The organism is Brevibacterium litoralis (assembly GCF_040212315.1).
Taxonomy (GTDB): Bacteria; Actinomycetota; Actinomycetes; order Actinomycetales; family Brevibacteriaceae; genus Brevibacterium; species Brevibacterium litoralis.
Genome location: NZ_JBDIUY010000033.1, coordinates 1 through 56,914, shown reverse-complemented (window position 1 = coordinate 56,914; position 56,914 = coordinate 1). Strand labels below are relative to the sequence as shown.

At 69.3% G+C, this 56,914-nt stretch carries 57 protein-coding genes and 3 tRNA genes (1 of these 60 cut by a window edge); 47 read left to right on the top strand and 13 right to left on the bottom strand.

Features of this window, described 5'->3' with window-relative positions:
• The 15 genes from prfA to murA all read left to right on the top strand — a co-directional run.
• Positions 1 to 655: the 3' portion of a peptide chain release factor 1 gene (gene prfA, locus AAD496_RS11930; RefSeq protein WP_349828992.1), read on the top strand. 434 nt of this gene lie to the left of the window's left edge; only the last 655 of its 1,089 coding nucleotides appear in the window; its start codon lies beyond the left edge, outside the window; it ends in the stop codon at positions 653 to 655.
• Positions 656 to 660: 5 nt separating this feature from the next.
• Positions 661 to 1,578, top strand: a complete 918-nt coding sequence (locus tag AAD496_RS11925; RefSeq protein WP_349828991.1) for a N5-glutamine methyltransferase family protein — start codon at positions 661 to 663, stop codon at positions 1,576 to 1,578.
• 46 nt (positions 1,579 to 1,624) lie between these two features.
• Positions 1,625 to 2,329 (top strand): L-threonylcarbamoyladenylate synthase, encoded by a 705-nt coding sequence (locus AAD496_RS11920; RefSeq protein ID WP_349828990.1) that lies wholly within the window; start codon positions 1,625 to 1,627, stop codon positions 2,327 to 2,329.
• Between the two features lie 23 nt (positions 2,330 to 2,352).
• Complete coding sequence (locus AAD496_RS11915) at positions 2,353 to 3,555, top strand: MraY family glycosyltransferase (protein WP_349828989.1); 1,203 nt, start codon at positions 2,353 to 2,355, stop codon at positions 3,553 to 3,555.
• Entirely contained in the window at positions 3,552 to 4,037 is a 486-nt protein-coding gene (locus AAD496_RS11910; RefSeq protein WP_349828987.1) for a Cg1360 family ATP-synthase-associated protein, read from the top strand. Before AAD496_RS11915 ends, AAD496_RS11910 begins: the two co-directional genes overlap by 4 nt.
• A 295-nt stretch (positions 4,038 to 4,332) precedes the next feature.
• Complete coding sequence (gene atpB / locus AAD496_RS11905) at positions 4,333 to 5,133, top strand: F0F1 ATP synthase subunit A (protein ID WP_349828986.1); 801 nt, start codon at positions 4,333 to 4,335, stop codon at positions 5,131 to 5,133.
• 107 nt (positions 5,134 to 5,240) lie between these two features.
• Positions 5,241 to 5,486, top strand: a complete 246-nt coding sequence (locus tag AAD496_RS11900; RefSeq protein WP_349828985.1) for an ATP synthase F0 subunit C — start codon at positions 5,241 to 5,243, stop codon at positions 5,484 to 5,486.
• Positions 5,487 to 5,501: 15 nt separating this feature from the next.
• Complete coding sequence (locus tag AAD496_RS11895) at positions 5,502 to 6,053, top strand: F0F1 ATP synthase subunit B (RefSeq protein WP_349828984.1); 552 nt, start codon at positions 5,502 to 5,504, stop codon at positions 6,051 to 6,053.
• The gene (locus AAD496_RS11890; RefSeq protein ID WP_349828982.1) at positions 6,053 to 6,859 is read left to right on the top strand and encodes a F0F1 ATP synthase subunit delta; all 807 of its coding nucleotides are present in this window, start codon (positions 6,053 to 6,055) and stop codon (positions 6,857 to 6,859) included. Before AAD496_RS11895 ends, AAD496_RS11890 begins: the two co-directional genes overlap by 1 nt.
• A gap of 100 nt (positions 6,860 to 6,959) precedes the next feature.
• Positions 6,960 to 8,594 (top strand): F0F1 ATP synthase subunit alpha, encoded by a 1,635-nt coding sequence (gene atpA / locus AAD496_RS11885; RefSeq protein WP_349828981.1) that lies wholly within the window; start codon positions 6,960 to 6,962, stop codon positions 8,592 to 8,594.
• Between the two features lie 52 nt (positions 8,595 to 8,646).
• Positions 8,647 to 9,591: a F0F1 ATP synthase subunit gamma gene (locus tag AAD496_RS11880; protein ID WP_349828979.1), complete on the top strand. Its 945-nt coding sequence runs from the start codon at positions 8,647 to 8,649 to the stop codon at positions 9,589 to 9,591.
• Between the two features lie 37 nt (positions 9,592 to 9,628).
• Positions 9,629 to 11,083: a F0F1 ATP synthase subunit beta gene (gene atpD / locus AAD496_RS11875; protein WP_349828977.1), complete on the top strand. Its 1,455-nt coding sequence runs from the start codon at positions 9,629 to 9,631 to the stop codon at positions 11,081 to 11,083.
• A 5-nt stretch (positions 11,084 to 11,088) separates the two neighbouring features.
• Positions 11,089 to 11,346, top strand: a complete 258-nt coding sequence (locus tag AAD496_RS11870) for a F0F1 ATP synthase subunit epsilon (protein ID WP_349828975.1) — start codon at positions 11,089 to 11,091, stop codon at positions 11,344 to 11,346.
• Between the two features lie 19 nt (positions 11,347 to 11,365).
• Positions 11,366 to 11,830 (top strand): DUF2550 domain-containing protein, encoded by a 465-nt coding sequence (locus AAD496_RS11865; protein WP_349828974.1) that lies wholly within the window; start codon positions 11,366 to 11,368, stop codon positions 11,828 to 11,830.
• Positions 11,830 to 13,134, top strand: coding sequence for a UDP-N-acetylglucosamine 1-carboxyvinyltransferase (gene murA, locus AAD496_RS11860; protein ID WP_349828973.1), 1,305 nt, complete (start codon positions 11,830 to 11,832; stop codon positions 13,132 to 13,134). The genes AAD496_RS11865 and murA overlap by 1 nt, the downstream gene beginning before the upstream one ends.
• Before the next feature lie 136 nt (positions 13,135 to 13,270).
• Here the strand turns inward: murA and AAD496_RS11855 are convergent, their stop codons facing one another.
• From AAD496_RS11855 to nucS, 4 genes are all read right to left on the bottom strand, one after another.
• A complete protein-coding gene (locus AAD496_RS11855) occupies positions 13,271 to 13,621 on the bottom strand; it encodes a GNAT family N-acetyltransferase (RefSeq protein ID WP_349828972.1) in 351 nt (116 codons plus the stop codon).
• A gap of 92 nt (positions 13,622 to 13,713) precedes the next feature.
• Entirely contained in the window at positions 13,714 to 14,757 is a 1,044-nt protein-coding gene (locus AAD496_RS11850) for a pirin family protein (RefSeq protein WP_349828971.1), read from the bottom strand.
• 68 nt (positions 14,758 to 14,825) lie between these two features.
• A complete protein-coding gene (locus AAD496_RS11845) occupies positions 14,826 to 15,287 on the bottom strand; it encodes a carboxymuconolactone decarboxylase family protein (protein ID WP_349828970.1) in 462 nt (153 codons plus the stop codon).
• Positions 15,288 to 15,393: 106 nt separating this feature from the next.
• Positions 15,394 to 16,089, bottom strand: coding sequence for an endonuclease NucS (gene nucS / locus AAD496_RS11840; RefSeq protein ID WP_349828969.1), 696 nt, complete (start codon positions 16,087 to 16,089; stop codon positions 15,394 to 15,396).
• A 62-nt stretch (positions 16,090 to 16,151) separates the two neighbouring features.
• Between nucS and AAD496_RS11835 the strand changes: the two genes are divergently transcribed.
• Entirely contained in the window at positions 16,152 to 16,457 is a 306-nt protein-coding gene (locus AAD496_RS11835) for an Rv1322 family protein (RefSeq protein WP_349828968.1), read from the top strand.
• Between the two features lie 49 nt (positions 16,458 to 16,506).
• Positions 16,507 to 17,241: an alpha/beta hydrolase gene (locus AAD496_RS11830; protein ID WP_349828967.1), complete on the top strand. Its 735-nt coding sequence runs from the start codon at positions 16,507 to 16,509 to the stop codon at positions 17,239 to 17,241.
• A gap of 94 nt (positions 17,242 to 17,335) precedes the next feature.
• On the opposite strand, the gene AAD496_RS11825 is transcribed toward AAD496_RS11830, so the two are convergent.
• Positions 17,336 to 18,835: a coiled-coil domain-containing protein gene (locus tag AAD496_RS11825; protein WP_349828966.1), complete on the bottom strand. Its 1,500-nt coding sequence runs from the start codon at positions 18,833 to 18,835 to the stop codon at positions 17,336 to 17,338.
• Between the two features lie 319 nt (positions 18,836 to 19,154).
• Between AAD496_RS11825 and AAD496_RS11820 the strand changes: the two genes are divergently transcribed.
• The 8 genes from AAD496_RS11820 (at position 19,155) to ettA (ending at position 27,698) form a co-directional block, all read left to right on the top strand.
• Positions 19,155 to 20,342 (top strand): acetyl-CoA C-acetyltransferase, encoded by a 1,188-nt coding sequence (locus AAD496_RS11820; RefSeq protein WP_349828965.1) that lies wholly within the window; start codon positions 19,155 to 19,157, stop codon positions 20,340 to 20,342.
• Positions 20,343 to 20,488: 146 nt separating this feature from the next.
• Positions 20,489 to 20,806: a thiamine-binding protein gene (locus tag AAD496_RS11815; protein WP_349828964.1), complete on the top strand. Its 318-nt coding sequence runs from the start codon at positions 20,489 to 20,491 to the stop codon at positions 20,804 to 20,806.
• Between the two features lie 38 nt (positions 20,807 to 20,844).
• Positions 20,845 to 20,918, top strand: a tRNA-Arg gene (locus AAD496_RS11810).
• A 202-nt stretch (positions 20,919 to 21,120) separates the two neighbouring features.
• Positions 21,121 to 22,833: a dynamin family protein gene (locus tag AAD496_RS11805; protein WP_349828963.1), complete on the top strand. Its 1,713-nt coding sequence runs from the start codon at positions 21,121 to 21,123 to the stop codon at positions 22,831 to 22,833.
• Positions 22,830 to 24,425: a GTPase gene (locus AAD496_RS11800; RefSeq protein ID WP_349828961.1), complete on the top strand. Its 1,596-nt coding sequence runs from the start codon at positions 22,830 to 22,832 to the stop codon at positions 24,423 to 24,425. The genes AAD496_RS11805 and AAD496_RS11800 overlap by 4 nt, the downstream gene beginning before the upstream one ends.
• A gap of 170 nt (positions 24,426 to 24,595) precedes the next feature.
• On the top strand, positions 24,596 to 25,195 hold the full coding sequence (locus AAD496_RS11795; RefSeq protein WP_349828960.1) for a single-stranded DNA-binding protein: 600 nt from the start codon (positions 24,596 to 24,598) through the stop codon (positions 25,193 to 25,195).
• Between the two features lie 35 nt (positions 25,196 to 25,230).
• Positions 25,231 to 25,929: a DUF6993 domain-containing protein gene (locus tag AAD496_RS11790; RefSeq protein WP_349828959.1), complete on the top strand. Its 699-nt coding sequence runs from the start codon at positions 25,231 to 25,233 to the stop codon at positions 25,927 to 25,929.
• An 86-nt stretch (positions 25,930 to 26,015) separates the two neighbouring features.
• Positions 26,016 to 27,698: an energy-dependent translational throttle protein EttA gene (gene ettA, locus AAD496_RS11785; protein ID WP_349828957.1), complete on the top strand. Its 1,683-nt coding sequence runs from the start codon at positions 26,016 to 26,018 to the stop codon at positions 27,696 to 27,698.
• Positions 27,699 to 27,856: 158 nt separating this feature from the next.
• On the opposite strand, the gene AAD496_RS11780 is transcribed toward ettA, so the two are convergent.
• Positions 27,857 to 28,744 carry an acyl-CoA thioesterase gene (locus AAD496_RS11780; protein ID WP_349828956.1) on the bottom strand — a complete coding sequence of 296 codons (888 nt, stop codon included), beginning with the start codon at positions 28,742 to 28,744 and terminating at the stop codon, positions 27,857 to 27,859.
• Between the two features lie 124 nt (positions 28,745 to 28,868).
• Here AAD496_RS11780 and AAD496_RS11775 point away from each other — a divergent pair, with 124 nt between their 5' ends.
• Both AAD496_RS11775 and AAD496_RS11770 read left to right on the top strand, forming a co-directional pair.
• Positions 28,869 to 29,456 carry an acyl-CoA thioesterase gene (locus AAD496_RS11775; protein ID WP_349828955.1) on the top strand — a complete coding sequence of 196 codons (588 nt, stop codon included), beginning with the start codon at positions 28,869 to 28,871 and terminating at the stop codon, positions 29,454 to 29,456.
• Complete coding sequence (locus AAD496_RS11770; protein WP_349828954.1) at positions 29,453 to 30,166, top strand: DUF8185 domain-containing protein; 714 nt, start codon at positions 29,453 to 29,455, stop codon at positions 30,164 to 30,166. Before AAD496_RS11775 ends, AAD496_RS11770 begins: the two co-directional genes overlap by 4 nt.
• 72 nt (positions 30,167 to 30,238) lie before the next feature.
• Here the strand turns inward: AAD496_RS11770 and AAD496_RS11765 are convergent, their stop codons facing one another.
• The 3 genes from AAD496_RS11765 to pepN form a co-directional block, all read right to left on the bottom strand.
• Complete coding sequence (locus AAD496_RS11765) at positions 30,239 to 30,682, bottom strand: globin (protein ID WP_349828952.1); 444 nt, start codon at positions 30,680 to 30,682, stop codon at positions 30,239 to 30,241.
• Between the two features lie 42 nt (positions 30,683 to 30,724).
• Positions 30,725 to 31,912: a mechanosensitive ion channel family protein gene (locus tag AAD496_RS11760; RefSeq protein WP_349828951.1), complete on the bottom strand. Its 1,188-nt coding sequence runs from the start codon at positions 31,910 to 31,912 to the stop codon at positions 30,725 to 30,727.
• Positions 31,913 to 32,052: 140 nt separating this feature from the next.
• Entirely contained in the window at positions 32,053 to 34,686 is a 2,634-nt protein-coding gene (gene pepN / locus AAD496_RS11755; protein ID WP_349828950.1) for an aminopeptidase N, read from the bottom strand.
• 80 nt (positions 34,687 to 34,766) lie between these two features.
• On the opposite strand from pepN, the gene AAD496_RS11750 reads away from it, so the two are divergent.
• From AAD496_RS11750 to AAD496_RS11700, 11 genes are all read left to right on the top strand, one after another.
• Complete coding sequence (locus tag AAD496_RS11750) at positions 34,767 to 35,375, top strand: mycothiol-dependent nitroreductase Rv2466c family protein (protein WP_349828949.1); 609 nt, start codon at positions 34,767 to 34,769, stop codon at positions 35,373 to 35,375.
• Between the two features lie 45 nt (positions 35,376 to 35,420).
• Positions 35,421 to 35,888, top strand: coding sequence for a ribose-5-phosphate isomerase (locus tag AAD496_RS11745; RefSeq protein ID WP_349828948.1), 468 nt, complete (start codon positions 35,421 to 35,423; stop codon positions 35,886 to 35,888).
• Positions 35,889 to 36,209: 321 nt separating this feature from the next.
• A complete protein-coding gene (locus AAD496_RS11740) occupies positions 36,210 to 37,322 on the top strand; it encodes an extracellular solute-binding protein (RefSeq protein WP_349828946.1) in 1,113 nt (370 codons plus the stop codon).
• Positions 37,323 to 37,358: 36 nt separating this feature from the next.
• The gene (locus tag AAD496_RS11735; protein ID WP_349828945.1) at positions 37,359 to 38,222 is read left to right on the top strand and encodes an ABC transporter permease; all 864 of its coding nucleotides are present in this window, start codon (positions 37,359 to 37,361) and stop codon (positions 38,220 to 38,222) included.
• Positions 38,219 to 39,022 (top strand): ABC transporter permease, encoded by an 804-nt coding sequence (locus tag AAD496_RS11730; RefSeq protein WP_349828944.1) that lies wholly within the window; start codon positions 38,219 to 38,221, stop codon positions 39,020 to 39,022. Before AAD496_RS11735 ends, AAD496_RS11730 begins: the two co-directional genes overlap by 4 nt.
• A complete protein-coding gene (locus AAD496_RS11725) occupies positions 39,015 to 40,097 on the top strand; it encodes an ABC transporter ATP-binding protein (RefSeq protein ID WP_349828943.1) in 1,083 nt (360 codons plus the stop codon). The genes AAD496_RS11730 and AAD496_RS11725 overlap by 8 nt, the downstream gene beginning before the upstream one ends.
• A 27-nt stretch (positions 40,098 to 40,124) precedes the next feature.
• Positions 40,125 to 41,348, top strand: coding sequence for an FAD-dependent oxidoreductase (locus AAD496_RS11720; protein WP_349828942.1), 1,224 nt, complete (start codon positions 40,125 to 40,127; stop codon positions 41,346 to 41,348).
• A gap of 92 nt (positions 41,349 to 41,440) precedes the next feature.
• A complete protein-coding gene (locus AAD496_RS11715; RefSeq protein WP_349828940.1) occupies positions 41,441 to 42,607 on the top strand; it encodes an extracellular solute-binding protein in 1,167 nt (388 codons plus the stop codon).
• Between the two features lie 135 nt (positions 42,608 to 42,742).
• The gene (locus AAD496_RS11710) at positions 42,743 to 43,882 is read left to right on the top strand and encodes an extracellular solute-binding protein (protein WP_349828939.1); all 1,140 of its coding nucleotides are present in this window, start codon (positions 42,743 to 42,745) and stop codon (positions 43,880 to 43,882) included.
• Between the two features lie 52 nt (positions 43,883 to 43,934).
• Positions 43,935 to 45,101: an ABC transporter substrate-binding protein gene (locus AAD496_RS11705; protein ID WP_349828938.1), complete on the top strand. Its 1,167-nt coding sequence runs from the start codon at positions 43,935 to 43,937 to the stop codon at positions 45,099 to 45,101.
• 75 nt (positions 45,102 to 45,176) lie between these two features.
• Positions 45,177 to 45,890 carry an NAD(P)/FAD-dependent oxidoreductase gene (locus AAD496_RS11700; protein WP_349828937.1) on the top strand — a complete coding sequence of 238 codons (714 nt, stop codon included), beginning with the start codon at positions 45,177 to 45,179 and terminating at the stop codon, positions 45,888 to 45,890.
• A gap of 48 nt (positions 45,891 to 45,938) precedes the next feature.
• Here AAD496_RS11700 and AAD496_RS11695 read toward each other — a convergent pair whose 3' ends face one another.
• A complete protein-coding gene (locus AAD496_RS11695; RefSeq protein ID WP_349828936.1) occupies positions 45,939 to 46,538 on the bottom strand; it encodes a GNAT family N-acetyltransferase in 600 nt (199 codons plus the stop codon).
• Positions 46,535 to 47,005: a peptide-methionine (R)-S-oxide reductase MsrB gene (gene msrB / locus AAD496_RS11690; protein ID WP_433913765.1), complete on the bottom strand. Its 471-nt coding sequence runs from the start codon at positions 47,003 to 47,005 to the stop codon at positions 46,535 to 46,537. Before msrB ends, AAD496_RS11695 begins: the two co-directional genes overlap by 4 nt.
• A 237-nt stretch (positions 47,006 to 47,242) precedes the next feature.
• Between msrB and AAD496_RS11685 the strand changes: the two genes are divergently transcribed.
• On the top strand, positions 47,243 to 48,583 hold the full coding sequence (locus tag AAD496_RS11685) for an alpha/beta hydrolase family protein (RefSeq protein ID WP_349828935.1): 1,341 nt from the start codon (positions 47,243 to 47,245) through the stop codon (positions 48,581 to 48,583).
• 38 nt (positions 48,584 to 48,621) lie between these two features.
• Here the strand turns inward: AAD496_RS11685 and AAD496_RS11680 are convergent.
• Positions 48,622 to 48,695, bottom strand: a tRNA-Pro gene (locus AAD496_RS11680).
• A 189-nt stretch (positions 48,696 to 48,884) separates the two neighbouring features.
• Between AAD496_RS11680 and AAD496_RS11675 the strand changes: the two genes are divergently transcribed.
• Positions 48,885 to 48,958: transfer RNA gene (locus AAD496_RS11675), tRNA-Gly, on the top strand.
• 58 nt (positions 48,959 to 49,016) lie between these two features.
• Here the strand turns inward: AAD496_RS11675 and AAD496_RS11670 are convergent.
• Positions 49,017 to 49,886: a ThiF family adenylyltransferase gene (locus AAD496_RS11670; RefSeq protein WP_433913764.1), complete on the bottom strand. Its 870-nt coding sequence runs from the start codon at positions 49,884 to 49,886 to the stop codon at positions 49,017 to 49,019.
• Between AAD496_RS11670 and AAD496_RS11665 the strand changes: the two genes are divergently transcribed.
• The 7 genes from AAD496_RS11665 to AAD496_RS11635 form a co-directional block, all read left to right on the top strand.
• On the top strand, positions 49,873 to 50,046 hold the full coding sequence (locus AAD496_RS11665; protein WP_433913763.1) for a thiamine phosphate synthase: 174 nt from the start codon (positions 49,873 to 49,875) through the stop codon (positions 50,044 to 50,046). The genes AAD496_RS11670 and AAD496_RS11665 overlap by 14 nt on opposite strands.
• 205 nt (positions 50,047 to 50,251) lie before the next feature.
• The gene (tig, locus tag AAD496_RS11660) at positions 50,252 to 51,595 is read left to right on the top strand and encodes a trigger factor (protein ID WP_349828933.1); all 1,344 of its coding nucleotides are present in this window, start codon (positions 50,252 to 50,254) and stop codon (positions 51,593 to 51,595) included.
• Between the two features lie 277 nt (positions 51,596 to 51,872).
• Positions 51,873 to 52,427, top strand: a complete 555-nt coding sequence (locus AAD496_RS11655; RefSeq protein ID WP_349829004.1) for an ATP-dependent Clp protease proteolytic subunit — start codon at positions 51,873 to 51,875, stop codon at positions 52,425 to 52,427.
• A 28-nt stretch (positions 52,428 to 52,455) separates the two neighbouring features.
• Positions 52,456 to 53,100 (top strand): ATP-dependent Clp protease proteolytic subunit, encoded by a 645-nt coding sequence (locus AAD496_RS11650; RefSeq protein WP_349828932.1) that lies wholly within the window; start codon positions 52,456 to 52,458, stop codon positions 53,098 to 53,100.
• Positions 53,101 to 53,310: 210 nt separating this feature from the next.
• Positions 53,311 to 54,579: an ATP-dependent Clp protease ATP-binding subunit ClpX gene (gene clpX / locus AAD496_RS11645; protein ID WP_349828931.1), complete on the top strand. Its 1,269-nt coding sequence runs from the start codon at positions 53,311 to 53,313 to the stop codon at positions 54,577 to 54,579.
• 59 nt (positions 54,580 to 54,638) lie between these two features.
• On the top strand, positions 54,639 to 55,967 hold the full coding sequence (locus AAD496_RS11640; RefSeq protein WP_349828929.1) for an MFS transporter: 1,329 nt from the start codon (positions 54,639 to 54,641) through the stop codon (positions 55,965 to 55,967).
• A gap of 10 nt (positions 55,968 to 55,977) precedes the next feature.
• The coding region (locus AAD496_RS11635) for an aldo/keto reductase (protein WP_349828928.1) at positions 55,978 to 56,914 on the top strand (937 nt) is incomplete at its 3' end.

Genomic DNA, 56,914 nt, shown 5'->3' with positions numbered 1-56,914 from the left:
CCGCGGGTGGTCCACCCGCGTCCTCGACTCCGCCACCTCCGACCTCGGGGGGTTCAAGGACGTCACGCTGGCGGTCAAGGGTGCCGACGGCGTGTACGGCTTCACGAAGTTCGAGGCCGGTGTCCACCGCGTCCAGCGGGTGCCGGTCACCGAGTCCCAGGGCCGGATCCACACCTCGGCCGCCGCCGTCCTCGTGTTCCCCGAGGTCGACGAACCCGACGAGATCGACCTGCCGGCCGCGGACCTGCGGATCGACGTCTACCGCTCCTCCGGACCCGGCGGCCAATCGGTGAACACGACCGACTCGGCCGTTCGGATCACCCACCTGCCCACGGGTGTCGTCGCGAGCTGCCAGAACGAGAAGTCGCAGCTGCAGAACAAGGAGGCGGCCCTGCGGATGCTGCGCGCCCGTCTGCTCGCCCGTGCCGCGGCCGAACGCGCGGAGGCCGAGGCGGCCACCCGCCGGTCCCAGGTCCGCACCACCGGCCGGAGCGAGCGCATCCGGACCTACAACTTCCCGGAGAACCGGATCACCGACCACCGCACCGGGTACAAGGCGTACAACCTCGACCAGGTGCTCGCCGGGGCGCTCGACCCCGTCGTCGAGTCCTGCCGGGCCCTGGAGAGGGCCGAACGCCTGGAGGCGATCGGGTGACGGGCGTGGCCACCGACCACCTCCTGCGGGACGCTGTCGCCCGCCTCGCCCACGCCGGAGTCGACTCCCCGGAGGCCGACGCCGTCCAGCTGCTCGCCACGGCCACCGGCGTCGACCGCGCCCGGATCGCCCGGGACCGGCTTTTCGGCGAGCCGGTCGCCGGGGCGGTGGGGGAGCGGTTCGCCGCCCTGCTGGCCCGCCGTGAGAGTCGGGAGCCGTTGCAGCACATCACGGGGACCGCTCCCTTCCGATACCTGGAACTCGCCGTCGGTCCCGGGGTCTTCGTCCCCCGCCCGGAGACCGAGCTCCTCGTCGATCCCGTGCTCACCCACCTCGGCACGCTCATCGACGGCTCCACGGACTCCTCCAGGAATTCTGCGCTCCCGCGGGTCGTCGACCTGTGCAGCGGGTCCGGTGCCCTCGCGCTGGCGGTCGCCACCGAGGCCACCGCCGCCGTCACAGCCGTCGAACTCTCCGCCGAGGCGCTCGTCCACACCCGTCGCAACGCCCGGTCCCACGCGGACCGGGTCGCCGGTGCGGGATCGACACTGCGCGTGGTCTCCGGTGACGCCCTCGATCCCACCACGTGGGGGTCGGCCGAGGACGACGTCCCCGGGTTCGAGGTCGTCCTGAGCAATCCGCCCTACGTCCCCCGGTCGGCCCAACCCGATCTGCCGGAGGTCGTCGGTGCGGACCCCGAGCTCGCGCTCTACGGCGGGGGAGTGGACGGGGCCGAGTTCCCCCGCGCCCTCGTGGGGGTCGCGGCACGGGTCCTCGTCCCCGGCGGGCTGCTGGTGTTCGAGCACGACGAGACCCAGGGACCCGCGATGGTCGAGGCGTGCCTCACAGCGGGCCTCGTGGGTGCCCGGACCCACCGGGACTACACTGGTAGGGACCGATTCACGACCGCGTACCGACCCTGAGGGCCGGGCACGCACGAGAGCCCTCCACGGGCGGACGAGGAGAGCGATGTCGCGTACCTTCGACCTGGGGAACGTCGAGGTCCGGGACCTCGTCCTCGCAGAGTGCGAGCGGGTGGTGCGCGACGATCGCCTGATCGTCGTGCCGACCGACACCGTCTACGGCATCGCCGCTGATGCGTTCTCCCAGACCGGTGTGCAGCGTCTGCTGGCCGCCAAGGGTCGTGGCCGGCAGTTCCCGCCCCCGGTGCTCGTCAAGGGTCCGGAGACAGTGCCGGGACTCGCCGAGGTCGTCGACGACCGGGTCTTCACCCTCCTCAAGCGTTTCTGGCCGGGGCCGCTCACCGTCATTCTCGGTGCCCAACCCTCCCTCGACTGGGACCTCGGCGACACCCACGGCACGGTGGCGGTCCGGATGCCCGACGAGGAACGCACCCTCGAACTCCTCCGCCTCACGGGACCGCTGGCCGTCTCCAGCGCGAACACCCACGGGGACCCGGCCGCGACGACGGCCGCCGAGGCGTCCGAGATGCTCGGCGACTCCGTGGACATCTACCTCGACGGCGGTCCCACGCCGGGGTCCGCCTCCTCGACGATCGTCGATCTCACCGCCACGCCGCCGCGCATCGTCCGGTCCGGCCCGGTGTCCGTCGAGGCGCTCCGGGAGGTCGTGCCCGAACTCCTCGACCTCGGCGAGGAGCCACCGGCGGCGGACACGGACGTGCCGGACGGCCAGGGCGCCTCGGCGGGCTGAGGCCGCAGGAACGACCGGCACCCGTGCGCGCGTACCTCTTCATCCTCCTCGTCTCCGCGATCGTCGCCTACCTCGTCACCCCGATGGTGCGGCGGGTCGCCGAGCGGGGACTCATCTTCTCGCCCCTGCGGGCCCGGGACGTGCACAAGGTGCCGACCCCGCGCCTCGGGGGAGTGGCGATGTACGCCGGGGTGCTCGCGGGTCTGCTGTTCGCGTGGCGCACACCCTTCCTCCGGGAACTGTTCGCCGACCCGGCCCCGGTGATCGGGGTCGTGGGGGCGGCGACGATCCTCGTCCTCATCGGTGTCGTCGACGACATCTGGGACCTCCACTGGTTGCCCAAGCTCGCCGGTCAGGCCCTGGCGGCCGGGTTCATGGCGCTCAACGGCGTCGCCCTGCTCTCGATCCCGTTCGGGACCGTCATCATCGGTTCACCCCGTCTCACCGTCGTCCTCACGGTGTTCGTCGTGCTCGTGACGATCAACGCGGTGAACTTCGTCGACGGACTCGACGGCCTGGCCGCGGGGGTCGTGACGATCGGTGGGATGGCGTTCTTCGTGTACTCCTACACGCTCGCCCGGGACACCTCGCCAGACAGTTACGCGAACCTGGCCTCGCTCATCGTCGCGGTGCTCGTCGGTGCGTGTCTGGGTTTCCTGCCGCACAACTTCAATCCCGCGAAGATCTTCATGGGCGACTCCGGATCGATGCTCATCGGCCTGCTGCTCGCGGCTTCGACGATCCGGGTGACCGGGCAGGTCGACCCCGCGATGCTCGGGACGGGGCAGGTGTTCGCCACCTATCTGCCGGTGCTCCTGCCGATGGCGGTGATGGCGTTGCCGCTCATCGACCTCGTCCTCGCCGTCGTCCGCCGCCTGCTCGCCGGGAAGTCGCCCTTCAGCGCCGATGCGGGACACCTGCACCACCGGATGCTCCGGCTCGGCCATTCCCACCGCCGGTCAGTCCTTCTGCTCTACCTGTGGACCGCCCTCATGGCCTTCGGGTCCGTCGCCTTCCTCGTCGCCTCGGCCCGCGCCGTGCTCACGGTCCTCGCGTGCGCCGTCCTGGCCACCCTGGTCCTCACCTTCCTGCCCCTGGCCCGCCGCCGCCTGTTCGGCCGACCCCGCGCCCGCCACGTGGTGGCCGCGACGGGCACGCACACCGACACCAGCACCGACACCCCGGTCGAATCAGACACCACCGCCCGTGAAGAGGAGCCCCGATGAACGACGAGACCACCCCGTCCCCACAGCACGTCACGAAGGGAGGAGACTCCCGACCGGGTGGCTCCCCGGACCGCCCCACGACGGTCGCGGCGATCATGCGCTCGATCGTGGTCCGCGGTGCCCTCATCACCCTGGGGATCGCCGTCCTCGCGAGCCTCGTCGGAGCCCTCGTCGCCGGTCTGCCGGGGGTCTGGGGTGCGCTGCTCGGCGCCGGGATGGCCTTCGTGTTCTTCGCCGTGACCGCCGTCCTCATGTCCGTGACGGCCGATTCCGGACCGAACGTCATGGCCGGCGCGGTGCTCGGTGGGTTCCTCGTGAAGGTGGCCGGTCTCATCGCGCTCACCGCGGTGCTCAAGGACCGGGAGTTCTTCGACGTCGTCGTGCTCTTCTGCACCCTGGCCGTCGCGGCCGTGGCCTCCCTGGTCGTCGACGTCCTCACGGTGCAGCGGGCCCGCCTGCCCCTCGTCGAGGTCGGCCGCTGAGGCTTCGGTTACGCCTCCATCCTTGGAATCGGCTGGAAGCGAGCTGGTGGTTTTGTCAGGTTCTCTACGCTTGGTAGAGTGACACCCGGATTCGCGTGTGCCTCGTGTGAGGGCCGGATCGGACGCCCAGAGCTTGTGCGTCCTCCCTAGTCCGAGGCGGGCACGGCCGTACTGATGACATTCGCAAAACTTTCGGTGTGACGGATCCCGGCGGCACCCAGATGTGGTCCGCCGACCTCCGTGCCCGACGAGCCGACAGGAGTGAGCCCTGTTCACCTCAGCCTTGTCCCCGACGATGCTCCTCGCAGCAGACGGGGAGGAATCCGGGGGGTTCCACGCCCCGGGTCTCGAAGAGTTCTACCCGGCGGCCGTGCTGTTCGAGGGGACTCCCTTCGAACTCAACCGCATCATGCTCATCCGCATCGCGGTGACACTGATCCTCGTGGTCGTGTTCATGCTCGCGGTCCGCAACCCGAAGCTGGTGCCGGGACGTTTCCAGTCGCTCATCGAGATGGCGCTGGACTTCGTCCGCAAGGGCATCGCGCACGACATGCTGGGTGTCAAGGACGGTGACCGGTTCATGCCGCTCATCGCCTCGATCTTCTTCGGTGTCTTCGCGCTCAACATCACCGGCATCATCCCGTTCCTCAACATCTCGTCGAACGCGAACATCGGGATGCCGCTCGTGATGGCGCTCGTCGTCTGGGTGGTCATGATCGTCGCCGGTATCCAGGCGCAGGGCGGCGGTGGCTACATCAAGAGCCAGCTCTTCCCGGCCGGTGTGCCCAAGGCGATGTACGTCATCGTGACGCCGATCGAGTTCATCTCGACCTTCATCGGTCGCCCGTTCTCGCTGACGCTCCGACTGACCTTCAACATGATCGTCGGACACCTCCTGCTCGTGCTGTGCTTCGCAGCCACGAACTTCTTCTTCGTCGAAGCAGGGAGCGCCGCCCTCGCCGGGTTCGGCGTCCTCACCTTCATCGGTGGCTTCGTCTTCACGCTGTTCGAGATCCTGGTCGCCGTGCTGCAGGCATATGTCTTCGCACTCCTGACCGCCTCGTACATCCAGCTCAGCGTCTCGCACGACCACTGAGCCGGACGCCGTCGGGCGGGCACCGGCCGACGGCACCCCACAGACCTGCCCAATCGGACAGAACGGGACACCCACGAACGGGTGATCCGCGAAATCGGAAGGAAACCATGGACACCACCATCCTCGCTGCTGCCACCGAGAGCGGCCTCACCGGCAACATCTCCACCGTCGGCTACGGCCTCGCGGCCATCGGCCCCGGCATCGGCATCGGCATCCTCGTCGGCAAGACCGTCGAGGGCATGGCCCGTCAGCCCGAGGTCGCCGGCCAGCTCCGTACCACCATGTTCCTCGGTATTGCGTTCGTCGAGCTCCTGGCGTTCCTCGGGATCGCCGCCCACTTCATCTTCGGCTGATAAGGGAGCTTTTCCATGACCCCGATTACTCTGCTCGCCGCCGGGGAGAACCCGCTTCTCCCCGCGTGGTACGACATCATCTGGTCGGCGGTCTGCTTCGCAATCATCGTCATCGCCTTCTGGGTGTACATCCTGCCCCGGTTCAAGAAGGTCCTGGACGATCGGTCCGCGGCCATCGAAGGTGGCATCGAGAAGGCCGAGAAGGTACAGGCGGAGGCCGACAAGGCCCTCCAGGAGTACCAGAAGCAGCTCGCCGACGGCCGTGCGGAGGCAGCACGCCTGCGCAACGAGGCCCAGGAAGAGGGCGCCCAGATCATCGCGGAGGCCAAGGCCAAGGCCCAGGCCGACGCCGATCAGATCGTGGCCTCGGCCAAGACCCAGATCGAGGCCGAGCGCCAGGCCGCGATGCACCAGCTGCGGGGAGAGGTCGGTGGCCTCGCCACGGACCTGGCCTCGCGGATCGTCGGTGAGAGCCTGGCCGACGACACGCGCTCCGCGAACGTCGTCGACCGGTTCATCGCCGATCTGGAATCGGCCGGTACCGCTTCGTCGGTGAAGGAGAACTGATGCTGCAGTCGAGCAGGAACTCGCTGAGCCGCACCCTCCAGCAGGTCAACTCCGCGATCGACGCCGGGCAGGCCGCGCCGGTCGCGCGCGGGCTGCTGGACGTGGTCTCCGTCCTCGCGGAGAACGCGCAGCTGCGCAAGGTCCTCGCGGACGCCTCGATCGAGGCGTCCCGCAAGGACGGTCTGCTGGCCTCGCTGTTCTCCGGCCAGGTGGACGGTACGGCTCTCGAGATCGCCACCGCCGCGGCGGGTCAGCGGTGGGCCCGCACCCAGGACTACGTCACCGCCCTCGAGGTCGCCGGCGTCACCGCCGTGGCGGCTGAGGCCCAGGCGGCGGGCCAGCTCGGTCGGGTCGAGGAAGAGGTCTTCCGCTTCTCCCGTCTCACCGAGTCGGACCACCAGCTGGGTTGGGCACTGGGTTCCCCGGCGCCCGCGGGTGCCAAGCGCACCCTGGTGGCGGATCTGCTCGGCGGCAGGGCCAGTGACTTCACCCTCACCCTCGTCTCCCAGGCTGTGTCCCACCCGCGTGGGAAGCGTGTCTCGGAGGCTCTGGACGAGTACTCCTCGACCCTCGCGGCGCGCCAGCGTCGTTCGGTCGCGGAGGTCACGGTCGCCAAGCCCCTGGACGAGGCACAGCAGGAACGTCTGCGCGCCGCGCTGTCGGCCAGCTACGGCCGGGAGCTCGTCCTCAACGTGACCGTCGACCCCACGGTCGTCGGGGGCGTCCGCGTCCGGGTCGGTGACGAGGTCATGAACGGGTCGATCTCCGATCGCCTGTCCGACGTCCGTCGCCGGCTCACGAGCTGAGCAGACCGCCCGCACACGGGCTTCGCACACACGTCATGAAGCGGTCCGCGCACCCCGGGTCGCTGACACTGAATCATTGAAGGAAGCAGGGAAACCGAAAATGGCGGAACTGACAATTCGCCCGGAGGAGATCCGGGACGCCCTGGGGAAGTTCGTCGAGTCCTACAGCCCCGAGGCCGGTGCCAAGACGGAGGTGGGCAAGGTCGTCACCGCCGGTGACGGCATCGCCCAGATCTCCGGGCTGCCCGGCGTCATGGCCAACGAGCTCCTCAAGTTCGAGGACGGCACGCTCGGCCTCGCCCAGAACCTCGACGAGCGCGAGATCGGCGCCATCGTCCTCGGCAACTACGAGGGCATCGCCGAGGAACAGAACGTCTACCGTACCGGCGAGGTCCTCTCCGTGCCGGTCGGCGACGGCTACCTGGGTCGCGTCGTCGACCCGCTGGGCGCTCCGGTGGACGGTCTGGGCGAGATCGCCTCGACCGGCCGTCGCGAGCTGGAGCTCCAGGCCGCGGGCGTCATGGCCCGCAAGGAGGTCAAGGAGCCCATGGCGACCGGCCTCAAGGCCATCGACTCCATGGTGCCGATCGGCCGCGGCCAGCGTCAGCTCATCATCGGTGACCGCAAGACGGGCAAGACCGCCGTCGCGCTGGACACCATCATCAACCAGAAGGACAACTGGGAGTCCGGCGATCCGACCAAGCAGGTGCGTTGCATCTACGTGGCCTGTGGTCAGAAGGGTTCCACGATCGCCTCGGTGAAGCGGTCGCTGGAAGAGGCCGGTGCCATGGAGTACACGACGATCGTCGCGTCCCCGGCATCCGACCCCGCGGGCTTCAAGTACCTGGCCCCCTACACCGGTTCGGCCATCGGCCAGCACTGGATGTACGAGGGCAAGCACGTCCTCATCGTGTTCGACGACCTGTCCAAGCAGGCCGAGGCGTACCGCGCCATCTCCCTGCTCCTCCGTCGTCCGCCGGGCCGTGAGGCCTACCCGGGTGACGTCTTCTACCTCCACTCCCGCCTCCTGGAGCGCTGCGCCAAGCTCTCAGACGAGATGGGTGGCGGCTCGATGACCGGTCTGCCGATCATCGAGACGAAGGCGAACGACGTGGGTGCCTTCATCCCGACGAACGTCATCTCCATCACCGACGGCCAGATCTTCCTGCAGTCGGATCTCTTCAACTCCGGTCAGCGCCCGGCCGTCGACGTGGGTATCTCCGTGTCCCGTGTCGGTGGTTCCGCGCAGACCAAGGCGCTCAAGGGCGTGTCCGGCACGCTCAAGATCTCGCTGGCGCAGTATCGCTCGCTCGAGGCCTTCGCGATGTTCGCCTCGGACCTCGACGCCGCGACCAAGCGGCAGTTGGACCGTGGTGCGCGTCTCACCGAGCTCCTCAAGCAGAACCAGTTCTCCCCGATGGGCTTCGAGAAGCAGACGGTCTCCGTCTGGGCCGGTTCGAACGGTCACCTCGACGAGGTCCCGGTCGAGGACGTCCTGCGTTTCGAGGCGGAGTTCCACGCCTACCTCGAGCGCAAGACCTCGGTGTTCGACGACATCCGTGCCACCCAGAAGCTCGAGGACGCCACGGTGTCCGCGCTCGAGGAGGCCGTCGCGGCCTTCAAGACGGAGTTCCAGGTGTCCGGCGACGGTGGTGTCCACGCCGGTACCGAGACCTTCGAGGCGGCGGACGAGTCCGCGGTCAAGCAGGAGCAGATCGTCAAGGGCAAGAACTGAACCCTCCCGGGTCCAGCCCTCACATGACGATCGCTGACGAAAGGAAGAACTGATGGGAGCCCAGCAGAGGGTCTTCAAGGCGAAGATCAACTCGACGAAGTCCCTTCGGAAGATCTTCAAGGCCATGGAGCTCATCGCGGCTTCCCGGATCCAGAAGGCCATCGCCCGGGTGCAGGCCGCCGGCCCCTACGCCGACGCACTCACCCGGGCGGTGTCCGCGGTCGCCACGCAGTCCAACGTCGACCACACCCTCACGACGGAGCCGGAGAAGGTCCACCGCGCCGCCGTGATCGTGCTCGGTCCGGACCGCGGGTTCGCCGGTGCCTATTCCTCGAACCTGCTCAGGCAGGCCGAGGAACTCACGACCCTCCTCCAGTCGGAGGGCAAGGACGTGGCGCTGTACACGGTGGGCAACAAGGCGCTCACCTACTACACGTTCCGTGAGCGTGCGGTGGCGCACTCCTGGACCGGGTTCTCCGAGAACCCGACCGGCGAACACGCTCGCGAGATCGCCGACGTCCTCCTGGAGGCCTTCCACCAGGACCCGTCGGCCGGGGGCGTGGACGAGATCTTCCTCGTGTACACGCGGTACAAGTCGGCGATCTCACGTGAGCCGGAGTACCGGCGGCTGATCCCCCTCGAAGTCGTCGAGGCGGAGGAGGCCGGGGCCGACGCGACCACCTCGCCGGTGCCCGCAGGTCCGGACGCCGACCACGTGTTCCCGCTGTACGAGTTCGAGCCGAGCGCCGAGGAAGTCCTCGACGCGCTGCTGCCGAAGTACATCCTGTCCCGCGTGCACGCGGCGCTGCTCCACTCCTCCGCGGCGGAGCAGGCAGCACGTCAGCAGGCGATGAGCACCGCCGTCGACAACGCCGACGACCTCATCACCAAGTACACGCGACTGGCCAACTCGGCCCGCCAGGCCGAGGTCACGCAGGAGATCACCGAGATCGTGGGCGGTGCAGACGCACTGGCCGCTGCCGGTGGCGCCGACTGACTTCGCCGACATCCGAGAGCAGAAGAGAAAGTAGACCATGACTGCCACAGTTACGGAAACCCCCCAGGCTTCGGGGACCGTTGGCCGGATCACCCGTGTCATCGGCCCCGTCGTGGACGTCGAGTTCCCGCTCGACTCCGTGCCCGCCATCTACAACCTGTTGACCACCGAGGTCACCCTCTCCGACGGGACCCGGAAGGTGAACCTGGAGGTCGAGCTGCAGCTGGGCAACGGCATCGTGCGTGCCGTGTCCATGCAGCCGACCGACGGCCTCGTCCGCGGCCAGGAGGTCGTCGACACCGGCTCGCCCATCACGGTGCCCGTCGGCGACGTCACCAAGGGCAAGGTCTTCAACGTCACCGGTGACGTCCTCAACGGTTCGATGATCGACGAGGACTACGAGATCACCGAGCGTTGGCCCATCCACCGTGAGGCCCCGGCCTTCGACCAGCTGGAGTCGAAGACCCAGATGTTCGAGACAGGCATCAAGTCGATCGACCTCCTCACCCCCTACGTGCAGGGCGGAAAGATCGGTCTGTTCGGCGGCGCCGGTGTCGGCAAGACCGTTCTCATCCAGGAGATGATCACCCGTGTCGCCCGCGACCACGGTGGTGTCTCGGTGTTCGCCGGTGTCGGTGAGCGTACCCGTGAGGGCAACGACCTCATCTTCGAGATGGACGAGTCGGGCGTGCTCGACAAGACCGCCCTGGTCTTCGGCCAGATGGATGAGCCGCCGGGGACGCGTATGCGCATCGCCCTGACCGGTCTGACGATGGCGGAGTACTTCCGTGACGTCCAGAACCAGGACGTGCTGCTCTTCATCGACAACATCTTCCGCTTCACGCAGGCCGGTTCCGAGGTCTCGACCCTTCTGGGTCGTATGCCCTCGGCGGTGGGTTACCAGCCCACGCTGGCCGACGAGATGGGTGTCCTCCAGGAGCGCATCACCTCGACCCGTGGTCACTCCATCACGTCGATGCAGGCCATCTACGTGCCGGCTGACGACTACACGGACCCGGCCCCGGCGACGACCTTCGCCCACCTGGACGCCACGACCGAGCTCGCCCGTGAGCTCGCCTCCCGTGGTCTCTACCCGGCGATCGACCCGCTGGCGTCGACCTCGCGCCTCCTCGACCCGCTGTACGTGGGTCAGGAGCACTACGACGTGGCCAACCGCGTGAAGGCGATCCTGCAGAAGAACAAGGAGCTGCAGGACATCATCGCCATCCTCGGTGTCGACGAGCTGTCCGAGGAGGACAAGACCGTCGTCCACCGCGCACGCCGCATCGAGCAGTTCCTGTCGCAGAACACCTACACCGCCGTGCAGTTCACCGGTGTCGAGGGTTCTACCGTGCCGATCAAGGACACGATCGAGGGCTTCAAGGGCATCTGCGACGGCGACTTCGACCACATCCCGGAGTCGGCCTTCTACAACGTCGGTCCCATCGACGACGTGCTGAAGAACTACCACGAGATGCAGAAGGAGAACTGATCGCCATGGCTCTCGACGTGACGGTCGTGTCGACCGAGGAAGCGGTGTGGTCCGGGACCGCGTCGCGCGTGGTCGCCAAGACCACCGAGGGCGAGATCGGTATCCTGTCCGGCCACGAGCCCGTGCTGGCGCTCGTGGCCGGCGGCCAGGTCCGCATCGTCACCGCCGAGGGGGAACACCTCACGGCGCAGGCCGAGGGTGGTTTCCTGTCGGTGGAGAACGACCGGGTCACCGTCGTGGCCGACCAGGCCCAGCTCGTCTGATCAGGGCTCACCGATCGACGTGAATCCGTCAACCCTGCTGATCCTTCTGCTCTCGTCGGTGGGGCTGGCCGTCCTCGCCGTCGTGCTGTTCACAGCGCGGCGGCGAGGACTGTCGCGGATGTCGGGCTCGTTCGACTGCTCGTTGTACGTGGGCGACGGATCCCGTCGCCCACGTTGGCGTCTGGGTGTGGCCGTGTTCACGGTCGAGGCCCTGCAGTGGTACCCCGTGTTCGCGCTCACCCGCCGTCCGTCCCGCGTCCTGCCGCGGTCGGACCTGGAGATCACCGCCCGCGGTGAGCCCGACGAGAGCGAACGGTACGCCGTGTTGCCCGATGCCCAGGTCATCACCTGCCGGTACGGTGTACACGGCGGCTCTCCCTCCGAGGCGCGTCTGGCCCTCGATCCCGAGGCGCTGGCGGCGTTCTCGTCCTGGTTGGAGTCGCTTCCCCCCGGCTTCAACCACACGATGGGACGATTCACCTGATGCAGGTCCTCTCCGTCCGCGGCCCGGTCCGACTCTCCGGGACCGTCGACGTCCGCGGCGCCAAGAACAGCGTGCTCAAACTCATGGCGGCCACCCTTCTGGCCCCCGGCCGTTCGGTCATCACGAACGTGCCCGCGATCCTCGACGTCACCATCATGTGTGAACTGCTCCGGCGCCTGGGCTGCGCGATCGACTACGACGCCGAGGCGGGCACCGTCGCGATCGACGTCCCCGCCGAGGTCGGGGTCAAGGCCGACTACGAACTCGTCCGCGCCATGCGCGCCTCGATCTCCGTGCTCGGTCCTCTGGCCGGCCGCATGCACGCCGCGAACGTGGCCCTGCCCGGCGGCGACGCCATCGGTTCGCGCGGCCTCGACCTGCACCAGGCGGGTCTGGAGGCCCTCGGCGCGACCGCCCGGATCGATCACGGGTACTTCGTCCTCGAGGCGCCCCGCGGCCTCACCGGGGCCGACATCCACCTGAAGTTCCCCTCCGTCGGGGCGACGGAGAACCTCGTCATGGCCGCCACCCTGGCCCGTGGTACGACGACGATCGTGAACGCGGCGAAGGAGCCGGAGATCGTCGACATCTGCCGTCTCCTCGTCTCCATGGGCGCCCGGATCGAGGGGATCGGGACCGACTCCCTCACGATCCACGGCGTCGAATCGCTCTCACCCGTCGAACACCGGTGCGTCGGCGACCGGATCGTCGCCGGGACCTGGGCCTTCGCCGCCGCCATCACCGGCGGGGACGTCGTGGTCCGCGGTGTCGACACGAGCCTGCTGCCGAACGTGATCGACAAGCTGGTGGACGCCGGCGCCTACGTCGACACCGTCGAGACCGATCACCCCGGGGGAGCGTTCCGGGTCTTCGGCCCCAAGCGGCCGCACAGCATCCGGGTCGCGACCCTGCCCTTCCCGGGCTTCCCGACCGACCTCCAGCCCTTCGTCATCGCGCTCGACTCGGTAGCCGACGGGGTCGGTCTCCTCACCGAGAACCTCTTCGAGGCCCGCTGGCGGTTCGTCAACGAACTCTCACGGCTGGGTGCCGACGTGAACGTCGACGGCAACCACGCCCTCATCACCGGCCGCGAGGTGCTCTCCGGTGCCGAGGTCGAGGCCTCGGACATCCGGGCCGGGGCCGGCCTCGTGCTCGCCGGCCTCCGGGCCAAGGGGGTCACCGAGGTGTCCGGGGTCGACCACATCGATCGCGGTTACGAGTTCTTCGTCGAGAAACTCCGGGCACTCGGCGCCGACGTCGAACGCGTCGACCGCCCCAATCCCTTCGAACTCGTCTCCCACTGATCCGCGGCCCGGCAGCACCGCCAGGGCTGCGTTCTCGTCGCTCGAAGCCCGCTCCGCCGGTCGAACTGAAGCGAGGGCGTCTTCGCTCCTCCGCCTTGCCCTGACAGCACTGCCGAACCGTGGATCGGCAGATTCCTCAGTCAACGAGGGCGAGGTGTTCGGAGGTGACGGGATCGAGGTGCTCGTCGAAGTCGTGGTGCTTGGTGATCCACTTCCGCACGTAGGAGCACAGGGCGACGACACGGTAGCCGTTCCCGATGCTGTCGCGGATCGCCTCGCGGGTGAGGGGATCGGCGAGACCGTGGCCGCCGAAGTGTTCGTGGACCACCGTGTGGTACAGGATCCGTTGCTTGGCACCGGCCTTCGTGGTGGTCGGGAGGTACATGGAGAACCCGGCGGGCTCACCCGCGACGAGGATGTCGTAGCGGCTCTCCGCGGTGTTCTCCCGGACCTCCACGTCGGCCGGGTCGATGCTCGTGTCGCTCATGGTTTTCCCTCTTCCAGTCGGTGATCGGTGCGTGTGGTCGATCGGCGTGTGTCGCAGTTCAGTGTCTGCCGAGGTTCGATGTTTGCCGACGTTCAGTGCTTGCGCGGTCGGATGCGGACGTTCGGCAGGGTCGGGGCGGGCAGAGCCGCCGGGGTGTCCGGTGGGAAGGTCCCGAACCGGGGGAATTCCGTCCCGTCGTCGTAGGTGCCGCCCGGTTCCGGGACCGACGAGGGCTCGCGGTCGATCTCGGCCATCCATGCCCGGCGGTACTCGACGATCTCCTCGTGCGTGCGCCCGATGAAGTTCCACCACATGACGATGTCCTCGCCGAAGGGCGCCCCGCCGATGAGGACGGCGCGGACGGGCGCCTCGTCGGAGGCCCGCAGCGTGAGGCGCCGGGCACCGGGCGGCAGGTAGGCGAGCTCGTCGGGGGTGATCTCCCGCTCGACGGTGCCGGCGGCGCCGTCGACCTCGACGGTGAGGGACCCGGAGTCGAGGAGCAGGCCGTGTTCGTCGGCGGCGTCGAGGTCGAGGGTCACGGAGGCACCCGTGTGGACGCGCACCTCGGCGGCGGTGGCCGGGACCCGGGTGTCGATGTCCGCGCGGACCCCGGCGGCCTCGCCCAGGTAGGTGAGCACGGTGCCACCGGGCACCGCCTGCGGGCGGGCGACGTAGTGCTGGGACTGCGGCATGCCGTGGCGCAGGTCGTCGGGGAGCGCGTACCAGAGTTGGACCCCGTGGAGCTCGATCGTCTGCGCACTCGAGTACTCCGAATGGGAGACCCCGGACCCGGCGATCATGAGGTTGACCTCGCCGGGGCGCACCTCGTTGGCGAAGCCGGTCGAGTCGATGTGCTCGATGGTGCCGTCGAACAGGAGGGTGACGGTGGCCAGACCCGTGTGCGGGTGCCGGGCGACGGCCATGCCCCCGGAGAGGGCGACATCGTCGGGACCGAAGTGGTCGACGAAGCACCACGGCCCGATGAGGGATCGTTTGCGCTGGGGCAGCGTCCGGCGGACGGTCATGGCGCGTGGTCCGCCGAGGGGGACGTCACGCGGCGTGATGACCTCGATCGCCTCCGCACAGGTCTCGGTCGTGCAGGTGAGTTCGTCCGGGTTCGCTTCGACGTTCGTCACGGTGGGACTCCCATGGGGACGGGCGGAATTGGACGTGGTGGGGTGCCGGGGTGCGGGCGGCGTTTGATTCAGTCCGCGCGCACGCGGACCGGGTGGGCGGAGAGGATGGATATGCGGTTGTAGGCGTTCATGAGGATCGACACCCATTCGAGGGCGACGAGCGTCTCCTCGCCGAGCGATTCCCCGGCGGCGGAGAGGCGTGCGGTCCGGCTCTCCCCTTCGGGCAGTTGCGTGACGACCTCGGCGACCTCCAGGGCGCAGCGGTCGACCTCGTCGAACACGGGGGAGTCGCGCCACGCGGTGAGCTGGGTGAGCTGTTGCTCCCTCACCCCGGCCTCGCGGGCCTTCCGGGTGTGGACGTCCAGGCAGTAGGCACACCCGTTGAGTTGGGAGATCCGGGTGTTGACGAGTTCGACGGTGGAACGCTCGAGCCCGGCGGACTCGGCCAGCGCCGAGGTGCGCACGGCGAGACCACCGAGCGACTTCCAGAGCTCCGGCGCCGCCTTGTCGAGGAAGGGGAACGCGGTCATGCCACGATCCTATCGGCGCGACGGACCCGTGAACAGGGGAAACGACTGTCGGTGGGGTGCCGGGGTCCGGGCGGTGTCGGGCACAGCTCAGGACATGGAGCACAGCTCAGAAGAGTCGGGACTCCGCGTCGTCGGTACCGCGCAGGGCGTCGTAGTCGAGGGTGACGCACCGGATACCGCGGTCCTCGGCCAGAGTCCGGGCCTGCGGCTTGATCTCCTGGGCGGCGAAGACGCCGGAGACCGGGGACAGCAGCGGGTCACGGTTCATGAGTTCCAGGTATCGGGTGAGTTGCTCGACGCCGTCGATCTCACCGCGGCGTTTGATCTCCACCGCGACCGAGGTGCCCGTGGCGTCCCGGGCGAGGATGTCGACCGGGCCGACCGCCGTCATGTACTCGCGGCGGACCGTCGTGAAACCGTCCCCGAGGACGTGGATCTGGTCGGCGAGGAGTTCCTGCAGGTGCGCCTCGACGCCATCCTTGACGAGGCCCGGGTCGACGCCGAGCTCGTGCTCGGTGTCGGAGAGGATCTCGGCGATCGAGATGACCAGCCGGTCGCCGGTCTTCTTCTGCTCGACGGTCCACACCTCGGTGTAACCGGCCTCCCGCTTGGCGTCCGTGGGTGCGGAGACCTTCACGGAACAGGGGGGAGTCATCCAGTTGAGCGGCTTGTACGAGCCGCCGTCGGAGTGGACGAGCACACTGCCGTCCGCCTTGAGCATGAGGACCCGGGTCGCAAGGGGCAGGTGGGCCGAGAGCCGTCCCGCGTAGTCGACACTGCACTTCGCAATCACCAAACGCACCCGTGACATCCTAGTGGGCCGGGGCGGGCGAGGGAGAATCCGTGAATGGGAGAATCGGGGGCATGCCTCGTTCGTCCTCCTCCCGTCGGAACAACAAGTGGGCCCGTGAGACCCGGGCCCTCAGTTATTCGCTCAACGGCCTGCGCCGGTCGACGGACGAGCCGGACGGTCGTTGGACCGTCCAACAGGTACGCGGCAACGACTCGGGCAAGACCTATGTGTGCCCGGGCTGCCGTCAGGACCTGCCGGCCTCGACGGCACACACCGTCGCGTGGCGGTCCGAGGAGGAGTTCGGCATCGGAGTGGGCCTCGACCACCGGCGTCACTGGCACACCGCCTGCTGGAACGCCCGTCACCGTCGTCGCTGAGCGGGGACCGGCAGCGGCCGACCGGGGTGGACTGGCTAGGGTGGATGCCATGACCGACATCGTCTCGAACACCGTCCTCGTGGCCGACCGCGAGGACATCGAACTCCACACCTCCGACGACCTCGTTCTCGTCGGGGAACTCGCCCGTCCGGCCGGGGGGCGGCCCCCTCGTGCCACGCTCGTCACCCTGCACCCCCTGCCCACCCACGGCGGTTACATGGACTCCCACGTCTACAAGAAGGCCGCGAACCGCCTCCCGGCGCTCGCGGACCTCGCCGTGCTGCGGTTCAACACCCGCGGGACGTCCTCTCCGCGGGGCACCTCCGAGGGTGTCTTCGAGGAGGGGATCGGGGAGGAACGCGACGTCCACGCGGCGATCGAGTACGCCGAGTTCGCGGACCTGCCCAATCGGTGGCTCGTCGGTTGGTCGTTCGGGACGGAACTGACCCTCAAGTACGGGACCGACCCCGCGGTCGAGGGAGCGGTCCTCCTGTCACCGCCCCTGCACCGCGCGACGGACGCCGATCTCGACGCCTGGGCGGACTTCGGCAAGCCCCTGCTCATCCTCGTCCCCGAGTTCGACGACTTCCTGCAACCGGCCGAGGCACGTGAACGCTTCGCGCGGATCCCGCAGGCTCGTGTCGTCGGTGTGCCGGGTGCCAAGCACCTGTGGGTGGGGGAGAAGTACGTGCGGACCGTCCTCGACGCGATCGTCGCCGAGGTCGCCCCCGAGGTGCCCACCCCGCTCCCGACACAGACCGACCCGGCTCTCGTCGTGGAGTGAGAACCGGGGCGGCGATTGGTTCAGCGGTGGGGTGCCGGGGTTCGGGCGGCGATTGGTTCAGCGGTGGGGTGCCGGGGTTCGGGCGGCGATTGGTTCAGCGCTTGCGGGGCTGCTTCGAACCCTGTGCGTCCGGTTTCGGTGCGGGTGACTTCGTGGCCGTCGAGTTCGTCATCTCGACGGAGTCCTCCTCCGAGGTGTCGGGTGCGTCCGACTTCGACATCTCGACGGTGTCCTCGGAGGTGGAGTCCTCGGAACCGGCGTCCTCGGAACCGGCCGTGGCAGTACTGTCCTTCGCTGCACCGTCCGTCGCACCGGCCTTCTCCTTGAGGGCCTCCAGATCGTCGCCGTCGGCGATCTTCTCCGTGGGGAAGGCGGCCGCGGCCTCCTGATCGGACTTGTCCTCGGTGAAGTCGACGTCGTCGAACAGACCGGGGGCGGCGAACATGGACCGCAGCTGCTCCAGCTGTGCGGTGATCGTCCGCCGCTGCTTGGTGAGCAGATCGACCTGCGACTGGGCAGCGGAGACGTTGCGCTTCGCCTCGGCCGCGGACTCCTCGATCGTCACTTCGGCGGTGGCCCGCGCCTCCGCGATGAGGTCCTGCGCCCGCTTCTTGCCGTCGGCGATGAGCTGGTCGGCCTTCTCCAGGGCCTCGGTGCGCGTCGTCTCGGCACGTTCGGCCGCGGCCTTCGCCTCCTCGTCGGATTTCTTCGCGCGGGCCTGCGCCTCCTCGACGAGCTTCGCGTTGTCCGCGGTGATCTGGTCGAAGCGCTTCTTCTGTTCGGCCTCGAACTCCTGGCGCTCGGTGGCCAGCGCCACCTCCTGGGCGTCGGCGGCCTTCTTCGCCTCCTTCTTGGCGGTCGTCGCTTCGACGTGGAGTTCCTGGGCCTTCTGCCGGGCCTCGGAGAGGATCGACTCGGCCTCCTCACGTGCCTTCTCGACGAGCTCGGCGGCTTCCTCCTTGGCCTTCGCGCGGACCTCGGTCGCCTCCTTCTGCGCGTCGGCCTGCAGCTGTGCGACTTCGCGGTCGGTCTTCTCGCGCAGCTCCTTCGTCTCGGCCTGTGCGGTGGCCCGCAACTGGTCGGCCTCGCGCCCGGCCGCGTCCTTGACCTCGGCGGCCCGCTTCTCGGCGTCCTTGACGGTCTCCGCGGCGCGCATGTCGGCCGTCTGCGTGATGGCGTCCGCCTCGGAGCGGGCGTTGTTGAGGATGTCGCCGGTCTCCGTGTGGATCCGGGCGCGCTGGCTGGAGGCGTCGGCGCGGGCCTTGTTGCGGATCGTCTCGGCGTCGGCGGTGGCCTGGGACAACGTCTCCCGGGCCTGCGACTCGGCGATCTTCAGCAGGTGGTCGATGCGGGAGCCGGGAGGACCTGCCGCGGCCTCGGCGTCGGTGGCGGCCTTCTTCAGCTGTTGCTTGGCCTCCGAGAGTTCACCGGCCAGCTGGAGCTTGGCCCGGTCGGCGGAGATGACCTGGCTGCGGGCGTCGGCCAGGGCCTTGCGCAGGGACTCTGTCTCCTGCTTGACCTGACGCAGACGCGCGTCGACCTCGGACTTCTCGTAGCCACGCATGGCGATCCGGAACTCTTCGTTGGCTGCCACTTCTTCGGCTCCTCATCGAGTGTGAACGGGGACTGGGGTGATGTGCGCCCACTCTATCCGGGCACCGGTGGGAGACCGCTGGGAACAGGAGTCGGATGTGGGGCGCGTGGACAGGTTGCGTCGGGGCGAAGGCCAGGGCGCCTCGGGTGCGGGGAGGCGGGCATGCCTCGGGGACCGGGTGACCGTGACGGGGAGTACCCGGAATGTGACCCGCCGGGGCGAGGGAAAGTGCCCCGACCTGTAGTCTGGTGGGTCGTGAGGCGCGCCACGTCGGCGAGGACGCGGGCGGGGCGCGCGAGGACGACCAGAGGAGTCACACATGCCGGAAGCAGTGATCGTCGCGGGGGCACGGACGCCCTTCGGCAAGATGCAGGGAGCGCTGGGAGGCCTCGGCGCGGTGGACCTGGGAGCCGCCGCGATCGCAGGTGCGCTCGAGAAGGCCGGAGTGGCCGCCGACCAGGTGCAGCACGTCGTCATGGGGCAGGTGCTCCAGGCCGGTGTCGGCCAGGGCCCGGCCCGGCAGGCCGCGGCGAAGGCCGGGATCCCCATGAGCGTCAACGCGACGACGATCAACAAGATCTGCCTGTCCGGGATCAACGCGATCGCCCAGGCGGCGCTGCTCGTGCGCGCCGGGGAGTACGACGTCGTCGTCGCCGGCGGCCAGGAGTCCATGACGAACGCCCCGCATCTCCTGCCCAAGTCGCGCGGTGGTTACAAGTACGGCGATGTCACGGTCAAGGACCACATGGACCTCGACGGACTGTGGGACGCCTTCACCGACCAGGCGATGGGCGGACTCACCGAGTCGGCGAACGCGGGTGAGGGTGAACTCACGCGGGAGGAACAGGACGCCTTCGCAGCCCGGTCGCACGCCCGCGCCGGTGCGGCTCGCGACGAGGGTCGCCTGGCCGACGAGATCGTTCCCGTCACGGTGAAGCAGCGCCGCCAGGAGGTCACGGTCGACACCGACGAGGGAGTCCGCCCGGAGACCACCGCCGAGGTGCTCGCCGGCCTGCGCCCGGCCTTCTCGAAGGACGGGACGATCACCGCCGGGTCGGCTTCGCCCATCTCCGACGGTGCCTGCGCACTCGTGGTGATGAGCAAGGACAAGGCCGAGGAACTCGGCCTCCCGTGGTTGGCCGAGATCGGAGCGCACGGCTGGACCGCCGGGCCCGACTCGACCCTGCAGTACCAGCCCGCCGACGCGATCCGGGAGGCCGCCCGCAAGGAGGGTGTCGACGCCGATTCCTTCGACCTCTACGAGATCAACGAGGCGTTCGCCGCCGTGGGCATCACGAGTGCCCGGGACCTCGGCGTGAGCGAGGACAAGGTGAACGTCAACGGCGGTGCCATCGCCCTCGGCCACCCGATCGGCGCGTCCGGTGCACGGATCGCCCTCACGCTCGCCCACGAACTCAAGCGCCGGGGCGGCGGCTCCGGCGTCGCCGCACTGTGCGGTGGCGGTGGTCAGGGTGATGCCCTGATCGTCCGCGTGCCGCAGGGCTGATTCGAACGCCGCCCGGGCCCCGGCACCCCGCCGCTGCTCAGGGCTGATTCGAACGCCGCCCGGGCCCAGGCACCCCGCCGCTGCTCAGCGCTGATTCGAACGCCGCCCCGCGAGAATCCAAGGACCCACGAGAGGAAGGGAACGACATGCTCGCTGCGTTCTCCGTCGCGCCGACGACGGGACAGGACGAGGACGGCTCACTGCACGAGGCGGTCGCCGCCGCGGTGAAGGTCGTCCGCGAGAGTGGACTACCGCACGAGACGACCGCGATGTTCACCACACTCGAGGGTGAGTGGGACGAGGTCTTCGGCGTCATCAAACAGGCGACCGAGGCGGTCGCGGCCTACGGACCGCGCGTCTCCCTCGTCGTGAAGGCGGACATCCGCCCCGGTCGCACCGGCGAACTCGCCGGCAAGCTCGAGCGTCTGGAGAAGGCGCTGGAGAACGGCGACGCCTCGACCTGAGGCACACCGTCCGGGCTGCGGTAACCTTGATGCGGTTCGCCTCCATAGCTCAACAGGACAGAGCAACGGCCTTCTAATCCGTAGGTTCCGGGTTCGAATCCCGGTGGGGGTGCCGCTCCCGGCCCCGCGTCCCCTCGGACGCGGGGCCGGTGCCGTCTCGAGGGGACGCACTCGCCGCCCTCGCCCCACCGCAGGCGTCGCCACCCACCGCAGCCCTCCCGGACACCCGGGAGGGCTCACCCCGGGACCACTGCTGGGGGTGTGCCCGGCGTGGTGACTGGTGACGCGGCCGGAAACGCGACAGAGTGGGGGGCGTGACGACCCCATCGATTCCCCGGGCACTGTCCACGCGCGTGGTGCCCGCGCTCACCGATCTCGCGGCCCGTGTCGCGGAGGCGGCGTTCCCGTTCGACACGCCCGACGCGGCCGCCGGCCGGGCGCTGCAGCGCGACCTGGGCGACCAGCTGAACGACTACCTGCTCCCGCGGGCCCAGAATCCCGACGCGCCGGTCCTCGTCGTCGTCGGCGGCTCGACCGGTGCCGGGAAGTCCACGCTCGTGAACTCCGTGGTCGGCAAGCCGGTGACCGCGGCCGGTGTCATCCGTCCGACCACGCACCACCCGGTGCTCGTGCACCACCCGGCCGACGCGGAGCACTTCACCTCCGACCGGGTACTGCCCTCGCTCGAGCGCGTGGTGAAGCCGGGGACGGACCTCGGACGTCCGCAGGTCCGGCTGGTCGCCAGTGACGCCGTGCCCCGCGGATTGGCGCTCCTCGACTCCCCGGACATCGACTCCGTCGACGAGGCGAACCGCACCCTCGCCCGCCAACTGCTCGCCGCCGCCGACCTGTGGCTGTTCGTCACGACCGCGACCCGTTATGCGGACGCCGTGCCGTGGGATCTCCTCGGGACCGCTTCCCAGCGGGGGACGACGGTGTCCCTCGTCCTCGACCGGGTGCCCGCCCAGGCCAATCGCGAGGTCCGCCACCACCTGGCGGAACTGCTGTCCGCGGCGGATCTCGGCTCCGCGCCGATCTTCACCGTGCCGGAACTCGCCCTCGTCGACGGCCTGCTGCCCGAAGCCGCCGTCTTCCCCGTCCGGTCCTGGCTGTTCGGTCTGGGGACCAACAGTCGTGCCCGTGAACGGGTCGTCTCGCGCACCCTCACCGGGGCGCTGGCCACGGTCCCGGACCGGGCGGCCGCGCTGTCGGAGCACGTGCGTAGCCAGGAGGACACCGACCGGGACCTCCGCGCGGCGGTCGACCGGTCCTGGGCCCGTGCCCGCGAGACCTTGGAGTCCTCGCTGGTCGATGGTCGGGTCCTGCGGGGCGAGGTGCTCGCCCGGTGGCAGGACTTCGTGGGCACCGGCCAGTTCTTCCGCGGTCTCGAACCGACCGTCGCGCGCATCCGGGACCGCATCACCAGCGCCGTCACCGGCAAACGGGACGCCGCTGCACCCCTGGAGAAGGCGATCGGCGACAGCATCGCGCTGCTCGTGCGGGAGAACGTCCACGAGGCACTCGGCGACGCCCGGGACCGCTGGGAGGAACTGCCCGCGGGGCGTGCCCTGCTACAGGGCGCCTCGGCGGCGATCGACCTGTCCGCGGACTTCGAGACGGACCTCGACCGGACGGTGCGGGAGTGGTCGACCTGGGTCAACGACCTGGTCCGCCAGGAGGGCCAGGGGAAACGGGCGAAGGCCCGGATCCTGTCCTTCGGCGTCAACGCCGTCGGTGCGGTGCTCATGCTCGCCGCCTTCTCCGGGACCGGTGGACTCACCGGCGCCGAGGCCGGGATCGCCGGGGGCACCGCCGCGGTGTCGGGCAAGTTGCTCGACACGATCTTCGGCGACCAGGTGACCCGGGACCTCACGGAGACCGCACGCGCCGAGCTGCACACCCGCATCATCGACCTCGTCGAGCGCACGCGTGAGCCCTTCGACCGGCTCCTGGCGGAGCGCCCCGTGCCCACCCGTCGCTCGGGTGCGATCGCCGCCGCGGCCTCACGACTGGAGGAGAACCTGTGAACCGACCCACGGACGTGTCCGCGGAGATCGCCCGCCTGAGCGAGGGGATCGATGCGGCCCTGGATCTCGGGACCGACCGCGTCCCGGCCGACCTGCGTTCCGAGGCGCAGGACCTGTTGGCGAAGTCCCGTGCCCGCCTGGACCTCGGGGAGGACCGGACGGTCGTCGCCTTCGCCGGGTCGACCGGATCGGGCAAGTCGAGCCTGTTCAACGCCGTCGCCGGCCTCGAGATCGCCCGGGTCGGCGTCCGCCGGCCGACCACCTCGCTGCCGACCGCCTGTGTGTGGGGCGGTGGGGGAGAGGAGCTCCTCACCTGGCTCGGGGTGCCCGTCGAGAACCGGGCCTGGCGTGAGAGCGCGCTCGACGGTGACGATGAGACCGCTCTGCGGGGCCTCGTCCTCCTCGACCTGCCCGACCACGACTCGACAGCCGCCGAACACCGGCTGGAGTCGGACCGCCTGGTCGGACTCGTCGACGTGCTCGTGTGGGTCGTCGACCCGCAGAAGTACGCCGACTTCTCGCTCCACCACCACTACCTCTCCCGGTTGGCAGAACACGCCGGCAGCATGGTCGTCGTGCTCAACCAGGTCGACCGGCTGCAGCCGGAGGAACGCGAGGCCTGCCTCGACCACCTCCGCCGCCTCCTCGACGAGGACGGGCTGGGGGACACCCCGGTGACCGCCGCCTCGGCGGTGAGTCGACAGGGTGTGCCGGGGATCCGGCGGACCCTGGAGCGGACCGTTGCGGGCAAGGCGGCGGCGGCCGAACGCCTGGCGGCCGACCTGAGGTCCGTGGCCGGCCGGATCCGTACCGCGATCGGGGATCCCCCGCTGGAGGACACGACCTCCCTGCCGGGCGCCGAGCGACTGGTGTCCGCGATGACCGACGCCGCGGGCGTCGACGCGGTCGCCCAGACGGTCGCCGACGACTACCGGCGCCGGGCCTACCGGGCGACCGGCTACCCGTTGCTCGCCTGGGCACAGCGCGGCAAGGCGGATCCCCTCGGTGCCGCGCACGGGGCCGCCCGGGACGATCTGCTGCGTGCCGCCGTGCCCGAGGCGAACCGGACGCAACGCACCCGCGTGTCCCTGGCGGCCCGGGAGCTCGTCTCCGAGGTCGCCGCCGATCTGCCGGGGCCGTGGCGCAAGGCCGTCACCGAGGCGGGCCGGACCTCGGCCGAGGAACTCACCGACACCCTCGACTCCGCCGTCACCGCCGTGCGGATCGAGCGGGAACGGCCCGGCTGGTGGGCGGGCGTCGGGTTCCTCCAGGTGCTCTTCCTCGTCCTCACCTGTCTGGGACTCGTCGGACTCCTCGTGGCACTCGGGGTCACACTCGCGGGTGCGGCGACGGGATCCACGGTCGCCTGGCTGTGGATCGTGCCGGTCGTCCTCCTCCTCATCGGGCTGCTGGGCTCGCTCATCACGTCCCGTAGCGCCGCCGGAGCCCGCGAACGAGGCGCCCTGGCCGCGGGTGACCGCGTGCGTGCCGAACTCGTGACCGCCGTCCAGAACGCGGCCGCCGGCTCCTACCTGAGCCCCATCACCTCGATCCTCGACCGTCATCGTGCGGTCTGGGAGGGACTGCGGTGAGGTGACCGGCACCCGTGGTCCGTCGCCTGTGGACGACGGGTGCGAACCGTGGCCGACGACCTGTGGACGGAGGAGACTCCGTCCACAGGTCTTATTCACCCCTGGTGCGCGGGTCGGGGCTTTCGGATCGTGGGAGGGACCAGTTCTCCCTCACGGAAGGTCCAGTGCTCATGAAACTCGTCAACCACCTCGTCGGCAACGCCGGCGGTGTTCCGGTCCGACGCCGGCTCCCGGACGGCAAGGAGGCCTGTTCGTTCGGGCTGGCCGTCAATCACACGGTGTTCGACCGGGAGAAGGAGACCTTCGACACCCGGGACACCTCGTGGTTCAGGGTCCAGGTCTACGGTCCGATGGTCCGGAACGTCGCGTTCTCCGTGCAGAAGGGGACGCCCGTCGTGGTCATCGGGCGGATCCGGATCCACAAATGGGCCGACGAGAAGACCGGAGAGCTCCGGTCCGAGGTCCAGGTGGTCGCCGACCACGTCGCGGTCGATCTGCGGTTCCAGCCCGTGGAACTTCTGCACATAGGGGTCAAGCCGCGACCGGAGGAGGATGGGCCCGATCCCGACGAGGACAAGTGGGACGGGCTCGGCGGCGACGGGAAACCGGAGGACACCACACCTGTCGGTGGTGGAGAACCTGCGGACCCGACTCCCACCGGAGCCGCAGAACGCCCCGTCGGTGTCGGACTGGTCGGGGCCGGGGCGATGACGGAGGGCGGTGGCACCCCGGGCGGGTCCTCCGAGGGCGGGGACCAGGCACCCTTCTGAGAATCCCGTCACGGTCCGCCGGTTAGAGTGGCGGCGTGCGCAACCGTCCTTCCTCCCCAATCCAGCCCGGGTACCCCACCGGTACGGCCTCGCGCCTGCGCCGGAGCCTCTGTGCGGCGGCTCTCGCCTGCGCCGGCCTCGCCGTGTCCGGGTGCTCCGTGCTCATGCCCACAGCGGCCGATCCGACGGCACAGCAGTCGCGGACGGTCTCCGTCGAGGAGGCCGCGGTCGTCGACGAGGTGGTCGCCGCCCTCGAACCGGTGACCGGGGGTGACGGCCACCCGTCCTCGGAGAAGCTGTTCTCGACGCTCCAGGACGCCGGCTACGACCCGGAGGACCTGGAGGCCTCGTCGGACGCCTCGCCCCTGGGCAACGAGGTGCCCTCGAAGATGTTCGGGGTCCGCACAGAGTTCGGTTGCGTCGTCGGGGAGATCCGGGAAGGTTCGGCCCGGGCCGAACTCCTGCCGGAGTCCGACTCGAACGGGGCGTGCCTCTTCGGGGAGGTCGACCGTCCGGACGGCGTCGAGGCACCCGCCGGCGAGGACCGGTCGGCCGACGGCGAGGACAACGGCGAGGGCCACATGCCGGAGGAGGACATCAACGGCGAACCCCGCGAGGACGAGGACGACGGATCCGCCTCCGGGTCGCAGGAGCCGGCGGAGGAACCTGCCGAGGAACCCACGGAGGAAGCTCCCGGTGGGTTCGGCGGCGGATCCTCGCTCGGGGGTGACTGAGCACTCGGACCGGTGGCGGATCCGATGGGGTGCCGACCGGTGCGGGAGACCCGCCGGAGGGTGTGAGTCCCGTAGACTTACGCGTCATGGCGGAATTTATCTACACCATGCACAAGGCGCGAAAAGCGCACGGTGACAAGGTCATCCTCGACGACGTGTCGATGTCGTTCTACCCCGGCGCGAAGATCGGGATGGTGGGCCCCAACGGTGCCGGTAAGTCGACCATCCTCAAGATCATGGCCGGCCTCGAACAGCCCTCGAACGGCGAGGCCCGTCTGAGCCCGGGTTACTCGGTGGGTATCCTCCTCCAGGAGCCCCCGCTCAACGAGGAGAAGACCGTCCTCGGTAACGTCCAGGAGGGCGTGGGCGAGATCAAGGCGAAGCTCGACCGCTTCAACGAGATCGGCACTCTCATGTCCGAACCCGACGCGGACTTCGACGCCCTCATGGAGGAGATGGGCAAGCTGCAGGAGGCCATCGACGCCGCCGACGCCTGGGACCTCGACTCCCAGCTCGAACAGGCGATGGACGCACTGCGCTGCCCGCCGCCGGACGCCGACGTGTCCGTGCTCTCCGGTGGTGAGCGTCGCCGCGTGGCGCTCTGCAAGCTCCTGCTGGAGAAGCCGGACCTCCTGCTCCTCGACGAGCCGACCAACCACCTCGACGCCGAGAGTGTCCTGTGGCTGGAGCAGCACCTGTCGTCCTACCCGGGCGCCGTCATCGCCATCACCCACGACCGGTACTTCCTCGACCACGTGGCCCAGTGGATCGCGGAGATCGACCGCGGTCACCTGTACCCCTACGAGGGCAACTACTCCACGTACCTGGAGAAGAAGAAGGAACGCCTGCAGGTCCAGGGCAAGAAGGACGCGAAGCTCCAGAAGCGGCTGTCCGAGGAACTCGAGTGGGTCCGCTCGAACGCCAAGGCCCGGCAGACCAAGTCGAAGGCCCGTCTGGCCCGCTACGAGGAGATGGCCGCCGAGGCGGAGAAGACCCGCAAGCTGGACTTCGAGGAGATCCAGATCCCGCCGGGTCCGCGCCTGGGTGACATCGTCATCGACGCCACCGACCTGGAGAAGGGCTTCGGCGACCGGAAGCTCATCGACGGGCTGTCGTTCTCGCTCCCGCGCAACGGCATCGTCGGTGTCATCGGCCCCAACGGCGTCGGCAAGTCGACGCTGTTCAAGACGATCGTCGGCATGGAGGAACTGGACGGCGGCGACCTCAAGGTCGGCGACACCGTGAAGATCTCCTACGTCGACCAGTCCCGTGCCGGTATCGACCCGGAGAAGAGCCTGTGGGAGGTCGTCTCCGACGGACTCGACTACATCCAGGTCGGTGCCGTCGAGATGCCGTCCCGGGCCTACGTCTCCGCGTTCGGGTTCAAGGGCCCGGACCAGCAGAAGAAGGCCGGCGTGCTCTCCGGCGGTGAGCGCAACCGCCTCAACCTGGCGCTCACCCTCAAGCAGGGCGGCAACCTGCTGCTCCTCGACGAGCCGACCAACGACCTGGACGTCGAGACGCTGTCCTCCCTGGAGAACGCACTCCTCGAGTTCCCGGGCTGCGCCGTGGTCGTGTCCCACGACCGGTGGTTCCTCGACCGTGTGGCCACCCACATCCTCGCGTGGGAGGGCACCGAGGAGAACCCGGCGTCCTGGTACTGGTTCGAGGGCAACTTCGAGTCCTACGAGAAGAACAAGGTCGAGCGTCTGGGTGAGGACGCCGCACGTCCGCACCGCGTGACGCACCGTCGCCTCACCCGCGACTGAGCTCGACGCCGCCCGAACCCCGGCACCCCACCGACTGAGTTCACTGTCGCCCGGGATTTCGGCCCGCTGAACGCTGAAGGCCCCCTGAGATACGTATCTCAGGGGGCCTTCAGCGTTCAGCGGGCCAGGACGGGAACCCGTCCCGCCACGCCGCGGGATCACCGCGCCTTCACGCGCATCATCCCCTGTTGGGCGACGGTCGCCAGGAGAGTGCCGTCGCGGTGGAAGATCCGCCCGAACCCGAGGTTGCGGCCACCCTCGGCGGAGGGGGAGGTCTGCGAGTACAGCATCCACTCGTCGACCCGGATCGGACGGTGCCACCACATGGCGTGGTCGAGGCTCGCCAACCGCAGGCCCGGCTCCGTCCAGGCGAGACCGTGACGGCGCAGGCCCGCCTCGAGGAGGTTGAAGTCGCTCGCGTAGGCCAGGGCCGCCGAGTTGAGCAGCGGATCGTCCGGGAACGGCGCGGTGGTCCGGATCCACACGCTCTGGTGGTTGGTGCGCTCGCCGTCGTTGCGCAGGTAGATGTTGTTCTCGACCGCGCGCATCTCGAAGGGACGCTTGGCGATCCACTCCTTGACGTGCGGGATGTCGACACCGGCGAGGTGGTCGAGCATCTCGGTGCAGTCCTCGGGCGCCGGGATGTCGGCGGGGAAATCGTCCTGGTGGTCGAACCCCTCCTGGACGCGCTGGAAGGAAGCCATCACCGACATGATCGGGGTGCCGTCCTGGTAGGCGTGGACGCGGCGGGCGGAGAAGCTGCCGCCGTCGCGCAGTTCCTCGACGCCGAAGTGGATGGGCTTCTTCACGTCCCCGGCGCGCAGGAAGTAGCCGTGGAGCGAGTGGACGGGCCGGTCCTCCTGCACGGTCCGACCGGCCGCCACGACGCACTGCGACAGGACCTGACCGCCGAATACCCGCTCGTCGGGCTTGTACTGGCTCTGGCCCAGGAACCAGTGGCCCTCCGGCGAGGTGTGGATCGGTTCGGCAGGTGCCAGGTCGAGCACCTCGACCAGCGACCTGACGTTCTCCTCGGGTGTCGTCACGGATCTCCTCGGTGTGTGGGACGGCGTGGTGGACTTCCGGTGCCGCGGCACACGGGGTACCGGGACACCGGAAGTCTATGCCCGGGCCGGTGGGCGGCCGTGCGCCGGGTGCGACAATGGCCCCATGCAGTCGACATCCTCCCCAGACCCTGCGTCCGACTCCGCGCCCCGGACGTCCGTGGACCTCGTCAATCCCCTCCTCACCGGCCCCTTCACCCGGGTGCTGGTCGAGCTGCGCTGGGGCGACATGGACGCCTACGGGCACGTCAACAACGTCACCCAGTTCCGCCTCCTCGAAGAGGCCCGCGTGCGGGCCTTCGGCTCGCCGACCCAGGCACGGGACAAGCAGGTGGCGCCGGAGGCAGACGGAGCGGCCCGGACGGTGTTCGGCCGGGAGATCCCCCGGGTGCTCGGGGCGGCCTCGGCGGACACGGACCTGCTCGTGTTCTCCCACCGCATCGAGTACCGCGAGCCGATCCCGTACCGGGAGGGACCCATCGCGATCGACACGGTCGTGAGCGACGTCGGGCCCGTGACGATGGACGTGGGGTACGTGATCGCCGAACCGGACGGGTCAGCCGTCTACACGCTCGCGGAGACGGTCATCGCCTTCGTCGACTCCGCCTCCGGCCGCGCCCGCCGTCTGACCTCCGAGGAGACCGCGGCGATCGAGTCGATCCTCACCACCCCCGTCCCCATGAAGCGGCGGTGAGCCCCGTGACGGTCGACGATCCGCGCCCGCTCGTCCTGCCCGATGTCGGGACCCTGCACGACTGGTCGGTGCTCACCGGCCGGGCCCAGCGCCTCGACGAGGACGCCGCGATGCGCTTGAGCGTCCACGGCGATGTCCTCGTCCTCTCCGTCGCGCCCCTCTACCCGCACGGACTGGGGGACTCGACCCCATTGGCCCTCGGGATGCGCATGCTGCGACTGGCCGACCCGTCCCACGACGGTCTCGACGTCGTGGTCCCGGCGGCGGCGCTCTCCGACCGGTTCGCCCGTGCCCGCTCCGAGGACTCCCTGTCGATCCCCGTCCCACCGCAGGAGGTGCGCGTGAGCTGGACCGGGATCTCCCCGCCCCGGGGTCCCTGGGGGCCGGCGGGAACACTGCCGACCGAGTCCCTGCGTGCCGCCGCCCGGGCGGGCATCGAGGAGGTCGCCGCCGGGACCCCGCAGGTTGCGGGTTCCCACGCGGTGAGTGCCCTGCGCCGGCAGGTGTGGGCACGTCCGATCGAGGTCGCGGGCGCCTCGGGCGCGGAGGACGGCGGGGCGGTCTCCGACGTGCCTGTGCCGGCCGCCGTGGCCTTCGCGATGGAGGGACTCGGGTTCCTCGCCGCCGAGGCGCCCGTCGAGGTCCGCACCTCCGGTCCCTGGGTGCGGGTGTCGAGTCCCGTCGGGCACGTGCTCACACGCGTGCACTGACCCGCCGGCCCCGGCTGTGCTCGATTCCGCCCCGATATGCTTCACGGCCCTGGAGCCGGGACGGCGTCGGACTCAGCGGTGGGCGGGGGAGTCCACGGTGTTGACCATGGCGGTCGCCGCGCGCTGGAAGTAGTCCCACATGACGGAGTCGTAGAGCGGCGGGAGGTCGACGGCGTCGAGGCCGGCCCGCATGTGGGTCAGCCAGTGTTCCCGGGCCGTCATGTCGACGGGGAACGGGAAGTGACGCATGCGCAGACGGGGGTGTCCGCGTTCGGCCTGGTAGGTGGTCGGCCCACCGAAGTACTGCTCGAGGAAGGTCTGCAGGCGGTGCTTGGCGCCTGCGAGGTCCTGGCCCTCGGGATACATGGAGATCAGGTACTCGTCGGCCGCGACGCCGGCGTAGAAGACGTCGACGATCCGCTCGAAGGTCGAGTGACCCCCGACCGCGGCGAAGATGCTGTCGGCGCGGCCGGGGGGCTCCTGCTCGGGGCGGGTGGGTTCGGGGGACTGGTTCATGCCCCCATTGTGTCAGGAACCGCTCGGTCTTCCGGGACCTGCTCAGTCCTCCGAGGGGCGGTCGTGACGGATGCGGGCCTCGGAGCGGTCCTCGTCGGTCGCGTCGGGACGCATGGGCTTCTCCGTGCGTTCCGAGTGCAGCGGCCGGTCGTCCTCCGCACCCGAGGCGCCCTGCTGCTTCTGCTTCCCCTGCAGCTTCTCCCGCTGGGCCGCCTCGGCGGTCTCCGTGGGGGCCGGGTAGGTCCGCATGACGGTCTGCTGCTGGAAGGGAAGGACGACCCCGGCGGAGTCGAGCTGACGCTTGAGCTCGGCACGGAAGGCACGGGCGACGGCCCACTGCTCGCCGGGCTGGGTCTTGATGACGGTCCGGACGGTGATCGACTCGCCGCTGATCGCCTCGACGCCCCAGATCTCCGGGTCCTCGAGGATCGCGTCCTTGGTCGACTCCTGGCCGCGGAGCGCCTCGATCGTGTCGTTGATGATCTCGTCGATCCTCTCCTGGCTCGCGTCGTAGGGGACCGGGACGTCGAGGACGGCGCGGGCCCAGCCCTGGGAGTGGTTGCCGACGCGCAGGATCTCGCCGTTGCGGACGTGCCACAGCGTGCCGTCGACCGCCCGCACCTTGGTGGTGCGCAGGCCGACCTCCTCGACGACACCGATGGCCTCGCCGAGGTCGACGACGTCGCCCAGACCGAACTGGTCCTCGACGACGATGAAGAAGCCGGACAGGTAGTCGCGGACGAGTTCCTGGGCACCGAAACCGATCGCGATACCGGCGATACCGGCGGAGGCGAGGACCGGCGCGAGGTTGAAGCCGAGCTCCGTGAGGATCATGAGCACGGAGATCGTGCTGATGACGACGGTGGCGACGGACCCGAGCATCGAGCCGACGGTGTGCCCGCGCTGCTTGCGACGTTCGAAGAGGATCGCCTCGGCGGTGCCCGGCTCGACGGCGGCGAGCTTGGCGGCGGTCGACGAGGTGCCCTTGGCGATGTTGCGGGCGAACTTGCCGATGAGCTTCCGTGCGACCCAGATGAGGACGAGGGTCACGAGGATGATCACGAGGATCCGCAGGGGCGTGCCGAGCAGATCCGCCCAGGTGATGCCGAAGGGGGTCTTCACGTTCTCCTCGACGACTTCCTTCACCTGTTCGGCGGTCGTCGGCGACGCCGCGGAGGCGGACAGGACGGTGTCGGGGGTACCGGTGAAGTGTGCGGAGAGAGATGTCATCACGTGGTCCGAAGGTAGAGGGTCTTCCTGGGGACGCGGTCAATGGTGGCTGACCGCGTTCCCAGGTCGTGGGTCACGTCACGCCGCCGGTGCGGCGCGGGCCGGTGTGCCAGGGGCCGGTGTGCCACCGGCCCGCGGCCTCAACCCCGGACCACCGCCTGGCAGCGGAGCGTGCGTTCGGCGGTGTCGATGTTCTCGCGCATGAGGCGCCGGAGCCCACGTGGGGCGTCGGGGTGCGTATCCTCCCAGGCCCGGGCCGCGGCCACGACGGACCCGGACGCCGGCGGGAACAGCCACTGGGTGAGCGCCTGGGCGATCTCCAGGGTGCGGGTCTCCCACCAGCCCGTCACCCGGGCGAAGTACTCGGTGGCGAAGTCGTCGAGGTCGTCACCTGCGGCCACGAGCGACCCGTCCGCCCGCTCGAGACCGAGGGCGAAGCCGCGGGCCACGGCGTTGACACGGGCGTTGGGCATCTCACGGTCGTCGACGAGGGACCGGAACGCGCGGGTCTTCGCCTCGGTCGTGGCCGTGGCGGCCCGGGCGGTGGCCGCGGAGCGCTGGCCGGCAGCGGTGTCGTCGCGGTCGAGCTGGGTCCGCAGACCCGCCTCGTCGAGGCGCCCGGCGGCCGACAACGCGATCGCGGCCTCCCATGCGAGGTCCGTGTCGATCTCCAGGCCGACGCTCGGGGCCTCCTGGGTTCCGTGCACCGCGGCCACCCGGTCGAGCTGGGCGGGGGAGTGGGCGTGCTTGAGGTAGGCCTGGAAGATCTGGAGCTGCTGGTCGGACCCGGCGGGCACCCGGTCGAGAAGTTCCCACAGTCGCTCGGCCACCCGCTCCCGCAGCTCAGGGCGATCGGCCGGCGGTACATAGGCGGTGAGCGCGGTCGCCAGCTGCCGGAACTGCACGAGCAGACCGGTCGAGTGCGTGATCGACTCCAGGTGCTTCAGGAGCAGATCGACGTAGTCGGTGGCCGGCAGCTGTGCGTCCCGGACCATGTCCCACACCGTGGAGAGGACCATGAGCTGGGTGAGCGAGTCGTCGAAGCCGTCGAGGTGTGCGAGCACCGTCTCCAGGCTCGTCGGGTCGAGCCGCGTCTTCGTGTACCCGAGATCCGCGTCGTTGACGACGACCACGAGCGGTCGGGTGGACCCCTCCCCGGTGACCTGCTCGGGGGTCAGGGGCACCTCGGCGGTCTCCCCGTCGATGTCGACCTCGACGAGAGCCCGCCGGGAGAACCGGCCCGCCTCGTCGAGGGCGTAAACGCCGACGCCGATCCGGTGCGGGCGCAGCGAGGGTGTGGGCGTCCCGGCGATCTCGAAGGGCACCTGGTGCAGCCTGAGCGCGGTGATCCCGCCGGCGGCGTCCCGTTCGACCGCGGGCGTGATGAGGTTGACGCCGGACTCCTGGAGCCACAGCCGGGCCCAGGCGTCGACGTCCCGGCCGGAGGCCACCGCGAGCTCGTCGAGGAGGTCGGTCAGTTCCGTGTTCGACCAGGCGTGCTTCTCGAAGTAGGCCCGCAGACCGGTGAAGAAGGCGTCCCGCCCGACCCAGGCGACGAGTGTCTTCAGGACGCTCGCGCCCTTCGCGTAGGTGATGCCGTCGAAGTTCACCTCGACGTCCTGCAGGTCCTCGATCGGGGCGACGATCGGATGGGTGGACGGCAACTGGTCCTGCCGGTAGGCCCAGGACTTCTCCAGGGTCGCGAAGGTGGTCCAGGCGTCGGAGAACTCGGTGACCTCGGCGGTCGCGAGCGTCGACATGAACTCCGCGAACGACTCGTTGAGCCACAGGTCGTTCCACCACTTCATCGTGACGAGGTCACCGAACCACATGTGGGCGAGTTCGTGGAGGATCGTCACCGCGCGCCGCTCGACCATCGCGTCGGTGGGCCGCGACCGGAACACGTAGTTCTCCAGGAAGGTGACCGCGCCGACGTTCTCCATCGCCCCGGCGTTGAATTCTGGGACGAAAAGCTGGTCGTACTTCTCGAAGGGGTAGGGGGTGCCGAAGAGCTCCTCGTAGAACGCGAACCCCTTGACGGTGATGTCGATGATGTTCTGGGCGTCGAGGTGCTCGAACAGGGACGCACGGCAGTACACCCCCAGCGGCACCTGCTCGCCGTCGGTCGAGTCGAGGGTCGCGTGCACCGACCGGTAGGGGCCGGCGACGATCGCGGTGACGTAGCTGGAGATCCGCGGGGTCGGTGCGAACTCCCAGAGGGCCAGGCCCGTGGCCGCGAACCCGAGGTCCGCCGCCAGGTCCGCCGCCGAGGTGCTCGTCGGGGTCGGCGAGGACGACACGACCGTCCAGTGGTCGGGGGCCGCGACGGTGAAGGTGAAGCTCGCCTTGAGATCCGGCTGTTCGAAGACCGCGAACACGCGGCGGGAGTCGGGTACCTCGAACTGTGTGTAGAGATAGGTCTCGCCGTCGACGGGGTCGACGAACCGGTGCATGCCCTCACCGGTGTTCATGTAGGCGAACCGGGCGTCGACCACCAGCTCGTTCTCCGCGGCGAGATCCGGCAGCGCGATCCGCCCGGCGTCGACCACCTCGGCGACGTCGAGCGCCGTGCCGTTGAGGACGACCCGGTCGACGGTTTCGGTGATCGCGTCGATGAAGGTGCTCGCACCCGGGATGGCGGAGAACCGGACCGTCGTGACGGACCGGAAGTCCGGACCCTGTCCGTCGAGGACCAGCGTGACGTCATAGGCCGCGACCTGGACGAGTGCCGCCCGGTCCGCGGCCTCCTGACGGGTGAGATTGTGCTGCGGCACCTGGGGACCTCCATCGGAACGGAAAACATGGGAAGATCTGACCCGGTCATTGTTCCATCCCCCGGACGAAGGGAAACCCCATGGCGACCTCCACTCTCGATTTCTGGTTCGACCCCATCTGCCCCTGGGCCTGGATGGCCTCCCGCTGGGCGCTCGACGTGCAGGAGGTGCGCGACGTCGAGGTGAAGTTCCACGTCATGAGCCTGTCCGTGCTCAACGAGGGCCGCGACGAGCTCCCCGAGGACTACCGCAAGCGCATGGACGAGGCCTGGGGCCCCGTCCGCGTCGTCATCGCGGCGGCCGACCAGCACGGTGAGGACGTCATCGCGCCGCTCTACACCGCGATGGGCACCCGGATCCACCCCGGTGGCAACAAGGACCTGCCGGCCGTGATCGCCGAGGCGCTCGCCGAGGTCGGTCTGCCCGCCGAGCTCGCCTCCTATGCCGAGTCGACCGAGTACGACGAGGCGCTGCGGGCCTCGCACCAGGACGGGATCTCGCGGGTCGGCGAGGACGTCGGCACCCCGGTCGTCGCCGTCGGGGACGTCGCCTTCTTCGGCCCCGTCGTCACCCCCGCCCCCAAGGGCGAGGACGCCGGTAAGCTGTACGACGGCCTCCTCGCCGTCGCGGGTACCCCGGGATTCTTCGAGCTCAAGCGGACCCGTACCCAGGGCCCGGTCTTCGACTGACGCCCCCACGCTCCACTCGCCGTAGCAGCCACGAAAGGCAGGACAGTGAAGGTTCATCTCGGTACGGACCACGCCGGTTTCGAGTTCAAGGAGGCCCTGAAGGCACACCTCGACGCCGCCGGGTACGAGGTCGTCGACCATGGCGCCCTGGAGTACGACGCCCTCGACGACTACCCGGCGTTCTGCATCGCCGCCGCGCAGGCGACGGTCGACGACCGGCAGGCGGGTCTCGACTCGCTCGGTGTCGTCATCGGCGGTTCCGGCAACGGTGAGCAGATGGCCGCCAACAAGGTGAAGGGTGCGCGTGCCGCGCTCGCCTGGAACCCGGAGATCTCCCGCCTCGCGCGCCAGCACAACGACGCGTGGGTCGTCTCCGTCGGCGCCCGGCAGCACAGCGAGGCCGAGGGCTTCGCCATCGTCGACGCCTTCCTCACCGAGCCCTTCAGCGACGACGAGCGCCACAACCGCCGCATCGGCATCATGACCTCCTACGAGGAGACCGGCACCGTCTGAACGGCGCTCTCCGCCGCCCGAACCCCGGCACCCCGCCGCCCGAACCCCGGCACCCCGCCGCTTCTCAAGGGCCGGACGCCGCCGCCGAGGCGCCCTGAGTCCCGGGCGCTCCCCGTGACCTCCCGGACCCCGTCCTCCACGCCGACGTGCGTGGTCGGCGGGGTCCGGTCGTTCCCGTCGTTTCCGGGAGATCACGGCCCTGTGACGGGTCGTACACGATCCGTCTGCTTCATGACCCCTGGGTTACAGTGTTGAATCCCTGAGAATCTCCCGAACGTGGGAGTTCTCCCGTCCGACCAGGTGACCCTCGGAGGTAACCGCTTGAAGAAGACCCTCGCCACGACCCTGTTGGCAGGAACGTCCGCACTGTTGGTGACCGGCTGTATGTCGGGCGCCGGTGGATCGACCGAGGTCGACGCCTCGGTCTTCGCCGATCCCGTGGCCGGGGAGCTACCGGCCGACAGCCTGGCCGGTGTGGACATGACCTTCGTGTCGTGGGGAGGGGAGTTCCAGAACGTGCAGTCCGCGGCGTTCAGCGACCCGTTCTCCGAGATCACCGGTGCCACCGTGCTGCCCGACGGGCCGACCGACCAGGCCAAGCTCGAGGCCCAGGTGGAGGCCGGGAACGTCTCCTGGGACGTCATCAACTCCGCGCCCACGTACAACGCCGCGCATTGCGGGACCCTGTACGAGGAACTCGACTTCTCACTCATCGACACCTCGAAGATCCCCGAGGGCATGCCGACCGGTGACTGCTACGTTCCCTCGCTCAGTTATGTCTACACCTTCTTCTACGACGTCGAGCGGTACGGCGACGACCCGCCGACGAGCTGGGCGGACTTCTTCGACACGGAGTCCTATCCCGGCACCCGTGCGATCGACGGACGTGCGACCCCGACCTCCGGCACCTACGAGGCCGCCCTCATGGCCGACGGGGTGGCACCGGACGACCTCTATCCGCTCGACACCGACCGTGCGATCGCACGGTTCGCCGATATCGAGGACGACACCGTCTACTGGACCTCGGGCGCCGAACAGACGCAGATGATCCAGGGCGGCGAGGCCGACATGATCATGGCGTGGTCCGGCCGCGTCTTCGAGGCGAACGAGGCCGGTGCGGACTTCGCCCCTGTCTGGGAGCAGGGGATCATGGCCAACGACTCGTTCTCGATCGCCAAGGACACCGAGAACCTCGTCGCCGCACACGCCTACATCAACCATGCGCTCGGTGCGGGTCCCCAGACGGAGATGGCCGAGGGCTCGTCGTACTCGCCGGTGAACGTCGACGCCGAACCGAATCTCTCTCCCGCGGCCGAGCGGTTCGACGTCTCCCGTCCGGAGGTGTCCGGAGTGACGATCCCGCAGAACGCCGAGTACTGGGGCGAGCACTACGCCGAACTGTCCGCGTCCTGGCAGTCCCACCTGAATTCCTGACCACACGTCCCACCTGAAGACAGGAGGTGGCCGTAAGTGGCTGCTGTCTCAGCGGGTCGGACGCGTGTCCCGACGCCGTACCTGGCACTCGTGTTGCCGGTCGTGATCGTCGTGGTCATCGCGTTCGTCCTGCCCGTGCTCATCGTCCTGATCCGGGCGTTCACCGACCCGCAACCGGGCTTCCAGAACATCGCGTGGTTGTTCCAGAACTCGTTCAACCTCGAACTGTTGTGGCGCACGATCCGACTCGCCCTGTCGGCGACCCTCATCACCGCGCTGCTGGGCTATCCGTTCGCGTACCTCATCGCCACCTCGTCGAAGCGGGTCGCCGGTGTGCTCATGCTCATCGTGCTGCTGCCGTTCTGGACGTCGATGATGGTCCGGACCTTCGCGTGGATCATCATCCTCCAACCCAACGGTGTCCTGGGCATGCTGCTCGGACCGTTCGGTGTGGAGATGAACGTGCTCGGTACGCAGACGGCGGTGCTCATCGGTATGTGTCAGGTGCTCATGCCGTTCATGGTCCTGCCGATGGCCTCGGTGATGAAGTCGATCGACATGCGCATCCCGATGGCCGCGCAGATCTTCGGGGCGAACCCGTTCAAGGCGTTCACGCAGGTGTACCTGCCGATGTCGTTGCCGGGTGTGTTCTCCGGGGCACTCATCGTGTTCATCCTGTCGTTGGGCTTCTACGTCACCCCGGCCCTGTTGGGCTCCCCGCGGGAGCAGATCCTGCCCAACGCCCTGTACTCGCAGATCCAGGAACTCCTCGAATGGGGTCACGGTGGCGCACTGGCCTGGGCGCTGTTGGCGACCGTGGGACTCGTGTTCGTCCTCGTGTTCTTCGTCGCGAAGATCCTGGGGATCAGGATCCAGAACATCGGAGGTGCACGGGTATGACGGGCAAGCATTCGACCTCGCGGGTCGTGTTGTGGATCGTGTGTGTGCTCATCGCGGTGTGGCTGGTCGCCCCGACACTCGTGGTGATCCCCCTGTCGTTCACCGCGCAGCGGTCCCTGGCGTTCCCACCCGACGGGTTCTCCCTGCAGTGGTACGAGAACTTCTTCACCCACCCGCAGTGGATCGGGGGTCTGCTCAACTCGGTGCAGATCGGTCTGCTCGTCGCGGTGATCGCGACGGTGTTGGGCACGGTGGCCGCCTACGGCCTGTCGAAGTCGACCGGGTTCTTGAAAGTGTTCTCCAACGGCCTGTTGGTGATGCCGATGCTCATCCCGGCCGTCGCCTTCGGTGTCGGCGTGTACGCGGTGTTCCTGCGGACCGGTCTGGTCGGGACCCTGCCGGGCTTCCTCATCGCCCACACGGTCCTCGCGCTGCCCTATGTGGTCGTCAACGTCGGTGCGGTCCTGTCGACCTACGACTCCCAGTTGGAGCGGGCCGCGTGGATCTCCGGGGCCGGGAAGGTCAAGGCCTTCTTCACGGTGACCGTCCCGGCGGTGAAGAACGGGATCCTCTCGGGGTTCCTGTTCGCGTTCATCACCTCCTTCGACGAGGTGATCGTCTCGATGTTCATCCAGTCGCCGTACCTGCAGACGCTGCCGGTGCGCATGTACACGTCCATCCAGCGGGAGGTCGATCCGACGATCGCTGCGGCGGCGACCGTGATCATGGTGATCACCACCGTCGCCGCGCTCATCGCGATCCTGCCCGGCAACAAGCGAAAGAAGTCCACTGATGCCTGAGAATCCCATCGGCGCCGGCCTGCAGCTGACGGATGTCACGAAGACCTTTGGTGATTTCACCGCGATCCGGGACATCAGCCTGTCGATCGAACCCGGTGAGTTCGTCACGTTCCTGGGGCCCTCCGGGTCGGGGAAGACGACGACGCTCAACTGCATCGCCGGGTTCGAGGACGTCACCCACGGAGAGGTGACCCTCGGCGGGAAACCGTTGACGCACACGCCGATCCACAAGCGGAACATCGGGATGGTGTTCCAGGGGTACGCCCTGTTCCCGCACATGAGCGTGGAGAAGAACGTCGCCTACCCGCTCAAGCAGCGGAAGCTGCCGAAGAGCGAGGTGAAGGCAGCGACCGAGAAGGCCCTGGAGACGGTGGGTCTCACGCAGTTCCGGCACCGGCTGCCGGCGCAGCTCTCCGGTGGTCAGCGGCAGCGTGTGGCCCTGGCCCGGGCGATCTGCTTCCGCCCGCCGCTGTTGTTGATGGACGAGCCGCTGTCGGCTCTGGACAAGGCGTTGCGGGAGCAGTTGCAGCAGGAGATCCGGCGGATCCATCGGGAGATCGGGACGACGGTCGTGTTCGTCACCCACGACCAGGACGAGGCGCTGGCCCTGTCGGACCGGATCGTCGTGTTCGACAAGGGGCGCATCCAGCAGATCGGGACGCCGCGGGAGCTGTACCAGGATCCGGTCAACGAGTTCGTGTCCGGGTTCGTCGGTGAGTCGGTGACCCTGGCCGGGGACTTCGACGGGTCCGGGTTCACCGCGGCGGGTGTGTCGATGCCCTTCACACCGGACGAGGCGTGGTCGGGGGCGGCGACCCTCATGGTGCGTCCGGAGAACGTGTTCATCGCCGCGGATGCGACCCGGCTGGACGAGGTCGGGGTCGAGGTGCGCACGGACGCGGTGATCGAGGACATCACGTATGTCGGGAACTCGGTGAAGTACCGGGTGACGACGGTTTCGGGTGAGGGGATCGTGCGTGCCGAGGACACCGGTGCGTTCGTCGGTGGTGTCGGTGACACGGTGATGATCGGGTGGAAGGCCGAGAACACGAAGGTCCTCCCCAGCGACCGCTGAGGGACCCGGGCGCGTAGTCTGCGGGACATGAGCCCCTCGACTCCTCGCCCACCGTCCTTCTCCCGTCCGTCGTCCGGGTTGCGGATCGCCGTCGTCGGCCTGGGCACCATGGGTGCCCAGGTCGCCTGGCAACTGGCCCGCGCCGGACACGCCGTCACCGGCTACGAGACGTACGCGCCGGGCCACTCCCGCGGCGCGGCCGGCGGCGAGACCCGTCTGTTCCGCACCATCCAGTACGAGGACCCCGGCTACCAGCCGCTCGGGGACCTGGCCGACCACTGGTACCGCCGCCTCGCGGCGGAGTCCGGGCGGACGGTGCGGGAGCTCACCGGTTCGGTGCTCTCGGGCGATCCGCAGGCACCGGACATGCAGGCGGCACTCGCCCATGTCTCCGCCCGTCCGGACGGCTACACCGTCCTCGACTCAGCCGAGGCCCGGCGGTGCTTCCCCCAGTTCCGCCCGGCGGACGACGACCTCACGGTCCTCGACCACGGGGGCGGGACGATCTTCCCCGAACGCACCGTGCACGCCGCCGCCACCCTGGCCCGGGCGCACCGCGCCGAATTGCGGAGCCGGACCCGTGTCGTCGCCGTCGAACAGGTGGCCGACTGGCGTGTCCGGGTCGTCGACGATCGGGGTGGGACAGAGATGTACGACCGGGTGGTCGTGGCACCGGGCGCCTGGACCCGGGTGTTGTTCCCGGAACTCGCGGACACCGTCGAGTCCCGGTGTCTCGTGAGTGCGTGGTTCCTGCCGCGCGAGCCGGGACACCTGGACGGGGTGCTCCCCTTCATCCGGATGGCGCCGGACTACGCGTACGGCCTGCCCTACGCCGACCGGTCGGCCTACAAGCTCGGACTCGGGTACTCGGCGGACCACCGGGTGGAGGACCCCGACACGGCCGTGCCGACCTCCGCGGCTCCCGGGACGCCCTCGACCTACCACCGGGTGTCCGAGGAGGACGTGGACCGGTTCGCGGACTTCATCGCTCGCGTGATGCCGGGTCTCGACCCGTACCCCATGCGGACGGCCGCGTACTTCGAGTCCTTCACCTCCAGCGGGTACGAGCTCATCGGTCCCCATCCGGACATGCCGGACGTCGTACTCCTCACCGGCTTCTCCGGCCACGGGTTCAAGTTCGCCCCGGCGATCGGGTGCGTGGGCGCGGCGTTGGCCGTCGGTGAGGAGCCCCCGGTCGACCTCGGGTTCCTCACCCGGGGTGCGGCTGCGGGGACGAGCACCGAGAAGTAGGGCACCTCGACGCACGGACCCTCGACTTCAGGGCTGCGGACCGTGATCCGGATGTGACCCGAGGGCCGTCGGCGTCACGTCAGGGTCGATGGATGGAGACGACACAGCAGCGGTATCACGGGTCGGGACCGGGATCGACATGGCGGACGGGGGCGCTGGGAGTGATCGGCGCGGGTGCCTGTCTCGTGCTCCTCGCCGGGTGCATGTCCGGCTCCGGTGGAGGGTCCGCGGAGGTGGACACCGCGGCTTTCGAGGGTCTGCCCGCCGGGGAGGCTCCCGAGGGTGCGCTCGAGGGCACCGACATGACCTTCGTGAGCTACGGCGGGATCTACCAGGACATGGAGATGGAGCACGTGGTCGATCCCTTCGCCACCCACACCGGGGCGAACGTGCTCAGTGACGGACCGACGGACCTGGCGAAGCTCCGGGCGCAGGTCGAGTCCGGGACCATCACGTGGGACACCGTCGAGGCGAGCCCGGTCCGTGGCACCGCGCTGTGCGGGGATCTCTTCCAGCCTCTCGACGACACGCTCATCGACCGGTCGGTCATCCCGGAGAACCTGCCGCAGGGCGAGTGCTTCGTGCCGATCATGGTCTACGCGCACACCTTCTTCTACGACGCAGACAAGTACGGCGACAACCCGCCGACGACGTGGGCCGACTTCTTCGACACGGAGAACTTCCCCGGCGTCCGGGGCCTGGAGGGACGTGCCAGCCCCACCCCGGGCACCTACGAGACCGCACTCATGGCCGACGGGGTCGCCGAGGAGGACCTCTACCCGCTCGACACCGACCGGGCCCTGTCCGTCTACGACCGGGTCGTCGACGACGCGGTGTTCTGGACCTCGGGTGCGGAGCAGACCCAGCTCATCCAGGGTGGTGAGGTCGACATGCTCATCGGCTGGTCCGGTCGGATCCCGGAGGTCAACCGGAACGGGCAGAACTGGAAGCCGGTGTGGGACGGCGGGATCGTCGACTCCGACATCCTTGCGATCACCGCCGGCAGTGACAACGTCGTGGCCTCCCACTCGCTCATCAACTGGTTCCTCGGGGCCGAACAGCAGACGGTCTTCACGGAGACGACGGCCTACCCGCCGGTGAACCCGGAGGCGACCCCCGAGATGGACGAAGTGGCCGCCGAGGTCGACGTCTCGGACCCGGAGATTCTCGACCAGTTGGTCCGCCCGGACTACGAGTACTGGGCCGAGAACTACGACGAGCTCAACGAGACCTGGCACCGGTACGTGTCGCAGGGGTGATGACCAGGGAATACATGATTTGCGCAGGTGCGCGTAAAACATGATAGGAAGGGTGCGCGCCGTCCCGCTCGGGGCGGTGGGCACCCTGTATGCATCCCGCGGCACGCCCGTGGCCGAACCGGAGGTCCTCCCCGGATGACGACGTCCCCTCACCTCTCCCGCGCGCGCTCCCGCCGATTCCTCGGTGGCATCTGCGCCGCAGCCCTCCTGCTCGCGGGGTGCGGTACCGACGCCGAGGCGCCCGCCGCGGGGCCGGACCCCGCGGACTTCCGGGGCCCGGTCGCCGGTGCCCTGCCCGCCGGTGCGCTCACGGGGACGACCATGACCTTCGCCGGATGGGGTGGGGGATACCAGGACGGTCAGCTCGAGGCGGTCGTCGATCCCTTCGCCGCGGCGACCGGCGCGACGATCCTGTCCGACGGGCCGGCGGAGCGGGCCAAGCTCCGTGCCCAGGTCGAGTCCGGGAACGTCACGTGGGACGTCGTCGAGACGAGCACGACCCGGGCCGCGCAGTCCTGCGGCACCCTGTTCCAACCGCTCGACCTGTCGCTCATCGACACCACCGCGCTCTCGGCCGACCTGCCGGTGGGGGAGTGCTCGGTCCCGGTGATGGTCTACGGGTACACCTTCTACTACGACGCCGAGGTCTACGGGGACGATCCGCCGACCTCCGCCGCGGACTTCTTCGACCTCGACCGCTTTCCCGGACGGCGGGGCATCGAGGGGCGGGCGAACCCCCAGCCGGGCGTTTACGAGTTCGCCCTCATGGCCGACGGGGTGGCCCCGGAGGACCTCTATCCGCTCGACGTCGAGCGGGCCCTCGACATGTACGCCGGTCTCGGACGGACCTCCTTCTGGAACACCGGCGCCGAGTCCACCCAGCTCATGCAGGGCGGCGAGGTGACGATGATGCTCGGGTGGTCCGGTCGCGTCCCGGAGGCCAACGAGTCCGGCGGGGACTGGCGCCCGGTCTGGGCCGGCGGGATCCTCGACTCCGACGTGCTCGCGGTGCCGGTGGGCAGTACGAACGTGGTGGCCGCGCACGCCCTCATCAACGCCTTCATCGGCGCCGAACAGCAGACCCGGCACGCGGAACTCACCGCCTACCCGCCGGTGAACCCGGACGCGGAGCCGGAACTCGACGAGTTCGCCCGGCCCTTCGACGTCTCGGACCCGGAGACCCTGTCGCAGCTCGTCGCCCCGGACCACGAGTACTGGGGTGAGAACGTCGACGAACTCGACGAGGCCTGGTACCGCTTCGTCGCGCAGTCGTGATGTGAGTGGGGCCACAATGGACCGGACGATCCCCACACGAGACGAGAGAACCATGATCCCCGTATCCCTGCTCCGCCACGCTCCCACCACCCCGACCGCACACGGCACCCGCGGGAGGTGGACGGCCCTCGGGGCGGGCGCCTCGGCGGCGGTCCTCCTCACCGGCTGCATGAGCGGCGGGGGAGGTGCGGACGTCGCGGCCGCGGACTTCCAGGATCCGGTGGCAGGTGAGGTCGCCGAGGGCTCCCTGGAGGGCACGCAGATGACCTTCGTGTCGTGGGGCGGCGGCTACCAGGACGGGCAGGAGCAGGCCTTCGTCACCCCCTTCGCCGAGGCCAGCGGGGCGACCGTCATGACCGACGGGCCGACGGACGACGCCAAACTGCAGGCGCAGGTGGACTCCGGCAACGTCCAGTGGGACATGATCGTCTCCAGCGCGATCCAGTCCGCGGCGTACTGCGACGAGCTCTACGAGCCGCTCGACCTGTCGCTCATCGACACCTCGCAGATCCCCGAGGGGATGCCGACCGGGGAGTGCTTCCTCCCGGCGATGAGCTACGGTGCGGGCTTCTTCTACGACGCGGATCGGTACGGGGACGACCCGCCGACCGGGTGGGAGGACTTCTTCGACACGGAGGCCTTCCCCGGCACGCGTGGGATCGAGGGGACGAGTTCGCCGACCGGTGGCACCTTCGAGGCCGCCCTCCTGGCCGACGGGGTCGCGCCGGAGGACCTCTACCCGCTCGACACCGACCGGGCCCTGGAGGTCTACGCCTCGCTCGGGGAGGAGAACACGGCCTTCTGGACCTCCGGGGCCGAGCAGACCCAGATGATCCAGGGCGGCGAGGTCGACATGATCTTCGGCTGGTCGGGACGGGTGTACGAGGCGAACAAGGCAGGGGCGAACTGGAAGCCGGTGTGGAACCAGGCCTTCCTCGCCTCCGACTCACTGTCGGTGTCGAAGGGTTCGCAGAACTCGGTGGCCGCCCACGCGCTCATCAACTACGCGCTCGGTGCCGAACAGCAGGCGACCCAGATGGAACTCACCACGTACTCGCCGGTGAACGTCGGGGCCGAGCCGGAGATCGACGCGGCCCTGGAGGAGTTCGACGTGTCCCGGCCGGAGATCACCGAACAGATGCTCACCCAGGACGTCGAGTACTGGGGCGAGAACTTCGGTGAACTCTCGACCATCTGGTACGAGTTCGTGAGCAAGTGAGCGCATGAGCGGCGGGACGGACACCGGTATGCGGAACGGACTCGGGTCGCAGCGGTTGACGCCTCCGGCGGGACCGTGCGGGCCGCGACCGGATCGCTGCGGGCCGACACCGTCGTGCTCGCGACGGAGGCCTACACCGCGGACCTGCCCGGGCACCGCCGCGACGTCCTGCCGATGTTCTCGACCATGGTCGTCACCGACCTGCTCGGCGCCGAGTTCTGGGACCGTGCGGGGTGGAGCGGGCGGGAGTGCGTGAGTGCGGCCTCGCACCGGTACTTCTATGCCCAACGTACGGCCGACGACCGGATCGCACTGGGCGGCCGCGGCAAGGTCTACGAGTTCGGCTCGGGTACCGGGGGACAGTGGCGCCTGGACGCCCGGACCGTGCGCGGTCTGCAGGAGGAGGTGCGCGGTCTGTTCCCGGCCGGACGGATCACCTTCGCCCACGCCTGGGGCGGGGTGCTCGGGGTGCCGCGGGACTGGGCGCCCTACATCGACGTGTCCGCCGACCACCGTCTCGCGCGGGTCGGCGGCTATGTGGGGCAGGGGGTGACGGCCGCGCACGTGGCCGGCCGGACGCTCGCCGAGGTGCTCACCGGGACGGACTCCCCACTGCGGGACTCGCCGTGGATCCGTCGCAGGCCCCGACGGTGGGAGCCGGAACCCCTCCGGTGGATCGGGACCCACGCCGTGCAGACGCTGTTCTCCCTGGCCCAGCGCGCGGAGAGCCGACGGGGAGACGCCCGGACCTCGCGGTGGGCCGCGGTGGCCGACCGGATCACCCGCTGAGAACGGCGCTGTTCGGGTGCCCGGCCCCGTTCAGGCGCCCGGCTTCTCTCAGGTGCCCGGACGGCGCCGCATGGGCAGGTGCTCGATGCCGTCCTCCAGGAACTCCGGACCGCTCACGGCGAACCCGAACGAGGAGTAGAAGCGCTCCAGGTACGACTGGCCGTTGAGGGTGAGCAGGGTGTCGGCCCCGAAGTCCTCGACGAACCGTCCGACGACCGCACGGCCGGCACCCGTCCCGCGGGCGGCACCGTCGGAGACGACGCGGCCGATCGACCGGCCCGCCGGGTGGCCGGCCGGGCCGTCGACGAGACCGTGGGGCAGCAACCGGGCGTAGGCGAGCGGCTTGACCGCCAGTCCGGTCTGCTCACCGTGGCTGTCGCGGAAGGGCTGGGGTCCGGCCGCACCGGGCACGAAGGCGTGGAGGGTGCCGGGGTACAGGTCGACCCCGTCGAGGTCGAGGAAGACACAGTCCTGCTCGACGACGAACACCTCGCTGCGCAACTGGAGGATGCCGTAGAGCTCGGTGGAAGTCAGTTCCGCGAAGGACTTCACGACCACCTCGGCGGTGGTGACCCGGGCGGGTGTGCCGGGAGTGGAGGGCGCCTCGGCGGCGGACCCGGTCGCTGCGGCGGGGGTCCCGGTCGTCACCGCGTGCCCTCGTCGAGGACGAGTGCGATCGAGTTGATGCAGTAGCGCAGGTCGGTGGGGGTGGGGTATCCCTCACCGCCGAAGACGTGGCCGAGGTGGGAGTCGCAGGTGCCGCAGCGGACCTCGACCCGTTCCATCCCGAGCGTCTCGTCGCGGATGTAGCGGACCCGGTCCTCGGCGAGCGGGGCGAAGAAGGCCGGCCATCCGCAGTGGGAGGCGAACTTCGTCTCCGAGCGGAAGAGCTCGGCCTTGCACGCGCGGCAGCGGTAGGAACCCTCGGCGAAGGTGTCGGTGTACTCGCCGACGAAGGGGCGTTCGGTGCCGGCCTCGCGGAGCACGTGGTACTCCTCGGGCGAGAGGATCTCCCGCCATTGCGCTTCCGTGCGGTTCCGCACGTCCGACTCCGCGGTACCCCGCGGGGTGTCGGTCGTGCCGTCGGTGGGGGAGTTGTGCGTGGTGGTGCTCACGGTGTGCCTCGCAATGCGAATCGATGTCGTACCTGCCGCGGACCTGCGGGTCCGGCAGATGCGTCCGGCGGATCGCGTGCCAGTGTAGACCCGGTGCGCTGGTGCCGTGGATGTGGGATCTGCCGTGGATGTGGGATCTGCCGTGGGCACGGTCGGTGTCCTTTCCGCGGTCCTGTGTGGATCCTGGACGTACGGGGGCGGGCGGGGGCTAGGATTCCGGGCAAGGAGGACTCATTCATGTCGGACACCGTTCCCCGTACAGGATCCGCCGGGTCCCTCGCCGCCGCGGTGGTCGAGGGCGTCACCGAGGTCGCCGGGCGTCCCGGCACCCGGCGTGCCGCACGCACCGCGCTCGCCGGTCTCGGGATCGGACTGGGGCTCGGGGCCGTCGTGTCCGCCGCGTCCTCGGGTCTCGCGGCCTATTTCGCGCGGAAGATCGTCGTCCCCGGGCAGGCACCGGAGAACGTCCAGATCCTCCACGTCGACGGGTTCGACGACGACATGCACGTGCACCTGTCCGCCGACGAGGAGACGATCGTCCCCGGTCGGTACGGACTCTGGTTCGACGGGGGACGGGGCCACGCACAGATCGGCGACATCCTCGAGTACGACCCCTGGTCACGAACGGTCTCCCGGCAGGTGCTCGGGGTGCCGCACGGTGACCTGCGGACCGCGACGTCCGGACGCTGGACCGGCACCTTTTACCCGGACCCGGAGTGCCTGGAACTGCCCTACGAGGACATCGTGCTCACCACGGAGGTCGGGGACCTGCCGGCCTGGTGGTTCCCGACGGCCGCGGCCGAGGCGGACGCCGCCGGTGACGAGGCGGAACCCGTCGCCCGCACCGACTCGGGACAGGTGGTCGCCGGACGGGACACGTGGGCGGTCCTCATCCACGGCCGTGGTGCGACCCGGGCCGAGGGTCTGCGTGCCGTGCCCGTCCTCGACGCCCTCGGGATCCCGTCCCTGGCGATCTCCTACCGCAACGACGCCGAGGTGCGGGTGGGGAACACCGCCCGCTACGGCCTCGGCGACACCGAATGGATCGACATCGACGCCGCGATCGACTTCGCGCTCGCCCACGGGGCGCGGCGGGTGGTGCTCGTGGGTTGGTCGATGGGCGGTGCGATCGCCTTCCAGGCCGCCAGCCGCGGGCGCAACCGGCGGTTCGTGTCCGCCCTCGTGCTCGACGGGCCCGTGGTCGACTGGTACAGCGTGCTCGACCACCAGGCCCGGGAGAACTTCTTGCCGACGCCGGTGGCCCGCCTGACGCTCGACATGATCTCCCGGCCGTGGGCCCAACCGATCACGGGTCTGGAGACGCCGCTCGACCTCGACCGACTGGACTGGGTGACGCGGGCGGCGGAACTCGACGTGCCGATGCTGCTCGTCCACTCCGACGACGACGACTTCGTGCCGTCGGGTCCCTCACACGCGCTCGCCAACGTCCGCCGCGATCTCGTGACGATGCCGCACTACGAGAAGGCACGGCACACGAAGGAGTGGAACGTCGACCCGGTGAAGTGGGAGGACGACGTGGCGCGGTTCCTCTCCGGGCACCTCGGGCTCGGGGACTGAGACGGGTCCGGGACCTCTCGGTCCCGGACCCGTGACTGTCGGGGCGACAGGATTTGAACCTGCGACCTTCCGCTCCCAAAGCGGACGCGCTACCAACCTGCGCCACGCCCCGTACGAACGGGAATCCTAGTGCGGTGCGCGGTCGTTCACCTAATCCGGGTGGGCGCAGGGGTCCGGTGCCGGCGACTCCTGTGGCGCACGCCACCGTCGCCCGATTTGTGTCCGCGAATCGAACTGGTCTAATGTTCTTCACGCACCGGTTACGGACCGCGTTCGGGAACGGTGCACAATCGAATATCTCGGGGATGTAGCTCAATGGTAGAGCCTCAGTCTTCCAAACTGATTACGCGGGTTCGATTCCCGTCATCCCCTCCACCACGAAAGCCCCGGTGAGAGCCCCACGCTCTCGCCGGGGCTTTGTGCTGCGGAACCCTCACCCGGGGCCTGCGGCCGCCTCCCACGCCGCGTACCCGCCTTCGAGGTGTCGCAGGCGTCCCTCCCGGGTGGCCCAGTCGGGGCGCAGACGGTCGAGCGCTCGGGCCGACCGCACGCCTCCCTGGCAGTACAGGACCAGGTCGTCACCCCGGGGGAGCGCTGCGGACCCGAGGGTGAGTACCCGGTCGAGGGGGACGTTCGTGGCTCCCGGGACGGCCCCGGCGGCGAATTCCCACGGCTCCCGGACGTCGACGAGGGTCACTCCGGCGGTGAGCAGTTCCCGCAGTGCAGCCGGGCCCACCGTCTCGTCCGGCGAGGGTCCACCGGTGGACCCGGCGGTGGCCGGGGTCTCGACCCGGGTGGCGGTGCTGCGGTCCGGGTCCGGGGTGACCCGGAGGACGCGGGAGGTGTGCGTGGCTTCGTCCCACAGGAGCAACCGGCCGACAAGGGGTGATCCGGTCCCGGTGACCAGTTGGATCACCTGGGTGGACATGAGTGTTCCGAGGAGCCCCGGCAGGGTCCCGAGCACACCTGCCTCGGCGCAGGAGGGGGCCTGGTCCGGAGGCGGCGCCTCCGGGAAGAGGTCACGGTAGTGCGGACCCCGGCCCGGCCAGAAGACGCTCACCTGACCACTCCCGCGCAGGATCGCGCCCCAGACGACGGGCACGCCGGTGATCTCGCTGGCATCCGCGATCAGATAGCGGGTCGCGAAGTTGTCGGAACCGTCCACGACGACGTCGTAGCCACGGAGGAGGTCGACGACCCAGGTGGCGTCGACGCGCGCGCGGTGGGTGCGGACCTCCACCTCCGGGTTGAGCGTGGCGATCCGCGCGGCGGCGGCCCACGCCGCGGCGGTGGGTTCGCGCAAACCCTTCTTCGCCATCGGTGGGATCGACGCGGAGCGGGTTCCCGAGGTGGCCGCCTCCGGGGCACGGCGCATCGTCGTCGTGCGAGCGGTCACGGAGGCCGCGGACCCGGGGGCGGCCGTCCGGAACCTCCGGGAGGTCCTCACGACGGCCGCCGGGTGAATGGTCCGTTTCCGCGATTTCGGCGCAGGCGTGCGCGATGGTTAGACTGGAAGGCGTGTTTTTTGGGCGGACGACCGCCCGGATCCCGCCCTGTGACCCCGGGTCCCACGATCTTGGACGGACCCCGACGCGTCTCCTGCCGCGTCGGCCGCACACCACGGTGCCCGCGGTCCACGTACACACTGCCCGAAACGAGAGGTACACAGTGAAGAGCTCCGTCGAGAAGATCGACCCCACCCGGGTCAAGCTCAGCGTTGAAGCGCCCTACGCCGAACTCAAGCCGAGCATCGACGCGGCCTACAAGGACATCGCCAAGCAGGTGAACATCCCCGGCTTCCGCAAGGGGAAGGCACCGGCCCGCATCATCGACCAGCGCATCGGTCGCCCGGCCGTCCTCCAGGAGGCCGTGAACAACAGCCTCGACGGCTTCTACCGCGACGCCATCGAGGAGCAGAAGCTGCAGCCCCTCGGTCAGCCCGAGGTCGAGGTCACCGGTGTCCCCGGTCTGGACGGCGCCGAGGAGGGTGACTTCACCTTCGTCGTCGAGGTCGACGTGCGCCCCGAGATCACGCTGCCGGCCTACGACTCCATCTCCGTCGAGGTCGACACCTACGAGGTGACCGACGAGGACGTGGCCAAGGAGCTCGACGAGCTGCGCGCCCGTTTCGGCACGCTCACCACCGTGGAGCGTCCGGCCCAGACGGACGACTTCGTCACCCTCGACCTCGTCGCGAAGATCGACGACGAGGAGATCGACACCGCCGAGGACATCTCCTACCAGGTCGGTGCCGGCACCATGCTCGAGGGCATGGACGAGGCCCTCGACGGTCTGTCCGCCGAGGAGTCCACCACCTTCGAGACCACCTTCGCCGGCGGCGACCACGCCGGTGAGAAGGGCATGGTCACGATCACCCTCAAGGCAGTCAAGGAGCGCGAGCTCCCCGCGGCCGACGACGACTTCGCCCAGCTCGCCAGCGAGTTCGACACGATCGACGAGCTCCGCGAGGACCTCAAGGCCCAGGCCGCGAAGTCCAAGGAGATGGAGCAGGGCGTCCAGGCCCGCGAGAAGGTGCTCGACGCCCTCATCGAGGCCGCCGACGTCCCGGTCCCGGCCAAGATGGTCGAGGACGAGGTCAAGCGCCACCTCGAGTCCGAGGGTCGCGAGGCCGACGACGAGCACGGTGCCGAGGTGAAGGAGGAGACCGAGAAGGCCCTCCGCACCCAGTTCGTGCTCGACACCGTCATCGAGGGCTCGGACGAGGACTTCTCCGTCTCGCAGGCCGAGCTCATCGAGTACATCGTGTCGGCCTCGCAGCAGTACGGCATGAACCCGAACCAGTTCGCGCAGATGCTCGACCAGCAGGGTCAGGTCCCCGCCATCATGGGCGAGGTCTCCCGTCGCAAGGCTCTCGCGAGCGTCCTCGCACAGGTGAAGGTCGTCGACACCGACGGCAACACCGTCGACATGACCGCCTTCACGACCCCCGAGGGCGAGGGCGAGACCGTCGACGCCGGGGATGCGACCGAGGAGTCCGCCGAGGAGAAGTGACCCGCGGCGGTCACCGACCGCCGGTCACCCATCCGCTCCCGAGGCGCCCGCCGGGACCGCACACCACGTGCGGACCCGGCGGGCGCCTCGGCGTCGTGGGGGTGCTCCGCGCAGCGCGTGTGACCGGCGCTTTCGCCCGTGGCGAACCGGGCCCCGGGCGGGGAAGTTTTGGCGGTCCCACCGGTTAGAGTCACTGACAACAGTCACCGATCGACAGGAGTGCAACGTGAGCGATCACGAGTTCACCCGCCCAGTGTCCGCCGAGGGCGCGGGAGCCATGGGTCTGGACGACCACATCTTCAACCGTCTGCTCAAGGAGCGGATCATCTGGTTGGGATCGGACGTGCGTGACGACAACGCGAACGTCATCTGCGCGCAGCTCATGCTCCTGGCGGCCGAGGACCCGGACAAGGACATCTACCTGTACATCAACTCGCCGGGTGGGTCCGTGACGGCCGGCATGGCCATCTACGACACCATGCAGTACGTGAAGCCCGACGTCGCGACCGTCGCGATGGGCATGGCCGCGTCCATGGGCCAGTTCCTGCTGTCCTCCGGCGCGAAGGGCAAGCGGTACGCGCTGCCCCACACCCGGATCCTCATGCACCAGCCGCTCGGTGGGTTCGGTGGTACCGCCACGGACATCAAGATCCAGGCGGAGCTCATCCTCAGCATGAAGCGTCAGATGGCGGAACTCACCGCCGAGCAGACCGGGAAGTCGCTGGAGCAGATCCTCGCGGACAACGACCGGGACAACTGGTTCACGGCGCCGGAGGCCAAGGAGTACGGCTTCATCGACCAGGTCGTCTCCTCGACCTCCGCCCTGTCCTGATCCTCGAACCGATACCGGGAGAAGAAGAATGACGACACAGAATCCCTGGGGTGCGGCCGGTCAGCTGCCCACCTCGCGCTACGTGATGCCGCAGTTCGAGGAGCGCACGCCCTACGGCTTCCGCCGGCAGGACCCGTACACCAAGCTGTTCGAGGACCGGGTCATCTTCCTGGGCGTCCAGGTCGACGACACCTCCGCCGACGACGTGATGGCACAGCTGCTCGTCCTCGAGTCGCAGGACCCCGACCGGGACATCACGCTCTACATCAACTCGCCCGGTGGTTCCTTCACGGCCCTCACCGCGATCTACGACACGATGCAGTACATCAAGCCGCAGATCCAGACGGTGTGCCTGGGGCAGGCCGCCTCGGCCGCGGCGGTCCTGCTGGCCGCCGGGACTCCCGGCAAGCGTCTGGCGCTGCCGAACGCCCGGGTCCTCATCCACCAGCCGGCCATGCAGGGTCAGGGCCAGGGTCAGGCCTCGGACATCGAGATCCAGGCGAACGAGGTGCTCCGCATGCGCGAGTGGCTGGAGAACACGCTGGCCGCGCACTCGAACAAGTCGCCCGAGGAGATCTCGCACGACATCGAGCGCGACAAGTTCCTCACCGCCGAGGCCGCACTGGAGTACGGCCTCGTCGACCAGGTCCTCACCTCCCGCAAGGAACTCTGAGGCGGCCCCGTACCGCCTCCACGAGGCGGTGTTGCCCGACACGCCCCGGCACCGTTCGGTGCCGGGGCGTGTCGGTACGGTGTGGTTGACTGTTGAGGTAGACGATTCGGCAGGGCTAGTCTGGTCGGAGGACTGGGCGGACGGTCACCCCGGGGTGCCGGCCGGTATCAGTACGAGGACACACGGGCGCCAGCCCGCGAAAGGTGTTGTATGGCACGCGGTTCAGAGGGCGCAGACCTGCTCAAGTGCAATTTCTGCGGCAAGTCGCAGAAGCAGGTCCGGAAACTCATCGCCGGACCCGGTGTGTACATCTGCGACGAGTGCATCGGTCTGTGCAACGAGATCATCGAGGAGGAGCTGGGGCAGACCCAGACCTCCGGTCCCTCCGAGCTGCCCAAGCCACGCGAGATCTTCGACCACCTCCAGGAGTACGTCGTCGGTCAGGAGGACGCGAAGAAGGCTCTGGCCGTCGCCGTCTACAACCACTACAAGCGCATCCGCGCGATGGGTGAGGGTTCCGGCGAGGACGTCGAGATCGCCAAGTCCAACATCCTCATGGTCGGTCCCACCGGCTCCGGCAAGACCTATCTGGCACAGACGCTCGCCCGGAAACTCGACGTCCCCTTCGCGGTGGCCGACGCGACGGCGCTCACCGAGGCCGGCTACGTGGGTGAGGATGTCGAGACGATTCTCCTCAAGCTCATCCAGGCCGCGGACTTCGACACCGAGAAGGCCCAACGCGGCATCATCTACATCGACGAGATCGACAAGATCGCTCGCAAGTCCGAGAACCCGTCGATCACCCGCGACGTCTCCGGTGAGGGTGTGCAGCAGGCGCTGCTCAAGATCCTCGAGGGCACCGTCGCGCAGGTCCCGCCGCAGGGTGGCCGCAAGCACCCGCACCAGGAATTCATCACGATCGACACGACGAACGTCCTGTTCATCGTCGCCGGCGCCTTCGCCGGGCTCGAGGAGATCATCTCCTCCCGGCGTGGCAAGCACGGCATCGGCTTCGGTGCTCTGCTGCACTCCGCCGAGGACGAGAACGACGTCTTCAGTCACCTCCTGCCGGAGGACCTGCTGAAGTTCGGGCTCATCCCGGAGTTCATCGGTCGACTGCCGGTGTTGGCCACCGTCAACACGCTCGACCGGCCGGCGCTCATGTCGATCCTCACTGAACCCAAGAACGCGCTCGTCAAGCAGTACCAACGGATGTTCGAGTTCGACAACGTCGAGCTGGAGTTCGACCAGGAGGCCCTGGAGGCGATCGCGGACCTCGCGCTGCTGCGCGGTACCGGTGCCCGTGGCCTGCGGTCGATCATGGAGGAGGTCCTCCAGCCGGTCATGTTCGACGTGCCCAGCCGTGACGACGTCGAGCGCGTGGTCGTCACCAAGGAGGTCGTCGACAAGAACGTCGCACCGACCCTGGTCCCGCGGACCACGGCCAAGGCACCGCGCCAGCGCAAGAAGTCCGCCTGACCCACGGGGTTCGGCACCCACAGGGCTCGGCCCTTTCCTCTGTGACGTAGTCTTTCCGGGTGTCCTTCCGCTCCCTCTTCGCCGATACACGTCCCCTGAGGGTCCCCACCTTCCGCCGTCTCTGGACCGCGAACATCGTCACCGTCATCGGTGCCCAGATGAGCGTCATCGCGGTGCCGGCCCAGATCTACTCGATCACCCACAGTTCCGCCTATGTCGGACTCACCGGCCTGTTCGGACTCGTGCCTCTCATCGTCTTCGGGCTCTACGGCGGGGCGCTCTCCGACCTGTTCGACCGGCGCAAGATCCTCGTCCTCACCACTCTCGGGCTCGTGGTCACGACCGCGGGGTTCTGGGTCCTCGCCGCCGTCGACACCCGGAACGTGTGGGCCCTGCTCTGGACCTATGCGGCCCAACAGGCTTTCTTCGCGCTCAACCAACCGGCCCGCGGTGCGGTCATCCCGCTGCTCGTCCCGGCCGACCAACTGCCGAGCGCCAATGCGCTCAACATGATGGTGATGAGCGTCGGTGCGATCATCGGACCTGTCTTCGGTGGCGCCCTCATCCCGTTGTTCGGGTACGAGATGCTCTACGCGATCGACACCCTGTGCCTCGTCGCCACGCTGTGGGCGGTGTGGACCCTGCCGAGCATGCGTCCGACGCGATCGGGCACAGGCCGGCGCCGGGTCGGCATGTCGATGGTCCTGGACGGGTTCCGTTACGTGGCGACGAACCCGGTGGTGCTCATGTCCTTCGTCGTCGACGTCATCGCCATGGTCTTCGGCATGCCCCGGGCGCTGTTCCCCGAGATCGCCGACGTCACCTACGGCGGACCGCCCGAGGGCGGAGTCGTGTTCTCGTTGCTCTTCGCCTCGATCGCGGCCGGGAGCGCCCTCGGTGGACTCTTCTCCGGCTGGGTCTCGCGGATCCGCCGCCAGGGCCTGGCCGTCGTGTGGCTCGTCGTCGCCTGGGGTGTCGCGATGACGGGGTTCGGTCTCATGCTGCCGGTCGCCGGGTACTCGTGGATCCTGTCCCTCGGGTTCGGCCTGGCCTTCCTCGCCTTCGGCGGTGCGATGGACGTGTTCTCCGGTGCCTTCCGGTCCGCGATCCTCCAGGAGGCCGCCCCCGACGACATGCGCGGGCGGCTGCAGGGGGTCTTCATCGTCGTGGTCGCCGGCGGTCCCCGCGTCGCGGACCTGCTGCACGGCTGGGCCGCCGAAGCGACCTCGCCCGCGATCGCGACCGCCGGCGGGGGGAGTCCTCGTCGTGATCCTCACCCTCGTCGCGGCCGCGGCGGTCCCGGCCTTCGTCCGGTACGTGCCCGTGCGGGAGCGGGTGGACACCTGAGTCCGGAACCGGGCGGGCGCCTCGGCGGCGAAGGGGCATAGGCTGCGGTACATGGACTACACACCCCTCGGAAACAGTGGCCTGCTCGTCTCGACTCTCGGCGTCGGCTGCAACGCATTCGGAACCCGCATCGACCAGGATGCGACGGACGCCGTCGTGCACGCCGCGCTGGAGTCCGGCGTGAACTTCTTCGACACGGCCGACGCCTACGGGAAGGGCGCCTCGGAGACGATGCTCGGCCGCGCGCTCGGCTCCCGGCGTGACGAGGTCGTCATCGCCTCGAAGTTCGGCATGGACATGCAGGACACCTATCCGGGCGCCACCTCCGCCCGGGCCTCCCGGCACTACGTCCGCCGGGCGGTGGAAGGATCCCTCACCCGGCTCGGCACCGACCGCATCGACCTCTACCAGCTCCACACCCCCGACCGGATCACCCCGATCGAGGAGACCCTCTCCGCACTCACCGAACTCGTGCAGGAGGGCAAGGTCCGCTACATCGGCTGCTCGAACTTCTCCGCCTGGGAGGTCGTCGACGCCGACCACGTCGCCGACGCGATCGGCGCCGAGCACTTCATCACCGCGCAGAACGAGTACTCGCTGTACAACCGGGCCGCCGATTCGGAGCTCGTCCCCGCGCTGGAGCACACGGGCATGAGCATGCTCCCGTACTTCCCTCTCGCCTACGGCCTGCTCACCGGCAAGTACCGGGCGGGCGACGCCGCTCCGGAGGGCACCCGCCTGGCCCGGGAGACCGAGGCCCACCGGTTCGCCTCGGCGGACTTCGACGCCGTCGAGGCGTTCCGGACCTTCGCCGAGGCACGTGGACTCGCCATGCTCGACGTCGCGATCGGTGGGCTGGCGGCCCTGCCGACCGTCGGTTCGGTGATCGCCGGTGCGACGAAGGCGGAGCAGATCGAGGCGAACGTCGCCGCGGTCGCGTGGACCCCCACCGCCGACGACCTGGCCGAGCTCGCCACGATCGTCACCC

Coding starts and splice junctions, on each gene's coding strand:
- AAD496_RS11920 (WP_349828990.1), top strand. CDS start 1,625: ATGTCGCGTACCTTCGACCTGGGGAACGTCGAGGTCCGGGACCTCGTC.
- AAD496_RS11910 (WP_349828987.1), top strand. CDS start 3,552: ATGAACGACGAGACCACCCCGTCCCCACAGCACGTCACGAAGGGAGGA.
- atpB (WP_349828986.1), top strand. CDS start 4,333: ATGCTCCTCGCAGCAGACGGGGAGGAATCCGGGGGGTTCCACGCCCCG.
- AAD496_RS11900 (WP_349828985.1), top strand. CDS start 5,241: ATGGACACCACCATCCTCGCTGCTGCCACCGAGAGCGGCCTCACCGGC.
- AAD496_RS11895 (WP_349828984.1), top strand. CDS start 5,502: ATGACCCCGATTACTCTGCTCGCCGCCGGGGAGAACCCGCTTCTCCCC.
- AAD496_RS11890 (WP_349828982.1), top strand. CDS start 6,053: ATGCTGCAGTCGAGCAGGAACTCGCTGAGCCGCACCCTCCAGCAGGTC.
- atpA (WP_349828981.1), top strand. CDS start 6,960: ATGGCGGAACTGACAATTCGCCCGGAGGAGATCCGGGACGCCCTGGGG.
- AAD496_RS11880 (WP_349828979.1), top strand. CDS start 8,647: ATGGGAGCCCAGCAGAGGGTCTTCAAGGCGAAGATCAACTCGACGAAG.
- atpD (WP_349828977.1), top strand. CDS start 9,629: ATGACTGCCACAGTTACGGAAACCCCCCAGGCTTCGGGGACCGTTGGC.
- AAD496_RS11870 (WP_349828975.1), top strand. CDS start 11,089: ATGGCTCTCGACGTGACGGTCGTGTCGACCGAGGAAGCGGTGTGGTCC.
- murA (WP_349828973.1), top strand. CDS start 11,830: ATGCAGGTCCTCTCCGTCCGCGGCCCGGTCCGACTCTCCGGGACCGTC.
- AAD496_RS11855 (WP_349828972.1), bottom strand. CDS start 13,621: ATGAGCGACACGAGCATCGACCCGGCCGACGTGGAGGTCCGGGAGAAC.
- AAD496_RS11845 (WP_349828970.1), bottom strand. CDS start 15,287: ATGACCGCGTTCCCCTTCCTCGACAAGGCGGCGCCGGAGCTCTGGAAG.
- AAD496_RS11835 (WP_349828968.1), top strand. CDS start 16,152: ATGCCTCGTTCGTCCTCCTCCCGTCGGAACAACAAGTGGGCCCGTGAG.
- AAD496_RS11830 (WP_349828967.1), top strand. CDS start 16,507: ATGACCGACATCGTCTCGAACACCGTCCTCGTGGCCGACCGCGAGGAC.
- AAD496_RS11820 (WP_349828965.1), top strand. CDS start 19,155: ATGCCGGAAGCAGTGATCGTCGCGGGGGCACGGACGCCCTTCGGCAAG.
- AAD496_RS11815 (WP_349828964.1), top strand. CDS start 20,489: ATGCTCGCTGCGTTCTCCGTCGCGCCGACGACGGGACAGGACGAGGAC.
- AAD496_RS11795 (WP_349828960.1), top strand. CDS start 24,596: ATGAAACTCGTCAACCACCTCGTCGGCAACGCCGGCGGTGTTCCGGTC.
- ettA (WP_349828957.1), top strand. CDS start 26,016: ATGGCGGAATTTATCTACACCATGCACAAGGCGCGAAAAGCGCACGGT.
- AAD496_RS11775 (WP_349828955.1), top strand. CDS start 28,869: ATGCAGTCGACATCCTCCCCAGACCCTGCGTCCGACTCCGCGCCCCGG.
- AAD496_RS11765 (WP_349828952.1), bottom strand. CDS start 30,682: ATGAACCAGTCCCCCGAACCCACCCGCCCCGAGCAGGAGCCCCCCGGC.
- AAD496_RS11760 (WP_349828951.1), bottom strand. CDS start 31,912: ATGACATCTCTCTCCGCACACTTCACCGGTACCCCCGACACCGTCCTG.
- AAD496_RS11750 (WP_349828949.1), top strand. CDS start 34,767: ATGGCGACCTCCACTCTCGATTTCTGGTTCGACCCCATCTGCCCCTGG.
- AAD496_RS11730 (WP_349828944.1), top strand. CDS start 38,219: ATGACGGGCAAGCATTCGACCTCGCGGGTCGTGTTGTGGATCGTGTGT.
- AAD496_RS11725 (WP_349828943.1), top strand. CDS start 39,015: ATGCCTGAGAATCCCATCGGCGCCGGCCTGCAGCTGACGGATGTCACG.
- AAD496_RS11720 (WP_349828942.1), top strand. CDS start 40,125: ATGAGCCCCTCGACTCCTCGCCCACCGTCCTTCTCCCGTCCGTCGTCC.
- AAD496_RS11715 (WP_349828940.1), top strand. CDS start 41,441: ATGGAGACGACACAGCAGCGGTATCACGGGTCGGGACCGGGATCGACA.
- AAD496_RS11710 (WP_349828939.1), top strand. CDS start 42,743: ATGACGACGTCCCCTCACCTCTCCCGCGCGCGCTCCCGCCGATTCCTC.
- AAD496_RS11705 (WP_349828938.1), top strand. CDS start 43,935: ATGATCCCCGTATCCCTGCTCCGCCACGCTCCCACCACCCCGACCGCA.
- AAD496_RS11685 (WP_349828935.1), top strand. CDS start 47,243: ATGTCGGACACCGTTCCCCGTACAGGATCCGCCGGGTCCCTCGCCGCC.
- AAD496_RS11655 (WP_349829004.1), top strand. CDS start 51,873: ATGGGTCTGGACGACCACATCTTCAACCGTCTGCTCAAGGAGCGGATC.
- AAD496_RS11650 (WP_349828932.1), top strand. CDS start 52,456: ATGACGACACAGAATCCCTGGGGTGCGGCCGGTCAGCTGCCCACCTCG.
- clpX (WP_349828931.1), top strand. CDS start 53,311: ATGGCACGCGGTTCAGAGGGCGCAGACCTGCTCAAGTGCAATTTCTGC.